Source organism: Gemmatimonadales bacterium, assembly GCA_036500345.1.
In the GTDB taxonomy this organism is placed as follows: Bacteria; Gemmatimonadota; Gemmatimonadetes; order Gemmatimonadales; family GWC2-71-9; genus Palsa-1233.
Map to the genome: position 1 here is coordinate 1 of DASYCE010000032.1, position 56,584 is coordinate 56,584.

Below are 56,584 nucleotides of genomic sequence, written 5' to 3' on the forward strand. Positions count from 1 at the left end.
CCGTTGTGGATCAGCACCTGCGGACGCCCTTCCACCAGCGCCTCGATCCGCTTGTTGCGGAAGGTGAGGAGCGCCACGACGTAGTTGACGGCGATCAACGTCGTCGCGGCGATCAATCCGCCGATCAGCGAATTGTCGCCGGCGTTCATCGAGTTCTGCACGGCGTTGGAGAGCACCAGCAGCAGCACGAGGTCGAACGGTGCCAGCTGTCCCACCTGGCGCTTGCCCGTCACGCGCAGCAGCGCCAGGAGGAAGATGTACACCACGATCGAACGGACGACCAGCTCCCACCAGGGGACGGCGATGTTCCACATCTCGGACGCTCGGCTTGGGGACGGCCGAAAGCTACAGCGTCGCTAGCTGCGCAGCGCCTCGGTCGGCTCCACGCTCGCGGCGCGCCGTGCCGGGATCCAGCTGGCGACGACCACCGCCGCCGCGACGACGAGCACGACGCCGGCGTACGTCGCCGGGTCGGACGGCGCCACATCATACAGCAGCGACCGGAGGACTCGCGTCAACGCGAGGGCTGCAGCGACGCCGATGACGCCGCCGACCCCGGCGAGCCGGGCACCCTCCGCCATCACCATCCCGACCACGCTGCCGCGCTCGGCGCCGAGCGCCATGCGGATGCCGATCTCGCGAGTGCGTTGCACCACGCCGAACGACATCACGCCGTAGATCCCCATCACCGCGAGCGCCAGCGCGACGGCGGCGAAGATCGCCAGCAGCAGTGCGCTGAATCGTGCCTGTGCCGTGGCGTTGCCGACGCGAGCGGCCATGGTGCGGATGTCGTATACCGGATTCCCCGGTGCGATCTCCGCGATCGCACGACGCGCCGCACTGCTGACCGATGCCGGATCGACTGATGTCCGCAGGAAGATCACCAGCCTCTCGACGTGCGATTGCCCGGTGGAGATGTAGCTGTCGGGTCGGGCCACCGAATCGATGGTGCCGAAGCGGACATCACCGACGATGCCGATCACCGTGGCGCCCTTGTCGAACCCTCCCTGATAGATCTTCACCGCCTTCCCGATCGGATCTTCGTGGGGAAAGTATTGCTTCGCCGCGGCCTCGTTGATCAGCACCACGCGCGGAGCGCCCGCGGCGTCACCCGGAGCGAACATCCTTCCGCGGATCAGCGGCACGTGCAGGGCGCCGAACCAGTTCGGCGACACCCAGTGCACCCCGATCATCGCGTTGCCGGTGACGCTCTGTGGCCGGTCGGGAAAGGTCATGATGGTGCCGTTGCAACCGCCGTTGAGCGGCGGGCAATCAGCGAGCGCCACGCCGGTCACGCCGGGAACTGCGGCAAGCCGCGCCTGCAGCCGTTCGTAGAATCCGGGCAGCGAATCTGGCGAGAGAGCGCCCGGAGGAAACGCCGTGCGGATGGTCAGGATGTGGTCGGAGGTGAAGCCCGGATTCACGGCCATCAATCGCCCCAGGCTGCGCAGCATCAATCCCGAGCCCGCCAGCAGCACAAGCGCCAGCGCGACTTCGGCGATCACTAGCGCGCGCCGTGTGGCGCCCAGCCGCGCGCTCATTCGCCCCGCGCCGCTGTCACGCAGGTGATCGGTCAGCGATGGACGCGTCGCCTGGAGCGCGGGGACGAGACCGAACCACACCCCCGCGACGAGTGTCACGGCAAACGTGAATCCGAGCGCAACCGGGTCGAGCCGGATCGCATCGAAGCCGCTCCCCGCGATCCCCGGCCCGATCCCCTGCGCCTGCAGCGCATCGGCGGGATTGAGATGCTGCAGCAGGTGAACGCCCCACCATGCCAGCGTGACGCTCGCGACGCCGCCGATCGCCGCGAGCAGCAGGCTCTCCGCAAGAAGGAGCCGCACCAGCCGTCCGCGCCCGGCACCGATCGCCAGGCGGACGCCGATCTCCTGCCGACGCGTCGCTGCGCGGCCGAGAAGGAGATTCGCCAGGTTGACGCAGGCGATCAGCAACACCATCCCCACGGCGGCGAAGAGCACCAGCAGCGAGCGTTGCACCACCGGGGCTGCGCGCACCGAATTGAGCGAGCGTGCCGTCGCCGACCACTTGGCGGCGTCGGCCGTCGTCAGCATGTCCTTGGTGAATGGATAGCGATCGAACGCCAGTGTCCCGGCGCGCGCGGCTTCGGCTGTCGCCTGCGCTGCCGTGACTCCAGGCTTGAGCCGTCCCACCAGGTCATACTCGAGCGACCACGGCTGCGTCATGGAGGCGCTGTCGCCGGCACCGATGGGCAACAGCGCTTCGGCGGTTCCCGACAACCCGCGGAACGTCGGCGGCAGCACGCCGATCACTTCGCAATCGTCGCCGTCGATGCGGACCGTCTTCCCGACCACGGCAGGATCGGCACTGAACCTCCGCTGCCACAATGCATCGCTGATCAGCGCGCGCTTCGGCGCATTGGGCCCGGCGTCTTCGTCGGCATCAAAGTCGTGGCCCATCGCCACGCCGACGCCGAGGGTGTGCAGGTAGGCGGCGCTGACCCACTCGATCGGCGCTCGTTCGGGATTCGGCCCGCTCAGCGTGGCCTGCTGTGTCAGGTGCAGTGCCATCGAGCTGTAGTTCCGCGAGGCATCACGGAATACCTCGAATTTCTGCCACGACCAGGGAAACTCCACTCCCTTCGGTGCCGTGAGCACGATGTCGGTCAGTTGCGCCGGATCGCGATACGGCAGCGTCCGCAGCAGCACCGCGTTGACCGCCGAGAAGATCGCGGTGTTGGCGCCGATGCCGATGGCGAGTGTCATCACCGCGACGAGAGTGAACGCGGGGCGCTTCGCCAGTCCACGTGCGGCGTAGCGGACGTCCTGGATCACGCCGTCGATTGATTCACGGAACGCCATCCGTTGTTCCTTTCGCTGGGCGGAGCGGTGGACCGGATTGTGGGACGGGTCGACCGACGATCCGAGGCGCCGCATCGCTTCATCGCGTGCGGCGGTTGGAGACAGGCCGCGGTCGAGCAGCTGCGCGATCCGCGCGTCGAGGTGGAATCGGAGCTCCTCATCCAGCGCGTCGCGGATGAATTCCTTCCGCCGCACGTCGAGGCGAAAGAGCCGGCGGACTCCGCGCGGCAGCCGCACGGTGCTATCGACCCTCGGCGAGGATCGCCACGACTGCGTGGGCATAGCGCACCAGGTCGGCGGCGGCGCGCCGGAGATGCCTGCGGCCCTCCGGGGTCATGCTGTAGTACCGCGCGCGGCGATTGTTGTCGGTGATCCCCCACTCGGCGCGGACCAGGCTGCGCGCTTCCATCCGATGCAGCGCCTGATAGAGCGCGCCGTCGTCGACCGCGAGGAATCCCTCGGAGTGCGCCTCGATCCAGACCGTGATCTCGAACCCGTGCATCGGTTCGCGGGCGAGTGCCTTGAGCACCAGCACGTCGAGGGTCCCCTTGAGCAGTGACGGAGCAGCCGGCATCGCGTTCCTCCCAGTGTCTTCCCCTAGATGCTCAGAGAAGAAAGAGGGTCGCACCCGGGGGCGCCAGGCCGGCGCGGGAGGAAGGGCGCCGTCGCACGAGCGAACGGTGGCACTGTCCATCGCGCGCGCAACCGGGCGTCACCCTAACCAGGCAACGTCATCTCACTTGTTGGAGGGTATCATGCTGCGCTGGGCACTCGGATTCTTCATTGTCGCGATCATCGCCGCCATCTTTGGCTTCGGCGGGATTGCGGTCGCATCAGCCGGAATCGCGAAGATCCTCTTCTTCATCTTCCTGATCCTGTTCCTGCTCTCGCTGCTGACGGGGCTCGTGTCGGGGCGGCGCGTTCCGCCGCCGTGACACGCGCGGCGCCACGGCGTTGCTCACTCCCAGAGGTCGGCGGCGAGGATCCGGACCGCCACCTCGCCGTGCGAGGTGTTCTTCCCGCCGCTGAGCCAGGCGGGAAGATGATCGAACGCACCGCCCCGATCGGCCGGCTGGACCACACCGTTGAGCACCAGCCAGCGGCCCGATTGGCGGTCGGCGTAGGTGAGCAGCACGTCCGACGACCGGCGCAGCTGCGACATCAGCGACGCATCCCCTGCCACGAAGACCCGATCAGACTCGCCCGGCCTTACGCGCACCAGCGATGCGCGAAGAATGCCCTGCGAATCTCGGGACGTCAGGATCGCCTCGGGGGAGTGGGCGACGAGATCGTGAACCTGCGCCATTTCCTGACGCCGACGATCGCGTGATCTGGTCCCTACTTCAGCTTCAGGCATCCTCATTATCAGGCCCCTGACAGTTTAGTGTGTCACCAAAGCGAAGCGGGCGCGTCCCTGAACCATCTCGGTTCATCGGTCGCGCCCGCATCGTCCGGGGCCCAGCCCCGGCGTGATCGAGCGGATGGCGCACCTGCAGCCATCCCTGTGTTGTGCGTTGCAGCTGAGAGTATCAGGCGACGATTCGAGAACCGCAAGGGGTGACAGCAGGATGATGACGGGCGATCGTTAGGGATGGCAACTTCCCCGGAGGAAATGGATCACGACACCTCGCGCGAGAGCGTCGCGCGGGAGGTGGAGTGTCTCTGCACCATCGGCGCGATCGCCGGCCGGGTGGCGCATGAGATCAACAATCCGCTCGCCGGGGTCCACAACTCGTTCCGGCTGGTCAAGGATGCCATCCCGCAGAGCCACCCGCACTTCGCCTACGTCGCGGCGATCGAGCGGCAGATCCAGCGCATCGCCGCCGTCACCCGCCGCTTCGCTGATACCTACAGCGCCGAGGCCGATAGCGCCGTCGGTGTGGCGGTGTCGGCGATCGTCGGCGGCGCAGTACAGATGGCGGTGCAGGCGATCGGCACGGGAACGCCTCCGGTCGAAATTCTCAACGCCGTCCATCTTCCCTTTCCCCAGGCGGCCGGACTCCTCCGCCACGTCCTGATCCCGGGGTTCGGGGCCGCGATCCGCGCCGCCGATCCCGCGACCAGCGTGACGATCGACACTCGCATTCCCAGCGGGGTCCTGATCGTGGAAGTGCGTTATCTGGCGATACTGTCGTCTCATCCTCCAGAGCTCGATGCCCACGCGCAGCGACTTCTCGCGGCGCTCGGCGGCACGACCGAACTCCATACCGAAGGTGCCCAGATGACTGTACTCCAGGTCCGGATCCCGTTCGATCGGGTCGCGGGGGAAACGTCGTGAATTCCCGGGGACGAATTCTCCTCGCCGACGACGAGGACACCTTTCTGCAGTCGACCGCGGAACTCCTCCGGAAGGAAGGGTATTCGGTCGGCACCGCGCCCGACGCGGCGTCGGCGCTTGCCGCGGTCCAGGGCGGCTCGTTCGACCTGGTGGTCAGCGACCTCGAGATGCCAGGCAACGAGAATCTCGCGCTGGTGCGCCGGCTCGCCGAGGAAGCCGGGGGATTGCCGGTCATCATCCTGACCGGTTTTCCGTCGACCGAATCGGCGATCGCGTCAATCGAGCTTCCCGTCGCCGCGTATCTGCGGAAACCCGTCGCCTGGGACGACCTGCTGGTCCGGATCGAGGGCGCGATCGCCCGCTTCCGCGCCTATCGCAGCATGCGCCGCACCGAGGAGCAACTCGAGGCGTGGCGCGACGAATTCCACCGGGCCACCACCCCAAACCAGACGACCAAGCAGGCCGCGGGCGCCCAGATCGACGCCTTCCTCGCCCTCACGCTGCGCAACGTGATGGGATCGCTCAGCAATCTCGAGACCCTCGGCCAGGCGCTCAGCGGCAGGGAAGTGGTCCGCGGATCACCGTGCCAGCTGATCAACTGTCCGCGGGGATTGCAACTGCAGCAGGCGGTTCGCGAAACGATCGCGGTGCTCGAAGAGACCAAGGGGTCGTTCAAATCGAAGACCTTGGCAACACTTCGCGAGCGTCTCGAGCTCCTGCTCGAGGTCGTCTGACACGATGTGTGTATGATGTGTGGGGATGAACGTCACCGCACGACCGGATAGCGCTTCCGGAGCATTCATACACGCAGGCTGCAGGACACATGACTCGACTCGGGGTCGAGTCCCTTAACGACCGGTGGCCCCGGGCCCCGCGAGTTGAAGGCGTCCGTCCGCTCCATGGGAGCCGGTGGACGCCTTCCGCGTTTTCTGACCAGTGAGGACGGCGATGCCAGGACATACCTTCAGCGGGCTCAAGCCGGGCGACGGACTCGGCGACTTCATCTCCTTCACCACCGACGCGGGCCCCCGGTACAACCCGGCGCCAAACCGGCCGGTGGTGATCCACGAGTACGATGACGAGCGGGAAGTACCACCCTCCCGCAATCGCTGGTCGGTCGTCCCCCCAGCGTGAACTCCGTCGTTGCCCAGCGAATAAACTGGACCACCCGGCGGAGTTTGGTACCACCGCCGGGACCGCGTTCAAGTAGATCGTAGCGATCCCTCTCCCCGGAGACTGGTATGCTGCGGCAGATCGCGAGCCTGATGGTGGGAGCCCTTCTGATAGCACCTCTCGGCTTTGGTGTGAGCAACGCGGCACTCGCCGCTCTCGCCCGGACCATTTTCGCATTCCTGATCCTTGCGATCGTGCTCGAATCGTTTGCTGCCGCCGTCTGGACGAGGCGCTGGTCGGTCTGATCTCCGCGGATGACCGCCGCTAGCGCGAACTCTTTTTCAATGATTTCATCATCGCCTTGGTCAATCCCTGGCGGGACGCCAGCATGTCGCGCCAGGGATCGTCGATCGTCGGAGTCGAGCGGCGCAAGCGCGGTAGGGTGAACTGGTCACCCCGCTTGATCGTCGCGAGCTGGTCCCACGAGATCGGCACTGAGACCCCTGCTTCGGCGCGCGCGCGCGGGCACCACGGCGCGATCGCCGTCGCACCGCGGGTGTTGCGAAGCCAGTCGATGAAAATCACGCCCTCCCGTTCTGCCTTGCTCGCCTTGATGATGAACTGATCGGGAAAGACCGATTCCATCTGGCTCGCCACCGCGCGCGCGAATTCGCTCACTTCGTCCCAACGACTCCGACGCGCGATCGGCACCACCACGTGCAGTCCTTTCCCGCCGGTTGTCTTGACCCAGCTCGCCAGCCCGAGCTCGTCGAGGAGGGCACCGAGACCGCGCGCCGCCTGCTGCGTCGACTTCCACGAGACCCCGGGACCCGGATCGAGATCGAAGATGATCCGGTCGGGACAATCCGGATCATCGGTCCGCGATCCCCACGGATGGATCTCGAGCACTCCCCATTGCACCAGCGCCACCAGGCCGGCGACGTCGCCCACGGCGACATACATCCGCCGTTGCCCATTCCCCTGGAGGATCGAAACGGTGTCCAGTACGTCGGGAGGCAGTCCCGGCCAGTGCTTCTGAAAAAAGCAGGTGCCGGCGACGCCGTCGGGACAGCGCACCAATGACAACGGCCGCCCCCCCACGTGCGGCAGCATCAGCGGGCCGACCGCCGCGATGTATTCCGCCAGCTGGATCTTGGTGATCTTCGACCCCGGATAGATCACGCGGTCAGGGTGGCTGATCGCAACACCCGCGACCGTCGCGGTGGCGCTCTTCGAAGGACTCATTGGGCTCGCTCGCGTCGAACGTTGGTGGCTGGTTTGTCTTCGCGGATCCCCTGGAATACCGGGTGACGCAAGCGTCCGTCGTTGGTCCACTCCGTAAAGGACACTTCCGCCACGAGTCGCGGCTTGACCCACTGCGCCGTCCCCGGCACGCCGGCAGGACGCGTCGCCAGCGGCATCTTCGGGGTCTCGAGGAGCCGCAACCGCCGCCGCAGTTCGCGCAGGATCGCGTCGTTGAATCCGCTGCCGACCCGGCCCGCGTAACGAAGTTCACCCTTCTCGTGCACGCCCAGGAGCAGCGAGCCGAGACCGACCCGAGCCCCACCTGGGGGAGTGAAGCCGATCACCACGAACTCCTGCCGGTTGCTGCATTTCACCTTGACCCAATCGGACGTGCGGCGGCTCGCATACGGCGCGCCGTTCCGCTTTCCGATGATCCCCTCGAGGCCGAGCTTGCACGCGGCCCGCAGCAACACCTTCCCCTCGCCGTCGAGTCGCTGGCCGAGGCGTACCGCGCCGGTTGCCGCGACCTTCGATTTCCGGAAAAGCTGCTCCAGCTTCGTCCTCCGGTCGCGGAGCGGTAGCGATCGAAGATCGGCGCCCCCCGCGCGGAGGAGATCGAAGACGAAATAGGTGAGGTCCTGGTCGCGGGCTGCGTCGAGACTCTGCTGCAGCAGGGTGAAGCGCGAGCGGCCGGATCGATCGAGGACGACAACCTCGCCGTCGAGCGTCGCCGATCCGAGTCGAAGCTTGCTGATCGAGCGCGCCAGGCCGGGGAACCGGTCGGTCCAGTCGTTGCCGCGCCGGGTGAGAAGTCGGACGTCGCGATCGGTCACAATCGCCTCGAGGCGATATCCGTCGTACTTCACCTCGTAGATCCACTCGTCGCCGGCTGGAGGGGCATCGACGAGCGTGCAGAGTTCGGGCGGGACGAACTGCGGCGCCGATTCCCGGTTCACGCCGCCCGCTCGTCATGCGCGCCGCCATCCATCATGCGCTCTTGCGCGCGCGCTTGTGGCGTGCAGGGCTGCGCCGGGTCGCGCCGTCGTGCTGCTGTTCCTTCACCGAACGCCGCAGCGCTTCCATCAGGTCGAGCACCTTCGGCTCGCGCCCCTTCGGCGCTGCTTCATGCGCCGGCTTGGCGCCCCGCGCGCGCCGCTTGATCAGCTCGAGGAGATCGTCGCGATACTCATCCCGGTATTCCGACGGCTTCCATTTGACCTCCATCCCCTCGACCAGCTTCTTCGCCATCGCAAGTTCCGGCGGTCGGACGGACTTCGCCGACTCGGAAGCGTCGATCCCGAAATCCGCCGGCTTCCGCACCTCTTCGTCGTAGCGCAACGCCTGCGCGACGAGCGCGCCATCGAACGGGTACACCACGGTGAGATACTGCCGGGTGCGGATCACCAGGTTCGCCAGCGCCACGCGGTGCATCGATTCGAGTGTCCTGGCGAGGAGATGATAGGCCTTCTCGCTCCCCTTCGTCGGCCCGACGACGTACGGCTTGGCGAAGTAGATCATCGGAATCTCGTCGGCGGAGAGGAACCCGATCACGTCGATCGTCCGGGTGGCTCGAGGATTGGCTTCCTTGAGCTCCTCGTCGGCCAGAATGACGTAGCGATTGCTCGAGACCTCGTATCCCTTGACGATGTCCTTCTGCTCGACCGGCTTTCCCGTCGTCTTGTTGATCTTGAGATAGCCGATGCGCGACATGTCGCGCTTGTCGAGCATGTCGAGGTCGAGCCGCTCCGGTGCCTCGGCGCTGTAGAGCTCCACGCCGATCGTCACCAGGCCGAAGGAAAGCGATCCCTTCCAGAGTCCTCTCGCCATGATCTGTCCCCCATCGTCGCTGTGTTGATAAGGGACGGCACCTGAGGGAGGCGTTGCACCGCCCGGGGGGGCCCGCGCCAGGTCGCGCCGGACCGGTGGCGTGCCATGAGGCGCCCCCGGCGCGTCATCCCTTCGGATTCATCGACACGGAGGTTCAGATGGCAGTCATCACGGAGACCACCGATCGCACCATGATCACGACGCCGGGCCGGCGCCGTGAGTTCGGCCGTGCCTCGCAGATCATCGATTATCTCTTCTGGCTTCTCTACTCGCTCCTCTTCATCCGCCTGCTGCTGGTCTTCTTCCACGCCAGCTCGTGGGCGGGATTCACCCAGTTCATCGACAACGTGACGAATCCGTTCTACGCGCCATTCCGCGGCATCGTCGGGTCGGTGACAGTGAATAACGAATTCACGCTCGCGATTCCGATCCTGATTGCGATGGTGGTCTACGGACTGCTCCACCTCGCGATCAACAAGCTGCTCTGGCTCCTGGTCTATCGCCGGGCCGGGATGTGATTGCCGGCGCAGGGCGATCCGGCCCCGGGTGAGCCGGTGTCCGGGTCCGGAGCGCGTGCAATGAGTCGTCGCGGCGGCGTCCCCATGATGCCGGCGCGATTGCGCGGGTCAGCAAGACAAGAACAGCCTGGTCGTGCGGGGAAAGCCCCGAAAGACGAAGGCGTGATCCGGGAGAACCGAGTCACGCCTTCGTTCTATTTGGCCCTCCCGCACCACCCGAGCCCGACGGCGAAAGCGGCGGGCATATGGAGCGGATCATGGTGTACCGGAAGAATCGGCGGGCAGAATTCGATCGCGCCCTTCGCGCCGTCAAGGCGGAGTTGTGCCTCTCGGTGGCGCTGGTGGTCGTCGGTGTCCTGGCACTCGTGGCGCAGCATGCGCCGCGCCCGGCAGCTTCCACGGCGATCGCGGCAACGGCCGCGGCCTGGCATCCTCAGGACTGATTGCGCAGTTCTCCCGCCGGCGGAGTTGGCTCGCCGTCTCGCTTTTCGACGACCAGTGTGTAGTGCGACGCAAGCGCGGCGATCGATCCGAGGGCGACCCAGATCGGAAGGAACATCGCGCCGAGAATCCCCGCGGTCAGCGGAATCTCCAGCAGGGTATGGCCCGACTCGTTCTTGACGATGATCCGCCGGGCATTTCCTTCGCGAACCAGTTCCTTGACGCGGTCGACCAGCTTCTCGCCGCTGACCTTGTATTCCTCGGTGTTCATCGCGACCTCTCGCCTGTGGGTTCGAGGCAATACTAACTCCGCGGGCGGGCAACCAGTTTCGCCGCTGAAACAGCGCGCGCTCAACCCGCTGCCGGGCTCCGGTCGTCGGCGAGCGAGGCGAGCGCCGTTTCGTCGGTGAAGACAAGCGACTCGGAGTTCAGGCAGTGGCGGTGCCCGGTGGGCGGCGGGCCGTCGTCGAAGAGATGTCCGAGATGCGCGCTGCATCGCGCGCAGAGGAGTTCGGTCCGGGTCATTCCGTACGAACGGTCGACCTGCGTTGCCACGTTCTCCTCGGCGATCGGCTGGAAGAACGACGGCCAGCCAGTGCCGGAATTGAATTTCGCACCGGACGAGAAGAGCGGCAGTCCGCAGCAGATGCAGCTGTAGACCCCGCTCCGTTTGTTGTCGAGGAGCGTGCCGCAGAATGGCGCCTCCGTCCCCTTGCCGCGCGCGATGCGGTATTGCTCCGGCGAGAGGAGCCGGCGCCATTCGTCGTCGCTCTTCTCCACCCGCTCGGAACGGATCGGGCCGACGAGCGCCCCGTCGCGATCGAACACCTTGACTGAAACTTCCACCGAACGCTCCCGGGATCGTGCGGCCCGATCGGCCGCGTGACGAGAATCTCGTGCAATGCTAATGATGCTTGAAGTACTGGACCGCCCGTTCGTGCTTCTCCGCTGCCGCACGGCTGCGGAAGGTGCCGAGATTGCGGCGCTTCCCGGTCTTGGGATTCGCTTTGCGAGAATAGAGGCGGTATTCGCCCGAGGAGAGCTTGCGGATCATGAGATCCTCCGTGAGATGCCCATTGATTCTGAATGATCGACCGGCATTAAAACGGCAAGAGTGTCGAGTCTATGCCTTGGAGTCAGGTAACTGTCTCCGCCGCTGTTCTCAACACTCTTGCCACGGTGGGGGACGTCCGGGGGCCGGAGCGTGCACACACATCCCCGGCGCGATTCCGGGCGAATCAATCCATCCGAAAACGAGAACGCTTCACCAGCATGTCAGGGAGTTGGGTTGTCCGAATACCCGCGCAGTAATTGCCCCAGCGGATCGGCTAGACCACGATCGAGAGGCAGGTCAGCGACCCGTCGCCCTTCTCGAACTCCGACATGTCGAGGAGCCGCAGGACGACCCCGTGTTCATGCGCGAAGGCGTTGAGTGTTTCGAAGGTCCGCTGATAGCCGCGGAGCGCCAGGAGCTGTGAGCCGATCCGCAGCGTGTTTGCCGCTCGATCCTCCCCCGGCGAGGTGGTGAGCGTCCGGTGCGCCTCGAACCGCCGCGGATCGATCAACTCCGGCGCGACCAGCATCGTCCCGTCGCCGAGCCACGTCGCTGCGCTCTTGAGATGAAGACACCGGTCGACCGGCACCGAGATGACGTCGCGGCCGGCGGGAGCCAGGAAGCGGCGCACCGATTCCACGCCCACGACGTTGGTCCGGCTGGAGAGGCCGACGTAGGTCACCTCGCCGGCATGGAGGACGTCGCCGCCGTCGAGCCGCGCGCCGACCGGGAGGGTCACGATTTCGTGGTCGGCACCAAGCTGGGCGATGACCGCGCCCTGCTCCCCCTCACGATGCGGTGCCATGCTGGCGCGGAGCACACGGCTCCCCCACACCACCGCGGTGTCCTCGATGAAGACGCAATCGGCAAACGACTCATCGGCCGGGACGGTGACCACGCGAAGTCCGGAGACCTCGAGGGCGCGGACGTAGTCGGCGTGCTGCCGATCGGCTCGATCGATCGCGATTCCGCGCGTGCCGTAGCGCGCCGGGTACGATCGCGGCACCCGCCGGATCATCGCCTTTACCGGCGCAGCCATGAGGTCGGTCGATTGGGAGGATGACATCGTCAATGCGCTGTGGTTGTCACCGGGGCAATCTATTGATCCGTGCGGCGATCAACCAGCGCCGGAGGCGACGCGGTGTGTCACGGGCGGCCGCGCCGCAGTAAGATCCATGAACACCTGCCGTCTGCGTGTTCCACGCCGCCTGCGAGGAGTCCCGTGATGTCACACCAGATCCGCGCGACCGCCGTCCTCCTTCTCTGTGCCCTCCTGTGCATCGGGTGCGTGCCGCAGCAGGACGCGCAGGCCGCCGATCTCACCCAGTTCGTCGACACGCTCAGGGCAATCGACTCGCATGCCCACCCGATGACGTTCGTCGCGGCGGGATCCCCTGCCGACACCGATTACGATGCCCTGCCACTCGACGGCATTCCGGGGTTTGCCCTGCCGTGGGGACTCGATGTCGCCAATCCGTCGTTCCGCGAGGCCGAGCGCGCGCTCTACGGCGTGATCTCCTCGGACACCACGGCGGCGTCACGCAAGGAGGTCGCCGACGCGCGCCAGCGATTGATCGCCGGCAACGGTGCGGGCTTCCCAGCGTGGGCGCTCGATCGCGCGCACATCGAGGTGATGCTCGCCAACCGCGTCGCGATGGACGGGCTGTCGGCGCCGCGATTTCGCTGGGTCGCGTTCGACGATGCGCTGATGTTGCCGCTGGACAGCCGGCTCGAAGGCGCCGTCTCCCCAGACCGGCGCGCGCTCTACCCGCTCGAAGCGAAGCTGTTGCAGCGGTACCTGCGCGATCTCGGCATCGCTGCGCTGCCGAAGACGCTCGCTGCATACCAATCGACGGTCGTCGAGGCAGCGCTCGAGCATCAGCACGCCGCCGGAGCAGTGGCGATCAAGTTCGAGGCGGCGTACCTCCGGCCGCTCGACTTCGGCCCCGACGATTCCGCGGCCGCCGCAACGATCTACGCCCGATACGTCGATCACGGTCCGCCACCGCCAGCCGACTACAAGACACTCGAAGACCATCTCTTTCGCGTCATCACTCGCGACGCCGGCCACCTCAGCATGGCGGTGCAGATCCATGTGACCGAAGGGTTCGGCGGATTCTATGCCACCGCGGGGAGTTCACCGGCGCTGCTCGAACCGGTGCTCGACGATTCGACGTTGCGCGGCACCCACTTCGTGATCGTGCATGGCGGCTGGCCGCGCGTCGGGGAAACGCTGGCGCTCCTCTCCAAACCGAACGTCTACACTGACATCTCCATGATGGATCTTCTCGCCGAACCCGCCGCGGTTGCGCGGGCGCTCAGGATGTGGCTCAACGAATGGCCGGGAAAGGTGATGTTCGGCACCGATGCCTTCGAAGGGGGACCGTCGCAGGGATGGGAAGAAGTCGCGTACGTCGCGTCACGCAATGCCCGGAAGGAATTGACCGGTGCGCTCCTCGGCATGGTGCGCGATGGCGAGATCACCAACGAGCGGGCGCGAGTGCTGGCGCGGATGGTCATGCACGACAACGCGATGGCGGTGTATCACCTGCAGCCGCGATGACCTGCCGGCACGGCCAGGAAAAAACTGCGGGGCCGGAGAAGGTTCCGGCCCCGCGGTCTCTTGGCACTCGGGCGTTGTGGGCCGACGGTACTCGCTCAGCCCTTCTTGTAGGTGGTCACCCGGGTCGTCGGATCGCCGCCGTTGCGGCCGGGAGCGGTCGTCGACACGATGAGATTTCCCGACGCATCGATCGACAGCGTCTGCACCGTCGTCGACGGTGTGCCGCCGAAGTCGCGGGTCGTCGAGATGTTCAGCTTGCCCGCGTCCCACTTGGCGTGCGAGACGACTTCCTGGGCACCGTTGCGGCCCTGCGTGGTGTTCTTGCTGTCCGAGCCATCGAGATTGTAGACCGACTTCGTCTCACCATTCTGCGTGGTGCGGGTGATGGTGAGCGTATTGGCATCCTGGGTCGCCGTGAATTCCTGACCGAAGCCGCCGAATCCACCGCGGCCACCAGCGGCTGCTGCGTTCGGGTCCGGCACCATCGTCCACTTGCCGGTGAAGTTCGGCGCTTGGGCGCCGAGTGCCACGGCGCTCACCGCCAGCGCAACCGTGGACATCATCAGTGCTACACGTCGCATGAGGAAACACTCCGTAGAGATGGGCGGTTTGTGCCGCCATGATGGTGAAGAAGCGCGTCAAAACTACGGCGCGGTGCGGGAATCGACAACGCAGGTGTCGAGCGCGGGGGTGGTGGCGTCATTATCGTGCAGTGTCGCCAGGGGCACCCGATTCCACATGGGGGATCGGGTTGAGAAGCACCCTCGGAACCTGACCCGGTTCATACCGGCGTAGGGAGGCGACTCCGCGCAGGAGATTTCCGATGGCCACCGCAGTTGCCCCCACGTCGGCGTCGTACGACGACGCGTTCCCCAATTCACGCAAGATCCACGTTGACGGCGAACATGGCGTGCGCGTGCCGTTCCGCCAGATCGCGCTGAGTGATTCTCCCGACGGATCGCACAATCATGCGGTCTCGGTGTACGACACCTCCGGGCCGCAGGACTGTGATGTGCTCGACGGGCTGCCACCGGTGCGCGCGCCGTGGATCGCCGCGCGCGATGTGACCGCGCGTCCCGAGCGCGATCAATCGCTCGGCTTCGAGATGCCCGAAGGACTCAAGCGGACCGTGCTGCGCGGCAACGGGCCGGTGACGCAGCTGCACTATGCGCGGCGCGGGATCATCACGCCGGAGATGGAATACATCGCGCTTCGCGAGGGGCTGCCGGTCGAGCTGGTGCGCGACGAAGTGGCGCGCGGACGCGCGATCATCCCGGCGAACATCAATCACCCGGAACTCGAGCCGATGATCATCGGCCGGAAGTTTCACGTCAAGATCAACGCCAACATCGGCAACTCGGCGATCACCTCGTCGATCGAGGAAGAGGTCGACAAGCTCCGCTGGGCGACGCTCTGGGGCGCCGACACGGTGATGGATCTCTCCACGGGAAAGAAGATTCACGAGACGCGTCAGTGGATCATCCGCAATTCGCCGGTGCCGATCGGGACGGTGCCGATCTATCAGGCGCTGGAGAAGGTCGGCGGTGTGGCGGAGGATCTGACCTGGGAGGTCTATCGCGACACGTTGATCGAGCAGGCGGAGCAGGGGGTCGACTACTTCACGGTGCACGCCGGCGTGCTGCTGCGGTACATCCCGCTCACCGCCCGGCGAATGACCGGGATCGTCTCCCGCGGCGGGAGCATCATCGCGAAGTGGTGCCTGGCGCACCACCAGGAATCATTCCTCTACACGCGCTTCCGCGAAATCTGCGAGATCATGCAGGCGTACGACGTCTCGTTCTCGCTCGGCGATGGGCTGAGGCCGGGATCGATCGCCGATGCGAATGACGAAGCGCAGTTCGCCGAACTGAAGACGCAGGGCGAGCTCACCCGCATCGCCTGGGAGTACGACGTGCAGGTGATGAATGAAGGGCCGGGGCACATCCCGATGCACCAGATCAAGGAGAACATGGAGAAGCAGCTGGAATGGTGCAGCGAGGCGCCATTCTACACCCTGGGACCGCTGACCACCGATGTCGCACCCGGATACGACCACATCACCTCGGCGATCGGCGCCGCGATGATCGGCTGGTACGGAACGGCGCTCCTCTGCTATGTCACCCCGAAGGAGCACCTCGGACTTCCCAACCGCGACGACGTGAAGGCGGGAGTGATCGCGTACAAGATCGCCGCGCATGCGGCCGACCTGGCGAAAGGGCATCCGGACGCGCGCGAGCGGGATGATGCGCTGAGCAAGGCGCGATTCGAATTCCGCTGGCGCGACCAGTTCAACCTGTCGCTCGACCCGGTGACCGCGCTCGCCTTCCACGATGAGACGCTCCCGGCAGAGGGGGCGAAGATCGCGCACTTCTGCTCGATGTGCGGTCCGAAGTTCTGTTCGATGCGGATCACGCAGGACATCCGCGACGAGGCGGCGCGGCTTGAGGCGGAGCTGGGAATGGCGGCGAAGGCGCGGGAGTTCCAGGAGCGTGGCAGCGAGATCTACCTCTGAGGGTGGGCGAACGGGGCGGGATCGACTTTACCTGATTCAAACATATTGGGGAGAAATTGAGGGGAAATTGACGGATTTGACCACCGGTCCGCGTTATTCGGGACTCGTCAATATCCCCGATCGCCCGTATTTTTCAGGATGCACCCCCCAGTCCAGGCGGTGAGCGGCCTCTTCAAGGCTGTCCTCATCATCGGCCCTGTCGTCGAATGGGCGTCGGCGCTCCTCCTTGTGGGCGCCTTCGTGCTGCTGCTGCCGCTCTCCTCGCAGCGGCGGCTGGTGGTGATCTGGCTGACGGCCTGGGCAGCGCAGGCGTTCTCCCTGACCTATCCGGCGCTCGAGTCGATCGGGCAGATCGTCCATTCCGCTGGTGGTCCGGGGCTCGGTATGTGGGCCACGATCATCCTCCCGTTCTTCTGGCCGGCGCGGTTCCTCTTCATTGCCGCCGTCGGTTTTGGCGGCCTGTCCGCCGCCGGTCGCCGGGCCCCGGTGCACATCGAGCGGAGCGCGCTCATCGCCGTGGCGATCTTCGGCATCGGCCTCGGCGTTCTGGATGCAGACCGGATCGGCGGCGTGGTCGAGGCAATTGCGACGCCGCTGGTCTTCTTCGGTGCCGCGCAATTCATCTTTACCGCCGCCGTCGGCCCGCGATTTCGCGGACTCACCTTCCTCGGCGTTGTCACCACGCTGTACGGCACGCTGGCGACCTGCTATCTGATCGACAAGCTGTCCCCCGGTTCGACCGGCTCCCTGATGACGCTGATCCACGTGGTGCGATTCTCGGCGTTGTACGGCGATGCCATCGCATTGGCACTCCTTGGCGTCGGGGTGATCGTGGTGATCGTCCAGGAAGCCTTCCTCGATGTGATCGAGGCACACGAGAAGCGCATTCGCGCCGTCGCCGAATCGGAATTCCGTCTCAACGACATTATCCAGGCGGCGCAGGAAGCGATCGTCACCTTCGACGCCGGCGGGCGAATCGAACTGGCCAATGAAGGCGCTGCCCTGTTGCTCGGTGTCGAACCCGGCGCACTCGTCGGCCAGCCGATCAGCGGGGTGATCGATCGTCCCACCGAATCGGTCCTCGACCTGATGCACGAGGCCGAAGTCCGCGCCAACCGCGACCTGATCACCTACCCCGCCTCCGGGATCCGGGTCGACGGTGAACGGTTCCCGATCGAATTCACCGTCGGGCGGCTTCGCAACGCCGAGAAACCCGGCGGCGTCGTCGTCATCCGCGACCTCACCCTCCAGCAGGCGATGCTGGCGGAGCGGGAGGAATTCGAGCGGAAGATGGCGGAGTCGGAGAAGATGATGGCGATCGGCCGCGTCGTCTCCGGAGTGGCACACGAGCTCAACAACCCGCTCGCCGTCGTCCTGGGTGAAAGCGAACAGCTCGCCGAAACTGCACCGGGGGGCGAAGTACGCACCGGTCTCCGGATGATCCACGAACAGGCCAATCGCGCGCGCCACATCATTCGCGACCTTCTCGCGTTCGTGCGTCATCGCGACGACCAGCGCGAGGAGATCAATCCGGTGCATCTCGTCGAGCGGACCGTTGCAACGCTGCGTCCGGTGGCCGAGGCTCGAAGCGTGACCCTGACGGCCGACATCCCCGATCGTATGCACGCGATCCGTGTCGATCCTGCCGCAATCGAGCAGGTGCTCGTCAACTTGATCGACAACGCGTTCGATGCGGTGCCGGCCGGTGGCGCTGTCCGGGTTCGCATCCGGATCGCCGGCGATCGGGTGGAGTTGATCGTCGACGATACCGGTCCCGGCATCCCCGACGAACTGGTCGGCAAGGTGTTCGAGCCGTTCTACACCACGAAGGAGACGGGGCGCGGGCCGGGACTCGGCCTGTCGGTCTCGTTCGGAATCGCCGAACAGCATGACGGTTCGCTTCGGCTGGAAAACCGTCCCGCGAGCGGCATCGGCGCGCGCTTCATTTTGTCGCTCCCTTCCGCAGGCCCGGTTGCGGACACGACGCCGGCGATGAAGCGTCCCTTTCCCTCGCCGCCGCTCCGCGACGGCAAGGCGGCCGAAGTGATGCTGATCGACGATGAGCCGGCCGTCCGCGCAACGCTTGCCAAGCTCTTCGCTCGCACCGGATGGCAGGTGCGCCAGGCCGCCAGTGGTCACGAGGCGATCGAGTGGTTGGCTCAGGTGTCCGACAGCGACGCACCGGTCGTGATCCTTTGCGACCTCAAGATGCCGGGAATGGGCGGCCAGGAATTCCATCGTGAGATTTCCCGAACGCGCCCCGCGCTGGCGAAGCGGGTGATCTTCGTCACTGGAGACGCCGTCGAGTCGGTATCCAGCGGGTTCATCGCGGCGTCAGGTTGCCAGGTCGTGGAGAAACCATTTACGGTCGCCGAGATCGCTCGCGCCGTAAGCACCACGGTCAACGGCGAGTAAACCAGCTCCGGAATACGTTGTGTTGCTGGTGTCGGTGCGGGTCGAGCGGTAACGTTGTCGCGCTTGCCGGGAATTCGCCCGGAAGCTCATTCAACCATCCGTTCGCAGGAGCACCCAGTGAAGCGTTTTCCTCTCATGGTGGCGTCTGGCGCCATCGGCCTCGCACTCCTCGTTGGTGTTACTCACAAGCTGACCGCATCCACCGAGACCGGGACGCCGCCCAGTGACGGTTACTGTTATTACCATCTCTGGAATTGCAGCTATGACGGAACTGGCTACTGGGATGGCTGCGACCCGAATTACGCCGAGGGGTGGATTCCCACATCGTATGCGCGCGCCATTTGCACCACGTATCACGACAGGTAGCCACTGAACGTTCCGCGGCGCGGTGCCTTGTACGGCATCGTGCGAGCTCCGAAGCGGGGACGGACCGCGGAGCGTCCGCGGTTCGTCTCCCGCCTTCGATCCCAACTGACCGCGAACGCCTTAGACTTCCGCTTATCCAGCCGATGATCGACATGCAGGGCTTCGTCACGCAGTTTCACCATCCACGACCGATCATCGGGACCTGATGGCCTACTCGCCGCTCGACTTGATGGGGCTGGTGGTACAGTGGGTGAGTTCCCTCCTGCTGTTGCTTCTTTTCTATCGTGTCGGCCGTTTTGGCGCCCGGCGGCGGACGCTCCGGATCTGGATGGCTGCATGGGCGGCTCAGGTCGCAGCGATCACCGGATTTGCCCTCCAGTCGCTCGCGGTCCTGATCGGGCATCCGCTGGCGACAGCCGGCGCATGGATCGTCATCGACGATTTCTACGTCCCCGGAAAGCTGGTCTTCGACGGCCTCATCGCGCTCGGCGCGATGCAGGCGATCGGCCGCGAGGTCAACCGGAAGATGATTCGGTGGGTCGTCCTGTCGCTGCTCGCGGTCGGTATCGCGGCGGTGCTCGTCGATTCTCGCGCCCTGACCGGCGGCCTCGAGGTTGGCGTCACCGTTGTTGTCTTCGCCGGCGCAGCGATCGCGGTTTTCCGCACCGTGCGCGACGAGGACCCCTCGCGACTCGCATTCCTCGCCGCGGCACTCGCGCTCTTTGGTACCGTCACGACGATCTATCTCATCGGCGATTACTTCGGACCGCTGCCGGGAGACCTCGGCGCGTTCATCGGTGCCGTCAACAATTCGTCCGGATACGGCGACGGACTGGTCTCGGCGGTTCTCGGTGCCGCCGTGATCATCCTGATCGTCGATGACGCCTTCCGCGCCGCCGATCGCGCGCGCGGCGAGCGGTTGCGTGATCTCGCGGCATCGGAAGCACGGCTCACAGGCGTCATCGAGGCGGCGCGCGAAGCGATCCTCACGGTGGGGCCGGATGGACGGATTGACCTTGCCAATGCGACCGCCGAGCGACGGTTCGGTGTGCGGCGCGGCGGCGCGCTGGGGCGGCCGCTCAGCGACTTCATCACCACCAGCGATCCACTGCACCAGCTCATCGAGGCGTCGTCGGCCGGCGATCGGACCAGCGCGTCGCTGACCGGCGAAGGTCGCCGCGACGACGGCACCATCTTCCCGGTCGAACTGACCCTCGGCGCCATCGAGCGTGATGGCCGCTCCGGTGCCGTCGCGATCATTCGCGATCTGACCGCCCGTCGAGCCGCGGACGCGGAACGAGAGGCATTCGAGCGTCGCATGGCGGAATCGGAAAAGATGCTCGCCATCGGTCGCGTCGTCTCCGGCGTGGCACACGAGCTCAACAATCCGCTTGCCGTCGTGCTGGGGCAGAGCGAACAACTCGTCGATTCGGCGAGTGCCGCCGACACGCGCGACGGCCTTCGACTGATCAATGAGCAGGCCCACCGCGCGCGGCGGATCGTGCGAGACCTTCTCGCCTTCGTTCACCGCCGCGATGAAGTGCACGAGCCGGTCGATCTCAGTGACCTCATCACCCGCGTCGTCGCCGCGCAGCACGGCCGAGCGGATGAGCACGGCGTGTCGATCGTGACGGCGATCGATGGCGAGCCGTCCGTGGTGCTTGCCGGACGACTCGCCGTCGAGCAGGCGCTGGTCAACCTGATCGACAACGGACTCGACGCCGCCGGCCGCGGCGGCAGGGTGCGAATCGCCATCGGCCGCCGCGGAGAGCAGGCGGAGATTCACGTGGAGGACAGCGGCAGCGGCGTTCCCGACGAGCTTGTGCCGCGGATCTTCGAACCATTCTTCACCACCAAGCCGACGGGGCAGGGGACGGGACTCGGACTTGCCGTCTCCCTCGGCGCGGTGGAACGCCACGGCGGGTCGCTCCGGCTCGAAAACCGTCCCGCCCCGGGAATCGGCGCGCGCTTCATCGCGGCGTTTCCGCTCGACCAGCAGCCGCATGGCGCCGCCTCCGAGCCTCGATCGGGACGCCACAGGATCACCACGCTGCCACGCCCGATCGCCCGCTCCGACGGCGCGGTCGCCGAAACGATGCTGATTGACGATGAAGCAGCGGTGCGATCGACGCTGTCGCGAATCTTTCAGCGCGGCGGTTGGCGCGTGCGTGAGGCGGCAACCGGAGAGGAAGCGTTGCACTGGCTGCTGCAGGTCCCTGAAAGCGCCGCACCCGATCTGCTCCTCTGTGATCTCAAGATGCCGGGACTGAGCGGCCGCGATGTGTACGCCCATCTTCAGCAACAGCGCCCGGCGTTGCTCGATCGATTGATCTTCGTCACCGGCGACGTGGCCGAGCCCGGGACCGCGGCGTTTCTCAAGGGGACCGGGCGTCCCGTCGTGGAGAAGCCGTTCACGGTGAGCGAAATTGCCGAGGCGGTCGAAGCGGTGCTGCATCCATCACCCGTTTCGTCCGAAGGATGAAACGACCCGTGCCGGCGAGCACGCCCGGGCGGAGGCGGCGGAGCTGACTCGATCGACCGCACGAGCGCGTCACGAGTAATTCGTCTGTCGCTTTGACAACCGCGCTGCCGTGATGACCGGGGGAACGTCCCCTCTCTGTCGCTCCTGGCAGGAAACTTCTGGCATGGCCGATGCCCACCTCCCCTGCGACGCGACATCAGTCGCCATTGCACCAACACCGAGTGCCCGAGGGGGCAGGAGCATACGAATGAGGACCAGCAACGGATGGGGCCGGCAGTGGCCCAACTCGCAATTCACCATCGAGCCGGCGATCGATCGTTTCTTTGCGCGCGCGTTTGACGTGCCGGTATGGAGCGGCGGCGCTGATGTACGCGAACTCGAAGATCACGCCGAGATCACGGTTGATGTGCCGGGCGTGAAGCCCGAGCAGATCGAGGTCACCGCCGAACACCGCACCCTCACCGTCAAGGTGACCCGCGACGGCCGGACGCCGAGCGTGCGCCAGTACACGATCGGCACGAAATACGACATCGGCCAGGTCACCGCACGAGTGGAGCTTGGCGTGTTGACCCTCCATCTGCCGAAAGCCGCCGAGGCGCAGGTTCGGACGGTGCCGATCACCGTCGCGTAAGCGAGTCGGCGCTTCGTTCCGGGGCGCGGAGTCGCCACCGCGCGATCGCCCCGCCCGATACACCAACCTCGCGACTGCCGCACCCCGTTTCGGGCGTGCGGCAGTTGTCGTTTCTGCGTTCCGGTTATCCTGTACGATGTGCTGCGGTTTCTGCGTCTCCAACGCGACCAGGAGGGAACGCCCATGTTTGCCACCGTCAATCCCGCTACCGGCGAAACGCTCGCCGAATACCCATCGCTCAGCGGCACGGACCTGCGAACGATACTGACCCGCGCCGACGCGGCGTGGGAGAGCTGGCGCACCACATCATTCGGTGAAAGAGCGGCGCTGATCCGCAAGGTCGGCGCGCTCCTTCGAGACCGGACGACCGAGTATGCCCGCCTCATGGCGCTCGAAATGGGGAAGCCGATTGCGTCGGGGCGGAGCGAAGCGGAGAAGTGCGCCACTGCCTGCGATTACTACGCCGAGCACGCGGAAACCTTCCTCGCCGACGAGATCGTCGCCACTGATGCATCGAGGAGCTACGTCCATTACGAGCCGCTCGGTGCGGTGCTCGCCATCATGCCATGGAACTTTCCCTTCTGGCAGGTGATCCGCTTCGCCGCGCCGACGCTGATGGCCGGGAACGTGGCACTCCTGAAACACGCCGCCAACGTCCCCGGGTGCGCCGGTGCGCTCGAACAGCTCTTCCTCGACGCGGGATTTCCGCGCGGCGTCTTCCAGAATCTCTACGTGGAGCACGATCTCGTGGGGCGGATCATCCGGCATCGTGCCGTGCACGCCATCACGCTCACCGGCAGCACGCGCGCGGGGCGCGACGTGGCGAAGCAAGCTGGCGCCCGCCTCAAGAAGACCGTGCTCGAACTCGGCGGTAGCGATCCATACGTCATCCTGGACGACGCCGACCTGGATCTTGCGGTCGAGACCTGCGTGTCGAGCCGGTTGATCAACACCGGCCAGAGCTGCATCGCCGCGAAGCGCTTCGTGGTGGTGGAGAAGGTCCGCGAGGAATTCACCGCGCAGTTCGTGGAGCGGATGCGCGCGGTCACGATGGGCGATCCGCTCGACGAACGGAACTCGATCGGACCGCTGGCGCGGCGCGACCTGCGCGACACGCTGCACGACCAGGTCGAGCGCAGTATCGCCAAGGGCGCATCGCTCCTCCTCGGCGGAAAGCGTCCTGATGGGCCCGGGGCGTTCTACCCGCCGACCGTTCTCGCCAATGTCGCCAAGGGGATGGCAGCCTACACGGAGGAACTGTTCGGACCGGTGGCCTCGATCATTCCGGCGCGCAATGAACGCGCGGCGATCCGGATCGCCAACGATTCGGTCTTCGGTCTCGGGGCTGCGGTCTTCACCCGCGACCTCGACCGCGGCGAGCGGATTGCCGCGCGAGAGCTCAGGGCCGGTTCGTGTTTCGTCAATGCGTTCGTCAAGTCGGATGCGCGGCTGCCGTTTGGGGGGATCAAGGAAAGCGGCTACGGGCGCGAGCTTTCGCAGCACGGCATACGCGAGTTCGTCAACGTCAAGACGGTCTATGTGAAGTAGTCGCCTCCCAGGCCATTGCCGGCGGCAGAATCCGGTCCGCCCGTTGATTGACACCCGGTCACTCCCCGTGTAGTGTTTACCGTAGCACACACGGGGAACGTTCTCTGATGTCCAGCACCGACACGCCGGTGCCCTTGCTCAAGGGCACGCTTGATCTCCTGATCCTCAAGGCTCTGACCTGGGGCCCCCTCCACGGTTACGCCATCTCCACCTGGCTCGATCAGCGCGCCGGCGGCACCTTCGAGGTCGACGACAGCGCGTTGTATCAGGCGCTTCAGCGCATGGAGGGTCGAGGTCTCCTTACCGCCGGATGGGGAGTCACCGAGAACAACCGCCGCGCGAGATACTATCGCCTCACGGCGGCAGGGCGCACCCGGTTGCGGGTCGACATGCACGTGTGGCTCCGCTATACCCGCTCGGTGACCACTATCCTCGCGCTTGCCCAGCGCACGGCGTGACGATCCGGTGATCGACGGATCCCGCGACCGGCGTATCGACCTGCCCAGCCTTGGGCGGCGGCCGGATGCGGAAATGGACCACGAAATCGACGCCCATCTCCAATTGGCGATTGACGACCTGGTCGCCGACGGGACCCCGCCCGAGGCCGCACGCCGCCTGGCCGAGCTGCGATTTGGAGACCTGAGGACCGCACGACATCAACTGCACATCGCCGCTCGCCGGCGGGAGGTAGCCTTGCGACGTCGTGACTGGCTCGGGGCAGTCGCAGCCGACATGCGATTTGCGGCGCGGCAGATCCGTCGCAGTGCGGCGCACTCCGCGCTGACCATCGGGACGCTCGCCCTCGGCATCGGGGTCACGACCGCGATCTTCACGTTGGTCGAGCGCGTCCTGTTGCGCCCACTTCCGTTTGCGCATGCGGAGCAGCTGGTCTCGTTGCAGGGAGAGGATTCGCTGCGTCGGCCGGTCTTCAGCGTGTCCACCGACGACGCCCTGGATTGGCGTGACCAATCACGATCGCTTGCCGGAATTGCGCTGCACAGTTTTCCGTCGCGCTACGGCGTCACCACAGGCGACAGCGCGACACGCCTGAATCTTGTGTCGGCAAGCGGCGATTTCTTCCCGGTGTTGGGGACGCACTTTCTGGCCGGCCGCCCGTTCAACGTGGCCGAGGCTCAATCGCGTGATCGTGTGGCAGTCGTGAGTGAGCAGACATGGCGCAACTACCTCGGCGGCGACCCCGCGCTCCTCAAGCCGCTCGTCATCGGATCGAACACGTACCAGGTCGTTGGCGTGGTCGCGACCGGCGCGGAATACCCCGCCGGAACGGACGTGTGGGTCCCCATGATGCTCGTGCGCGGGGCGGGAGGAGCGCTGCGCAACAACATCAATTACCAGGCCATCGGCCGTCTCAAAGTCGGATCAACAATCGACCAGACTACCCGGGACCTGCTTCGAGTCTCGCGGAATATTCGAGCCCATGACCAGGGCGGCCTTTACGACTTCGGCGTTGCTGTTGCGCCGCTCAGCACCGTAATCGTTGGTGCGGACATCGCACGGAGCCTGCGCCTGTTGATGCGTTCCGTGCTGATGGTCCTGCTGCTCGTCTGTGCGAACCTGACCATCGCCACGCTCAGCCGTGGGGCGGCGCGTCAACAGGAGATGGCGGTGCGGGCGTCACTCGGTGCCACCCGCGGCAGGTTGATGATACAGCTGCTGGTTGAACACCTGCTGCTGGCGTTGACGGGCGGTGCAGCCGGGATCGCGGTTGCGTGGGTAACCGTACGCGCGATGATCGCAACATGGGGAGACTGGATTCCCCGCGCGTCAGAGGTCCATCTCGATCTTTCGGTCGTCGGCTTCGCCGCGGCGGTGGCGATCACGGTGGGTGTCCTGGTCGGGTTGCTACCTGCGTTCCGTGGGTCGCGCGCATCGCTGCAACAGGCGATGCAACACGGGGGACGCATCGCATCGGGCGGGACCCGCGTTGCACGGAGTCTCGTCGTCGCGGAGTTCGCCCTTGCGCTCACATTGCTCGCCGGTGCCGGCATCCTGATTCATTCCTTTCAGCGTCTGCTCGGGCACAGCCTGGGCTTCGACCGCCGCGTGGCGACCGTCGAGGTAGTCCTCTCGGGGCCGAAGTACGCTGCGGACTCGCGGCAGCGGCTCGAAACCTGGGATCAGCTGATCGGGGCATTCCGAGCGATCCCGGGTGTCACACGGGTTGGCGTCGCGAATTGGATTCCCCTCGGCACGGCCGGCAGCAGTTTTGTCGATATCGCCGGTAGCGATCAACCAAACGAGGGAGCAGGGTATCGCGTCGTCAGTGAGGACTACCTGACGGCGCTCGGTGTTCACCTCATGCGGGGACGGCGCTTTGGCGCGGACGATGGCGCGAGCGGAGCCCCGGTCGTCCTGATCAACCAGGCAATGGCCGAGAGGTATTGGCCCAAGGGGAATCCGATCGGCCAGCAGATACGGGCGAAGAGCATGGAAGCTGGACCGCACGGCGCGCAGGACGCACCGTGGCGGACCGTCATCGGCGTCGTCAGCAACCTGCGCCAATGGGGGCCTGCGAGCGATCCACTGCCAGAGATGTATGCATCGTTTCGACAGGCGCCCGGCTGGAGTACCACGAGCATGACGGCGGTGATCCGTAGCGCGCTTCCGCCGGCCCAGCTCTTCCCGATGATCCGCACGAAGCTGCGCGAGGTCGATCCGCATCTCGCCGCCGACGTGAGCACGATGGATATCCAGCTGTCGAACCAGCTTGCGCCGCGACGACTGACGATGCTGTTGCTCACCGGCTTCGCAGGGCTCGCCGTGCTGCTTGCGGCGCTCGGAGTATATGCCGTGCTCTCCTATACGGTGGTGCTCCAGGCGCGGGAGATTGCGATCAGGAGCGCACTGGGCGCGCAACGGTCTGATCTGCTCGCCACGGTGGTCCGCAACGGTGCGACCACGGCCGGAGCGGGGATTGTGCTGGGAATCGGTGCGGCGGCCACGCTGTCGCGATTGTTGCAGGCAATGGTGGTCGACGTGACCACGCTCGATCCACTGGCGTTCGGCGGCGCGGTTCTCGTGCTTGGAATTGCTGGAGCAGGTGCGATCCTGATTCCGGCGGTACGCGCCACGAGGGTGGATCCGCTGCGCATCATGAAAGGAGAGTGATCCGTAGGGAACCTGAGTGGTCCCGACATGGTCCGATCTCGTTGACCGACGCGGAAGCCAACTCTATGTTGCCGGTCGCTTTCTCGATCCCTTCAGGAGCGCCGCACCATGTCGATTCGTCCGCTTTCGCTTGCCATTGCCGCGACATTTCTTATCACCGGCACCGCCCTCGCCCAGCAGCAGGGCACACCTGGTGGTCCGGGAGGACGTGGCGGTGGGGGACGCGGTGGGCGCGCTGACGGCGCAACGGAAGACACGACAGGCGTCCCGGCGATCGAGAAGATCTCGGTCACGCATCACACCACGAAGATCGACGGCAAGTCGATCGCCTACACCGTCCACGCCGGGACGATGGTCCTCCGCGACGACGACGGCAAGCCGAAGGCGTCGGTCTTCTTCATCGCCTACACCAAGGACCAGGAATCGGCGGCAACGCGGCCGCTCACCTTCTTCTTCAACGGCGGCCCCGGCTCGGCGTCGATCTGGCTCGACATGGGGATCATGAGCCCGATGCATCCCGACATGGGTCCGAATGGCTCGCAACCGTCGCCGCCGTACAATCTCGTAGAGAATCCGAATTCGCCGCTCGACGTCACCGACCTGGTGCAGATCGACGCGATGAACACCGGCTACTCGCGCCCGGCCAAGGGCGTGCGGCTCACCGATTTCACCGGCGGGCGCAACGACATCGCCATGTTCGGCGAGTTCATCCGGGACTACCTCGACAAGTACCAGCGGTGGGCCTCGCCGAAGTACCTCTACGGCGAGAGCTACGGCACCTTCCGCTCGGCCGGCCTCGCGTCCGAGCTGCAGAGCTCCGAGGGGATCGAACTCAACGGCATCATGCTCCTCGGCACCGTGCTCGACTATCAGTACATCTCGCAGGGGCCGACCAACGACATCGGCTACGCGACCTTCTTCCCGACGTATACCGCGACCGCCTGGTACCACAAGAAGCTTCCCGCCGATCTGCAGCGGGAATCCCTGACGCAGGTGGTGCAGCAGTCACGCGAGTACGCCTTCGGCGACTACCTCACCGCGCTGGCCAAGGGGAACACCCTCGCGCCGGCCGAACGGACGGCGGTCGCCGCGAAAGTGGCGCGATTCACCGGCACGTCGCCGCAGTTCGTGATGAACACCAATCTCCGCATCGATGCGGGCACCTTCCGCACCGAGCTGCTGCGCGACCAGCGCGAAATCCTCGGCCGCTATGATGCGCGTCTGATCGGGATCAACGGCAATGCCTCGAGTACGCGACAGGACTACGATCCGTCCGACGTCGCGCCGACCGGCGCCTTCATGTCGGCGTTCATGCGCTATCTCCACGATGACCTCGACTACACCAGCAACCTCGAGTACTACCTCGGTGGCCACAACGGCGGCTGGGATTTCGGCGGCAACGGCAACGGTTATCCCAGCGAAGTCGAATCACTCCGCAGCGCGATGGCGAAGGATCCGTACCTCCATGTGATGGTTGGCGCGGGGTACTACGACACCGCGACGCCATTTGCGAACGCGGAGTACTCGTTCACCCACCTGGGCTTCGACAAGACGTACAGCGACCGGGTGGAGTTCAAGTACTACGAGAGTGGTCACATGGCGTATCTCAACCAGGCGTCGGCGAAGCAGCTCAAGGCCGACATCGCCAACTTCATCGCGGCCACCGTACATGGCGGGAAGCCATCGAATTGAGGCGTCTCACCGCGCTCACAATGCTCGCCGTGGCCGCCGGGTGCGGTGGCCACGGCGCGGGGGTTTCCGCTCCGGTCGCGCTGGCGCCCTCAACGCCGCAGCAGGTGCTGATCGTGTCGCTCGACGGATTTCGCTGGGATTACTTCAATCGTCCGGAAGCGCGCAACCTGCGCCGGCTCGCCGCGATCGGGGTCCATGCGACGAGGATGATTCCCGACTTTCCGTCGCTCACCTTTCCCAACCACTACAGCATCGCCACCGGCCTCTATCCCGAGCACTCCGGCATCGTCGACAACAGCATGCGCGACGCGACACTCGGCGCCTTCCGGATGTCGGATACCGCCGCGGTGCGCAACGCCGCCTGGTGGGGTGGCGAGCCGATCTGGGTCACGGCGGAGAAGCAGGGGCGTCACGCCGGCACGTTCTTCTGGCCGGGGAGTGAGGCGGCGGAAGAAGGGGTGCGCCCGTCGCATTGGCTCCGCTTCAACGACCGGTTTCCCAACGCGCAGCGCGTCGACAGCGTCCTCGACTGGCTCTCGCTCCCGGGCGGTCAGGCTGTCTCGCTCGCGATGCTGTACTACAGCGACGTCGATCATGCCGGCCATTCGTTCGGCCCCGATTCACCTCAGGTCGACTCGGCCATCGCGCGTGTCGACACGATGATCGGGAAGCTGATTGACGGAATCGCCGCGCGGAACCTGACGCAGCGAGTGAACCTCATCGTGCTCGCCGATCACGGGATGACGGCGATTTCACCGTCCCGCGCGATCTACATCGATGATTACGTCCCGCCGTCCGCCATCGACATCGTGGACCTCGGCGCGATCGGATTGATCGCACCCCACACCGGGATGCTCGACAGCGTGTACCGCAAGCTCAACGGCGCCAATCCGCACATGCACGTGTACCGCAAGGGCGAACTGCCGGCGCGTTTCCATTATGACACCAACCCGCGGATCACGCCGATCGTCCTCGTTGCCGATCTTGGCTGGATGATGACGACGCACGCCCAGGCGTCGCGGCTGCTCGTCCTCAAGGGCGAGCACGGGTACGACAATCAGCTGCCGGATATGGGAGCGCTTTTCGTGGCGGAGGGGCCGGCATTCCGGCGCGGGATCACCGTCCCGGCATTCCAGAACATCCACGTCTACGATCTGATCTGTCACATCCTCGGCCTGCATCCCGCGCCGAACGACGGATCGGCCGACTCGACCCGCGCCTTCCTGCGCTGACGGCGCGGCGTTCCGTCGCCGTCAGCTGATTCCGATCAACAGCCTCAGCGCGACGGCCGGGCGCGGCGCAGCATCTCGTCGAGCTTGAATCTCCCGGTGCGCCGTTCGGCAGCGGCGAGACGCGGCGCGTGGGCGCGGAGCAGATCGCTCCGCGTGATGATGCCGACCACGGTGAACGGCGCGTCGCGGCTCACCACCGGCAGGCGTCCGACGCCGGCGCGCACCATCACGTCGGCAGCGTCGCGGAGCGATTGATCGGAATAGATCACCGCCGCGGCGCGCTTCACCAGATCGCCGACGAGGGTGTCGTCCGCGTGCTCGACCTTGAGATCACGTCGCGTCACCACGCCGACGAGGTTGCCGCTCGGATCGATGACCGGAAATCCCTGGTGTCCCGGACTTTCCGGCGCATTGAGCCGTACCAGGACAGCGTTGGCACCGGCGTCGCTCGCGAGGGTGACCACCTCGCGGGTCATCGCGCTGTCGACCGTCAGTCGCGCCAGGAAGTCCACCGCGTAGTCGTCCTGCACCAGAGCACCGCGGCGCGCCAGCTTCTCCGTCATGATCGAATGCTTCATCATCATCCGCGCCACGAGATAGGCGGCACTGCAACCGGCCAGGAGCGGAAGAAGGCCGAGGGGCTGACGCGTGGTCTCGAAGGCGAACACGACCGAGGTGAGCAACGCGCGTGACGCCCCCGCGAACATCGCCGCCATCCCGACCAGCGCCGCCACCGGGGGAGCGATGCCGAGTTCGGGGAAGTGCAGCGCCAGCAGTCCTCCGACAATTGCGCCGAGGCCGCTGCCGAAGGTGAACAACGGCGCGAGGGTGCCGCCGGAGGTGCCGCTGCCGAGGTACACGGTCCATGCGATGAACTTGAGCAGCACCAGGATCGCGATCACGCCGATGGTGAAATTTCCGGCGAGGATCGCGGTGATATTGTCGTAGCCGACGCCGAGAATCCGTGGATCGATGTACCCGAGAACGCCGACGACGACCGCACCGATCGTGGGCCACCACATCCAGTGGATCGGCAGGCGTTCGAAGAGATCCTCGACGTCATAGACCGATCGCGTGATCCCGACCGCCACGACGCCGATGACCGCGCCAAGGAGCGCATAGCAGACGAGCGCTGTGCCGGTCGGTTCCGACACGTCGGGCATCGGGAAGACCGGCGCCGGGCCGAAGATCGCCATGCGCACGGCGGTTGCCGCGCACGCCGCAAGCGACACCGGGACGATCGACCGGGCACGATACTCGAAGAGGAGCAGCTCGACGGCCAGCAGTACCGCGGAGACCGGTGATCCGAACGTCGCCGCCATGCCCGCCGCGGCCCCGGCCGCGAGCAGCGTCTTGCGCTCGTCGCTCGTGACGTGAGCGTACTGGCCGAGGAGTGATCCGAGTGCGCCGCCGGTGGCGATGATGGGGCCTTCCGCGCCGAACGGGCCACCGGTACCGATGGCGATCGCCGCTGACAGCGGCTTGAGGATCGTCAACCTGGGCGGGATGCGGCTCTCGCCGTGGAGGACGCTGTCCATCACCTCGGGGATGCCGTGACCGCGAATCGCCGGTGATCCCCACCGTGCCATGATCCCCACCACGATGCCGCCGATGATCGGGATCCCGATCATCGCGATGCCGAGCGGCGAGCCGGCGGGATCGGCGGGAGCAATCGAGACCTGCTGGTGAAACGCGATGTTGGTGATGAGCCGGATCAGCGCGAGGAGAAAGACCGCGATGAATCCGCCGGCGAGTCCCACGCCAGTGGCAGCACCGGTAATGACCGCGAGCCGGCCCTCACGCATGGCGACGTCCTCCGCGCCGGCGGTCGCCGTCGGGTTCGAGGAAGAGCCCGGCCGGTACGGCGCCGAGACCGGCGGCGCGGATCCACGCCTCGAGTGACGTGGCGAGGGCACGGACGGTGCTCGGCGGCATCGTCTCGAGGGCGCGGGCAAGATGCGATTGCACCGGCACCGTGCTCCGGGCGAGGAGGCGTCGCCCGGTGGCGCTCAATGCGACACTGATCCGTCGCCGGTCGCGCGGATCGCGCTGGCGCACGATCAGGCCGCGCGCCTCGAGGCGATCGAGGACGGTGCTCACCGTGGCCTGGGTGGTATGGGTCCGCGCGGCGAGTGCGTTCACCGTGGGGACCGGCCCGTCCACCAGCTGCTGGAGGACGAAGCGTTGCGCGGGCGTGATCTTGGCGCGTTGGTCGAGCTGGTGGGCGGAATCGACCAGAGCGCGGACCAGGCGGCGCAGCGCGTCGAGGGCGCGGCGATCGGCAGACGGAGACATATAGATGCATCAATATAATACCCTGCAATGACGCATCCGTTCGGCACTTCCGGCGGCGAATCCGGCGCGATCTGCGGGCGTGGTATCTTCCGTCGTCTCCAACGTGCGGTGACCATGTCCCGTCCGCGAATCCGCTTCGGTGAAGGGCGCGTCCTCCAGCTGCGCGTCGAACTCGACGATGTGGCACCGCTCGTGTGGCGACGGCTCCTGGTGTCGGGACGCGCCTCGCTGCACGAACTGCATGACGTGATCGAGCGCGCGATGGGCGGCGCCGCCGACGGCGGCTACACCATTCGCGTCGACGGGATTGCGTACCACCCCGTCGCCGACGAACCGCCCCGGGGACGCGAGTGCGAAGCGACATCACTCGACGATCTCGGCCTCCACATCGGCGCCCGGTTCGAGCATCTCGCCGAAGCGCACGGCGAACCGTGGCATCACGTGGTCTCCGTGGAGCAGGTGACGCCGCGACTGGTGGGACAGCGACTGCCGGCCTGCATTGCCGGAGGTCGCGCCGCGCCGCCCGACGATTGCACCGGCCCGCGCGCCTACCGTGAACTGCTCGCGGCCCTCGTCGACCCGCTCGATCCGCGCACCGCCGATGTGCGCAGCTGGCTTCCCGATCACTTCGACCCCGAGTATGTAGATGTCACCGCGATCAACGCCGCTCTGGCCCGGATTCCCAAGCACCGCCCTGCCGCATGATCGATCGGTGACACGCGCCCGCCAGGCGGCGCACGCCGCAGCGATGATCCTTCTCGCAGTCGCGATCGTGCCGGCGACAGCCGGCGCGCAGGTCGCAGATCTCGTACTGCGCCACGCGACGATCTATACCGTCGACTCGACGCACCCCACGGCGCAGGCGGTCGCGGTGCGCGGCGGGACGATCGTGTACGTCGGCACCGATGCCGGCGTGCAGCGACTGATCGGTCCGTCGACGCAGACGATCGATCTCGCCGGGCAGTTCGTCTATCCGGGGCTCGTGGACGCGCACGCCCACGTCCCCGCCATCGGCGAGCGCGAGATGACCCTCAACCTCGAAGGAACTCGCACCAAACAGGCGTTCCTCGACAAGGTCGCCGCGGCGGTGAAGACCAAGCGCCCCGGCGAATGGGTCACCGGCCGCGGCTGGATCGAGACGTTCTGGACGCCGCCGGCCTTCCCGACACGGGAAGATCTCGACCGGATCGCGCCGAACAATCCGGTGTGGCTGACGCGCGCCGACAGTCACGCGGGGATCGCCAACAGCGCGGCACTCAAGCTCGCGAGGATCACCGGCACGACGCAGTCGCCGCCGGGCGGAGCGATCAATCTTGATGCCGATGGCCAGCCCACCGGGATGCTGATCGATCACGCGCAGACGCTAATGATCGCGCTCCTTCCCCAACCGACCGAGGCGCACCTCGACAGCGCCTTCATCCTCGCGTCGCAGCGCGAAGTGAGCCTCGGGTGGACGCAGGTTGGAGACGCGCACGGCAACTGGGACGAAGTCGACCGGATGCGCCGACTGATGCGCGCCGGAAAGTTCCAGTTGCGGATCTACAAGGCGATCGACGGCCCCGGCGCCGCTGCCGACAAACTGCTCGCGCAGGGACCCGGTCCGGTCGAACTCGACGATCATCTGCAGGTGCGCGTCATCAAGCTGGTGATGGATGGTGCGCTCGGATCGCGCGGTGCAGCATTGCTCGAACCATATAGCGACGATCCGTCAACTCGCGGGCTGATCACGACCGACACCGTGGCCGTGAAGGCACTCCTCCCGCGCGCGCTGCGTGCCGGAGTGCAGGTGGAAACGCACGCCATCGGCGATCGTGCCAACCGGATCATCCTCGACCTCTACGAACGGGCGCTGAAGGAGGTCCCGCCGTCACAACGGAAGATTGCCGATCCGCGCTGGCGGATCGAGCACGCGCAGATCGTGAGTCCGCAGGACATTCCGCGCTTCAAGTCCCTCGGAATCATCCCGTCGATGCAAGCCTCGCACGCGATCGGCGACCTCTTCTTTGCGCAGAGTCGCCTCGGCACCGAGCGGCTCAAGGGGGCATACGCGTGGGAAACGTTCCTCAAGCTCGGTCTGCCGGTCCCCGGCGGCAGCGACGCCCCGATCGAGCGCGGCGAGCCGATGATCGAGTTCTACGCGGCGGTGGCGCGGAAGGCGCTCGACGGGCGCTCCGGTCCACCGGAGATCTGGCATCCTGAGGAGGCGGTGACGCGCCAGCAGGCGCTCCGGATGTTCACCATCTATCCGGCATACGCCGAGTTCCAGGAGGATCGGCACGGGTCGATCGTGGTCGGCAAGGCCGGCGATTTCACCGTGCTCGATCACGACATCATGACGATTCCCGACGCGATGATTCCGAAGACGAAGAACGTCATGACGATCATCGCCGGGAAGGTCGTCTACCGCGCGCCCTAGGTGAGCAGCCCCGCTTCGAGGACGAGGCGGGTGAGGCCGGCGATGGTGCGGATGTCGAGCTTGTCCATCAGCGATTCACGGTGGGTTTCGACGGTGCGGTGGGAGATGCCGAGACGCGCCGCGATCTCCTTGTTGGTCTCGCCGCGCGCGACGCCGAGGAGCACTTCGCGTTCGCGCGGGGAGAGGACGTCGAGCGGCGATTTCTCCGGCGGCGCCTGCTTTGCCGCGGCGAGCCGCGCCGCGATGCTCGGCGGAAAGTAGCTCTCCCCGTCGTAGACCGCGCGCACCGCGCGCCGCAACTCTGCTGGCGGTGAATCCTTGAGCAGATAGCCGCGCGCGCCGGCCTTGACGCTTTCGAGCACGTATTCCGGCTGATCGTACATCGAGAGGATCAGCACGCGGGTCTCGCTCTCGAGCTGTCGCATCTCCGACGCCACCTGGATGCCGGTCCGCCCCGGCATCGCAACGTCGATCACCAGGACATCGGGATGATCGCGCTCGACGAGTGAGAGGGCCTCGTCGCCGTTGCGTCCTTCGGCGATCACCGACACGCCAGGCTCTCCCTCCAGCACGCGACGAATCCCCTCGCGCACGACCGCGTGATCATCAACCACCGCCACTCGAATGCGATCTACCATCGTGGTTCCTCTTTCGGCGCGCGGATCTTGAGCTCATGCTCCGGCAATTCGACGACGATCTCGACGCCGTGCGGTTTCACATTCACGACCGACACCGACCCGCCGAGCGCGGTGATCCGTTCCCGCATCCCGGCGAGTCCAAGATGGTTTGGCTCGCCGGCATTTGCACCTCCCGCGGGAATGCCGCGGCCATTGTCGCGCACGGCGAGGCGCAGCCGGTTCATTCCGGTCCGGAGTTGTACGGTGACCTCGGTGGCACCGGCGTGGCGCACCACGTTGGCGAGCGCTTCCTGCGCGGCGCGGAAGAGCGCCAGTTCGGCATCGGGCGCGAGCCGCGGTGCGGAATCGGGGAGGTCGACGGTCACCAGTGCGGCGCCGCGATCCTGCATGTCGTCGGCGAGCGAACGGATCGCGGGGATGAGGCCCAGGTCGTCGAGGAGTGCCGGACGGAGATCGTTCATCACGCGCCGGATGCCGCGGATCCCGTTGTCGACCAGCTCAAGGACGTGGTCGAGACGATCACTCGTGGTGGCGTCGGCGCCTTCACGCAGCATGCCGACCTCGAGCTTCACCGCCGACAGCGTCTGCGCCGTTTCGTCATGCAGGTCGCGCGAGAGCCGGCTTCGTTCCGCCTCATGCTGCCGCACCATGAGCGCCGACAGGTGCGCGAGATCTTCGGTGCGGGTGCGTAGGCGCTCGGCGAGCTCCGACAGGACCATCATCCCGAATCCGATGCCGACGGCGAGTTCGAAGAGGATGTCGAGGAAATACCCCCACGCGCCCCACGCGCCGCGGGCGCGGAGGAGCGGATAGTCGAGATGGTGCAGCCCCCAGAGCGCGAAGGCGATCGCCACGAAGCGGGCGCCGGCGGCACCGGTCCGCTGGGCGTAGCGCCAGAAGACCCACCCGGTCCAGAGCGTTGCACCGGCGATGAGCGCCACCATCGGGGCGGCGGCGAGGACGAAGCGATCGAGTTGGTGGATCGCCACCCACGCCCAGAGGAGCGGGAAGAGCGCCACGGCGGCATAGGCCGGCCGCCACCGGGTGTCGCGCGAGAAGACCAGCGCAGCCCAGAGGATCGCCAGCGCGACCCACCCGGTGGCGACCTGGTGCCAGAAGAGCCAGGTGAGGTTGCGGGTGAGCAGGACGAGGATGATCGCGGCGAGGCGGAGGACGTAGAGACCCCAGGCGGCGGCCCACCATGCCAGCCATCGTTGCGGGAGGCGGCGGTAAAGGACCAGCGCCAGCAGCGCGAGACCGGCGGTGATGACCGCCTGAAACACCGCTTCGGCGAGCTCGGGTGACGCAGTGGTCGGCAGTGCGGCCTGCAGCATCACGCCAAACGTGGTGTGGCCGGTGCGTCGGGGGTAGGGGCACGGTAGCTTTTCGGTTCCGTGTCCCCAGTGCCGCTGCTTTCGCTCGATCGGGTGTCGCGCCGGTTTCCCGGCGTCGCGGCCGTCGATCAGGTCTCGCTCGACATCGAGCGCGGCGAGTTCGTGTCGCTCCTCGGCCCGTCCGGGTGCGGCAAGACCACGACGCTGCGGCTGATTGCGGGGTTCGACGAGCCCGATGACGGAACGATCCGCATCGACGGCGCGGTGGTGAACGGCCGGCGTCCGTACCAGCGGCCGATCGGGATGGTGTTCCAGAGTTACGCGCTCTTTCCGCATCTGTCGGTGCTCGATAATGTCGGGTTCGGACTGGTCGAACGACGGGTCGCGCGCGACGAGGCTCGCCGGCGCGTTGCTCATGCGTTGGAACTGGTGCGCCTCGATCCTGTGACGTACGGTGCGCGCCGCCCCGCGGCACTTTCGGGCGGTGAGCGGCAACGGGTGGCACTCGCCCGTGCGCTGGTCCTCGATCCGCCAATTCTCCTCCTCGACGAACCGCTCGCCGCGCTCGATCTCCGCCTGCGCAAGGCGATGCAACTCGAACTGCGCGAACTCAATCGCACCCTCGGCATCACCTTCATCCTGGTGACGCACGACCAGGAGGAAGCACTGGTGATGAGCGATCGGGTAGCGGTGATGTCGGCAGGACGCGTGATCCAGGTCGGCACGCCCGAGACGATCTACCATCGGCCGCGCACCGCCTTCGTCGCGGACTTCATCGGCGACGCGAATCGCTTCCGTGGCGTGGTGCGGGAGCTTACCGAGCGGGATGCCGTCGTCGCGCGCGACGACGGGTCGACCTGGCGCGTCCCGAAAAGCCAGACCACCGGTGTCGGCGCGACGATCGAGATCATGGTGCGGCCCGAACAGCACGACTTGCTGCGACCCGGGACCGCGCCCGGCGACGTGAATGCGCTTCATGGCACGGTGCGCGAAGTGATCTTCCGCGGAGACTCGCTGCATCTGCTCGTCGATCTCGGCGGCGGAGGGACGGTACGGGTGGCGCGCAGGGGCAGCGTCAGTGACGACGCCGATCGGTGGCGCGCTGGCGACGCCGCACTGGTGACGTGGCTCCCCGAGGCGGCGCAACTGCTCGAATCGTCATGACGCGACGCGCGACGATCTTCGCGGAACTGCATCGCAGGCCGCGGATGCACTCGGCGCTGCTCCTCGCGCCCGCCGCAGGATGGTTACTCGTCTTCTTCGCCGTTCCGCTCGGGATCATGGCGACGTATGCCTTCCGGCCGCGTCACATTCTGGGTGGCGTCTATCCCGGCTGGACGTCGATCTACGTCCAGCGGCTCGCCGACCCGATCTACCTCGAAGTGCTGGCGCGGAGCGTCATGCTCTCCGGGGTTGCGACCGTGCTGGCCCTGGCGATCTCGTATCCGATTGCGCTGGTGATCGTCCGAGCCACGCGCTGGCGCCCATTCCTCCTGCTGCTGGTCGTACTGCCGTTCTGGACGTCATTTCTCGTCCGCACCTACGCCATGATCTTCGTGCTGCGCGACACCGGTCCGATCAATCAGCTGCTGCAGTTTCTCGGGATCGTGCACGAGCCGGTGCGGATGCTCTACACCCAGGGCGCAGTCCTCTTCGGGCTGGTCACCGGATTCGTGCCGTTCATGGTATTGCCGATCTACTCGTCGCTCGAGAAGCTCGATCCCGCCTTGCTCGAAGCTGCCGAATCGCTCGGTGCCACGTCGTGGCGGCGCTTCCTTCGCGTGGTGCTGCCGCTCACCCGGCCGGGGGTGATCGCCGGATCACTGCTGGTCTTCATTCCGTCGCTCGGATCGTTCCTCACGTCGGACCTTCTCGGCGGTGCACGAGTGGAACTGATCGGAAACCTGGTGCAGAACCAGTTCACCACCGCCCGCAACTGGCCGTTCGGGTCGGCGCTGTCGCTGCTCCTCCTCCTCGTGGTGCTGGCAGGCGTAATCCTCCAGGTCGCATGGCCGCGGAGTGACCAGAGCGCGGAGCCCTTGCCGTGAGCCGGAAGCTCGTCACGGCGATCGCGATCCTCGGGTACGCGATGCTGCACCTGCCGCTCGTGCTGCTGATCGCCTGGAGCTTCAACGCGTCGCCCAGCGGTGCGCGATGGACCCACGCGACGCTGGGATGGTATCGTGCGCTGTGGCATCGCGCGGATCTGCTCGCGGCGCTGCGGACCTCGCTGATCGTCGCCGTTGTCGCGACGACCGTCGCGACCGTGATCGGGACACTCGGCGCCCTCGCGCTCGGCCGCAGTTCGGGGCGCCGGACGCAGTTCGTCGAGGGGTTTCTCCTCTTTCCGATCGTCACACCCGAGGTGGTGGCCGGGATCTCGCTGCTGATCCTCTTTGCGGCCGCGGGAATCCGTCTCGGCCTCGCCACGGTGATCATCGCGCACACGACCTTCTGCGTGCCATTCACGATGCTGGTGATCCTCGCCCGTCTTCGCGGAATGGATCGGACGCTCGAAGATGCGGCGCTGTCGCTTGGCGCCGATGAATTCACCGCCTTCCGCCGCGTGACCTTGCCGCTGCTGATGCCGGGGATCGTGAGTGCTGCGCTCCTCGCCTTCACGCTGTCGTTCGACGATTTCATCATCACCTTCTTCACCGCCGGTCCCGGGACGAGCACCCTGCCGCTGGTGGTCTACGGCATGGTGCGGCGCACCGTCGAACCGACGGTCAATGCACTGAGTGCGTTGCTGGTTATTGGGACGACGGTGTTGTTGATCGTGGCGCAGCGGCGGATGCGCGACCCTCACGCGACCGGTGCGGCGTAGTGCGTCACGACCGGGTGCAGGGAGCTGGATCAGTGACGCGCCGAAGATTCCTGTCGGCGTGCGGCCGCGCCGGCCTGTCCACTGCAGCGGCGTCGCTGCTCTGGTCGTGCGTCACCCGCCGCGATCCGCCGCCGGCCAACGAGCGCGCAGTCTCCGCCGCGGGGCCGCTCGAGCGCGAGCTCAGGATCTACAACTGGTCCGACTATATCGCGGCCGACACGGTCGCGCGCTTCGAGAAGGAATTCGGCGTGCGCGTCACGTACGACACCTACGAAAGCAACGAGGAGATGGTCGCCAAGCTCGTCGCCGGTGGCGGCGGGTACGACATCGTCGCGCCGTCGGGATATCTCGTGCCAGTGCTGGTCGAAGGGAACCTGATCCAGCCGCTCGATCATGCGGTCATCTCCAACTGGCCGAATCTCCTGCCGCTCTTCATCAATTCGGGCAGCGACCGCGGACGCTACGCGATGCCGTATCAGTGGGGAGTGACCGGCGTCGCGTATCGCCGTGACCTGGTACCCGCGGTGCCATCGAGCTGGGCGGCGTTCGGCGACGGGCGATTTCGCGGCAAGGGGACGATGCTCGATGATGGACGCGAAGTCCTCGGTGCCATGCTCAAGTGGCGCGGCCAGTCGGCCAATTCGACCGACCGCAGCGAACTCGAACCGGCTCGGGACGACGCACTCAGGGTCAAGCCGAACCTCCGCGCATATCTCTCTGCCACGGTGAAGGGACAGCTCATCAGCGGTGACATCGCGATGGCCCAGCTCTGGAGCGGCGACACCCGCCAGGCACAGCGGGAAGAGGGGCGGATCGATTTCGTCGTGCCCCAGGAGGGGTCTTTGATCTTCTGCGACTTCCTGGCGATTCCGCGTTCCGCGCCGAACCGCCGGGCGGCCCACGCCTTCCTCAACTACGTCTTGCGCCCGGAGGTTGCCGCGGAGATCGCGGAGCAGACCGGTTATGGATCGGCCAACGGCGCGGCGGTTGGGCGGATGACGCATCCGGTCGAGCCCCCCGACGCGACGATGCTGGCGCGGCTCGAATTCCAGCGGGATCTCGGGGCGGCCACCGACCTCTGGGATAGGCTCTGGACCGAGGTCAAGGCGGGATAACCGTCGCACCGCCCGACTTTGCGCCGGCGGAATCCGCGGCTAGAATTCGCCGACTTGGAGGAACGGCAAATGGTTTACGTCCTGGGAATCATTTTCGCGACGGTCGGGGCCGGGGTGCTGATCACCGCGCTGACGTTCGTGACGCTGATGCTGACCGCAATCATCCTGTCGATGTTCGCGTTCACTGCTGCACCAATCGTCGACAAGGTGCTCAAGGACTGACTTCACCCTCTTCCACATCCGGATCCTTCTCCGGGGTGGAGGCCTCACGATAGGCGCCTTCGAAGTTGATCCGGGCTCCAACGAGCAATTCATGGAGCCCGCGCACCCTGGTCTGAAGCCCACCGCCGCGGCGCAGCAGCATCCCCATATATCCGAAATTTTCCGCCAGCGCGTTGATGTTGAACTGCGACGCCTGCGCCTTGAGTTCATCGAGGAGGCGGATCAGCGAGCGGATCTGCGTGTCGTCGGCGTGATTGGTCGCCAACTGCTCGACGACGCGCTTGATCCGGTCGAACTTCGGAGGCAGCAGGTCGAGCCACGCCAGCTGCGCCTGCTGCCGCGCGGTCAGTTTGCCAGCCATGCGGTGAAGATAGTGATGGCGGCGCTGCTTGCGACGGCGCGGCCGCTCGCGGCGCAGCAGATCCCGGCGCGATGGGATCTGTCGGTTCGTGGCTCTGCGATGGAAGAGAACGGCGACCTTCGGATCGCCGGACGCTCCGGCAGGATTCTGCTGCAGCACGACGACTCGGCCTTCGAACCGTTGCGCGATCTGCGCATCACGCCGGATTCGATCTCGTTCACCGTGGCGCGGCATCGCCGGTTCGCCGGAACACTGGCCGGCAGCGCGATGCACGGGACGGTCCGCGAAGACGACGGCTCGATGTCGCAATGGTCGGCGCTGCCGATCCCCCCCGGGAGCAAGCGCTGGCCGGTCGCGCCGCGCGTGACGGTACGGCAGCTGGCGGTGGGGACCGCGGCGAAACGCGAGGTGATTCCGGCGGCGTGGATGTCGCAGGTCGCGGATACGCTCCTTCTGCTCCACGAGTACCGCGCCCTCGCGGCGTCGGCAGGCGTGGCGCCCCTCGGTCGCGAGGAGCTTGCCGACGGATCGCGGCGATTGCTCCTCGGTCTCGGTGCCCGCGCGCGCGACGCCGCGGATGCCGTTCTCGATCGGCTGGAGCACCTGCGCGGGCGCGATGATCCATTCCGGCGCTGGTTCGATTGCGGTACGACTCGCTGCATCGACCTGCACGACGCGGCGCTCGGCGAGGCCCGGCACTATCTCCTGCAGTTTTCGCGCGAGAACGCGGTGAAAGCGATGGTTGCGCTCGGTGAACTCGTCCCGGATGCCGACTCGGTGGCAATGCGCGAGTCGATCTGGCGCATGTGGGAAGCTGCACGCGCCGACTCGGCGACATTCTCGCGGCGCATCGATTCGCTCGCCCGGCACGACGAACTATCCGCCAATTCCCTGCGTGCGCTCCTTGCCGGATATGACGACGCGGTGAGGCGATGGCGCGGCGAAGTGACCTGGCTTCTTACCGCGCCGTGGCTCGATACACCGCAGGGACCGCGGTCACCGGCACAGTTGATGGCGGCATTCTGGCAGGTCGATACACTGCCGATTCCCGATATCGTTCCCCGGCATTTCGGCGAGATCCAGGCGATTCCGATCATCGGAGCCGGACACCTCGCGCCATTCCTCCTTCACCCGCGCAACGCCAGCGCCCGGGAATGGCTCGACAGCGGCGGTGTCGCCGAGGCGTTCGCAGCATGGCGGCCGCTGCGATGGGGCGAAATTCCGCTCACCGTCTCGATCGGCGGGCGCGACGAGATCGTCATTTCGCCGGCAGCGCAGGAAGAGGCGCGCCCCGCCGCGGCCATCGGTCCGGCCGACGCCATCGCGATCGACCCCGGGATCATGCCGATCGCCGCCGTGGCGACCGTGCTCCACGAATGGAATCATCTCCTGGCCAAGCAGCGACGGCTCGCGGGCCCGCATCCGCCGGAAATCGTGGTCACGCCGAGCCAGGTCGAACTCCGCGAGGCCGATCCATGGCTCGGAGAGGGCTTTGCGGAATGGGCCACCGACGCAGCGCTTGCGCCTGCCGGCGCGTCGTCGGCATTGCTTCGCCTGACGCAGGCGGAAAAGCGCCTCGCCATCGCGACGACCCATCGTGACGATCCGCACTCGCTCGGGTATGAACTCGTCTCTGCCGCAGCGGCACGTCGTGACCGCGGCGAGACGCGCGACATGCTCGTCCGCCATCTCGACTCGCCGCAGGGCGCCGCGGCGGCGCTGCACCTCAGCGGGCGCGGCAAGGCTCAGCCGCTGGTGCTCGACCGGCCCGCCAACGCAGCGGTCATTCCCGAGATTACCTTCACCTGGGACGACGGCGCGATTTTCGATCTCAGCCGCCGGCTCGTCCTTCCGAAATCACACCTGGAGCAGTGATGTCGCTTCCTCATCGGGTCGCCGCCTTGACGGCTGCCACTCTCTCGCTTGCCCTGACCACACTTTCGGCGCAGCTCACCGTCGCCGAACGGACCCATGGTGCGCGCACCTCGACGCACGCCGAAGTCCTCGCCTTCATCGATTCGCTGCAACACCATGGTGCGAAGATGACGGTCGGCACGCTGGGTGAATCGATCGAAGGGAAACGGATTCCGTACCTGATCCTGGCCCGGCCGATGGTGACGACACCGGCGCAGGCCCATGCGACCGGGAAGCCGATCCTCTACATCGAGGCGAACATCCACGCCGGTGAGGTCGAGGGGAAGGAAGCGGTCCAGGAACTGGCGCGCGACCTTACGGTCGGACATCTCCGCCCGCTCCTCGACAGCGTGGTGATCCTGTTCGTGCCGATCTACAACACCGACGGCAACGACCTGATGGGCCCGAACGACGTCAATCGCGGCGAACAGGAAGGCCCGGCGCTCGAAGGGGTCCGCCCCAACGGGCAGGGCTACGATCTCAACCGGGATTACGTCAAGCAGGACGCGCCGGAAACGCGCGCGTCGCTCGCGTTCGTCACCAAGTGGGATCCCGACCTGTTCATGGATCTGCACACGACCGACGGGAGCTACCACGGCTACGCGTTGACCTGGTCGCCGGGATTGAATCCCAACCACACGCCGACCAACGACTGGGTGCAGGACACGCTCCTCGAACAGGTGCGGCAACGGCTGATCATCCGCGATCACCTCCAGACCTATCCGTACGGCAACTTCGCCGGCGGCAACGGAACGACCGGTGATCCGACCGGATGGAGCACCTACGAATCGTTGCCGCGCTACGGCACCAACCTGCAGGGGATGATGCGGGTATCGGTGCTGAGCGAAGCGATGTCGCACGACAACTTCATGCAGCGGATCACGTCGACCTACGATTTCGTCCTCGAGACAATCCGCTACGCCAATGAACACAAGCTGCAGATGCGCCAGCGCGAAGCGACGAGCGCGGCACGCCGCCCCGACTCGGTCGTGGTGCGCGGCAACGCGCTGGCTTCCTCGCCGCCGCGCATGGACAGCGTGCTGGTCGAGGTGACCAGGATGGTGTCGGAACCACGATCGGATTCGGCAGCGCGCGCCGACACGAAGCGTTTCGCGATTCACGATACAATCGGCGTCTGCACCGCGGGTGGTGCCGGCGGACGGCGCGGTGCCGGCGGCGGGCGCGGGGCGGGAGTTGCCGGGGGCCGGGCGGGTGGCGGCGCCGGACGAGGCGCGCGCGGCGGTGGCAACGACAGCGTCCGGGTAGTTCCCGAGATGACCGGCGTGTCGCACGCGGTGTACATGTCGGTCCGTGATCGCTTTGCCGCGGTGCGGAAGGAAGCGATCCCGTCGGCGTACGTCTTCGATTCGAGCTACGCGAAGGTCGTTCCCCTCATGCGACGCCTCGGCATCCGCGTCGACCGCGTCACTGCGCGATGGACCGGACCAACCGGGCATTTCATGGTCGATTCGGTGTCGCATCCGCGTCCCGGCGACTGGCAGGGACACTGTGCCGCGGTGATCGCCGGAGAATGGACACCGCCGGCACCAGACACAGTCGCCGCCGGAAGCTTCCTGGTCTCGACCAACCAACGCTTCGGCGTCGTGGCGGCGTTCCTGCTGGAGCCGGCATCCGAAGACGGGTACACCTACTGGAATTTCTTCGATGCCGGTCTGCGCGACGGTGCGCCGGCCCCGGTTCGGCGGTTGGTGAAATTGCCGGTACTCCGCACCGCGCCGGTACCATGATGCGCTGATCCCGTTGCACGCGGGAAACGTTGATCGATCACGGCGGCCGGACTCGTGAGAGTCCGGCCGCTTTGTTTCGCAACGAATCCGCCGCTTGACGCGTCCAACAGGAATACTCATTTCGTTGGACCCTGCCATGATCAACCTCAAGTTCGCATTCCGGCTGCTGCTCAAGACGCCATTCGTGACCAGCGTCGCGATTGCATCACTCGCACTCGGCATCGGCGCGAATACCGCGATCTTCTCGCTGTTCAACCAGCTCCTGTTGCGGCCGCTGCCGGTGCTGCACCCCGATCGGCTGGTGAATCTCGGCGCCCCCGGTCCGAATCCTGGAAGTCAATCGTGCGGTCTCGCCGGTGGCTGCGACGTGGTCTTCTCGTACCCGATGTTTCGCGATCTCGAGCGCGAGCAGACGCCATTCACGGGGATCGCTGCGCACGTCGTCTTCGACGCGAACCTCGCGGCCCGGAATCACACCGAAAGCGCCGAGGCGATGATGGTCTCGGGGAGCTACTTCCAGGTCCTCGGGCTCAACCCCGTGATCGGTCGGCTGCTCGGTCGGGACGACGACCAGGCGCCGGGCGCGTCGCGTGTCGCGGTGCTGTCGTACGACTACTGGACCAACACCTTCGGCGGCGATCCCACCGTCCTGAATCAGTCGGTGATCGTCAACGGCGAATCGATGACGATCATCGGTGTCGCGCCGCGAGGCTTCACCGGAACGACGATCGGGTCACGACCGAGCGTCTTCATGCCGATCACGATGCGTGGGATCCTGATTCCGGGATGGAAGGGATTCGACAATCGGCGAAGCTACTGGATCTATCTGTTCGCGCGGCTCAAGCCCGGGATCTCGATCGACAAGGCGTCGGCCGCGATCAACGTGCCGTACCACGCGATTCTCACCAACGTCGAGGCACCGCTCCAGCAGGGAATGAGCGCGCCGACGATGGCGAAGTTCCGCGCCAAGGTGCTCACCCTTGCCCCGGGATTTCAGGGGCAGAGCACCGTCGGGAAGGATGCCAAGGGTCCGCTCACCTTCCTCCTTGCCATTACCGCGTTCGTCCTGCTCATCGCGTGTGCCAACATCGCGAATCTCCTGCTGGTCCGCGGCGCCTCTCGCGCCGGCGAGATGGCGGTGCGGATGTCGATCGGCGGAAGCCGCACCCAGATGGTGATGCAGCTGCTGGTGGAATCGTGCATCCTCGGACTGGTTGGCGGGATCGCGAGCCTGGGCGTTGCGCGCGCGACCCTCGGCGCGATGGCGCATCTGCTCCCCGACTTTGCGGCGCAGACCTTCGACGTCCATCTCGATGGGGCGGTCATCTTCTTCACGGCGTCGCTCGCGATCGGGACCGCGATCGTCTTCGGGCTCTTTCCGGCGATCCACGCCACCCGTCCCGACCTCATCGCCGGATTGCGTGCCAGCACGGGACAGCCCGGCGGGGGACGAGCGGCGGCGCGCTGGCGGAGTACGCTCGCGACTGCGCAGATCGCGCTGTCGATGGCGCTCCTCGGCGCTGCCGGGTTGTTCGCGCGATCGCTGGCGAACATCTCCCGCACCGATCTCGGCGTGAAGATCGATCGCGTCGTCACCTTCGGGCTGTCGCCGTCGCGGAACGGCTACGCCTACCCGCGCACGCTGCAGCTGATGCAGCAGGTGGAGGACCGCTTGCGGCACGAGCCCGGCGTGACCGCGGTGACGAGCTCGCAGGTTCCGCTGCTCGCCAACAGCAATTGGGGGAACGACGTTGATGTCGAAGGGTTCGCCACCGGTCCCGACGTCGACAACAACTCGCGCCGCAACATGGTCAGTCCCGGCTACTTCAGTACCCTCGGCGTCCCGGTAATGACTGGTCGCGAGTTCACCGAGGCCGATTTCCTCGGCGCGCCGAAAGTCGCCATCGTCAACCAGGCCTTCGCGAAGAAGTTCAACCTTGGCGCCAACCCCGTCGGCAAGCGGATGGACGAATCGAGCAGGAAATACGACATCGAGATCGTCGGCCTGGTCCGCGACGCGAAGTACAGCGACGTCAAGGACCAGATCCCGCCGGTCTACTTCACGCCAATTGCGCAGGACAGCGGCATCGGGTCGGCGTCGTTCTACGTGCGCACGTCGCTCGATCCGCGACGGATGGTCGCGACGATTCCCAAGGTGATCGCGGCGATCGATCCGAACCTGCCGGTGGAGGACCTTCGCACCATGCCCGAACAGGTGCGCCAGAACGTCTATCTCGACCGTTTCATCAGCATCTTCTCGGGGGCGTTCGCCGGCCTCGCAACGCTGCTCGCGGCGATCGGCCTGTATGGCGTCCTTGCGTACACCGTCGCGCAGCGCACTCGCGAGATCGGCGTCCGCATGGCGCTCGGCGCCGCCCCGTGGCGCGTGCGGTCGATGGTCCTGGGACAGGTCGCAATGATGACACTGATCGGCGCGGTCATCGGTGTCGGGGCGGCGGTGGCCCTGGGGCGGCTGGCACAGGCTCAGCTCTATCAAATGCAGGGATACGACCCGATCGCGCTGTCACTCGCGGTGGTGACGCTTGCCGCTGTGGCGTTCGTGGCGGGTCTCGTCCCGGCGGTCCGCGCATCGCGGATCGAGCCGACGCGCGCCTTGCGATACGAATAGCCACCCCTGCGTCCCTCTGGGCTCCCGGGCCACGACCCCCCATTTTCCTGCCGCACTCAGCCGCGAGGGAACAATCGGGAAGTCATGGTTCGGGATCGGCGCTGCACTGATGTCGGTTGGTTGTGGCGCATCGCCTTCACCGGCTCCGATGACGCGAGGGGCAACCGGCGCGTCCAGCGTCTACGTGGCGCCGGAGCCGGGCGAACGGCATCTCGCAAACATCCGGCAACTGACGTTCGGCGGCAACAATGCCGAAGCGTATTTCTCCGCCGACGGACGGCAGCTGATCTTCCAGCGGAAGGAGAGCGTCGATCGCAACGTCGGCTGTGATCAGGAATACGTGATCAACATCGATGGATCGGGGATGCACCGCGTGTCGGACGGGAAGGGGCGCACCACCTGCGGATATTTCATCGATCGCGACCGCCAGATCCTCTACAGCTCGACTTTCGCGTTTGATTCGGCGTGTCCACCGATGCCGGATCCCGCCCTCGGCTACATCTGGCCGCTCAGTCACTTTGAGCTCTACACCGCCAACCGCGATGGGTCGGGACTGCGCGCCCTGACGAAGACCGGCGGATACAACGCCGAAACGACCGCCTCCGTCGACGGGAAGCGGCTGATCTTCACGTCGACGCGTGATGGGGATATCGACCTCTATACCATGAACGCCGACGGTACCGGTGTGCGCCGGATCACCAACCGGATCGGCTACGACGGCGGCGCCTTCTTCTCGCGCGACGGCCGCGAGATCGTCTGGCGTGCCGCCTATCCGGTCACCGCTGCAGATTCGGCGGACTATCGCCACCTGCTGGCGCAGAACCTCGTCCGGCCAGCGGCGCTCGAAATCTGGACCGCGCATGCCGACGGGTCCGCGCCGCGCCAGGTGACGCACCTGGGCGGGGCCAACTGGGCGCCGTATTTCTCTCCCGATGGCAAGCGAATCATCTTCACATCCAACTACGAAGACCCGCACGGTGGGAACTTCGACCTCTACCTCGTCGGTACCGATGGGAGTGGATTGGAGAAGATCACCACGTCAAGCGAATTCGACGGCTTCCCGATCTTCTCACCCGACGGAAAGAAACTGGTGTGGATCTCCAGCCGTCATGCCAGGGAACCGGGAGAGATCAACATCTTCATCGCGGACTGGAAGGACTGAGGAATGACGAGCGCGGCGCGTCGCGGAGCATCCATCGCGCGCTGGTTCCTCGAGTGGCTCAAGTCCATCGCGATCGCGCTGGTCGTGTGGCTCTTTCTCCGGACCTTCGTGGTCGAGGCCTTCACCATTCCGTCGGGGAGCATGGAGAACACGCTCCTCATCGGCGATTTCCTCTTCGTCAACAAGTTCCTCTACGGCGCGGAAGTCCCGCTGATCCACACGCATCTTCCCGAGGTTCGTGAGCCGGAGCGCGGCGATATCCTCGTCTTCGATTCGGTCGAGGGCGACGGGATGAAGATCGTGAAGCGACTGATCGGGATCCCGGGCGACACGATCGCCATGCGACACGGCACCGTCTATCGCAACGGTGCGGCGCTCGACGAACCGTACGCCGTGAGCAGCGATCCGATGGGAAGCGCCGATCTGGTGGCCCGGGCGCGGATGCGGGACTGGCAGGTGAAGCATTTCGCCGGACGAGTTCCGCCGCGGTATGACCCCGATCTCCACGACTGGGGTCCGGTCATCGTCCCCCACGACTCGCTCTTCGTGATGGGCGACAATCGTGACGATTCCTACGATGGACGTTACTGGGGTTTCCTGCCGAGGGCGAACGTGCTCGGCCGTCCGCTGCTGGTCTATTTCAGCTACAACCCCGAGAGTCTCCGCAAGATGGCTTTCCTGACCCGGGTGCGGTGGAACCGGCTGTTCACCGTTCCGAGGTAGGATTCGCGCCGCGGCTCATTGCTGCCGGCTGCCGACTTCCCCCGCGCGATCAACGTAGGTCACGACCCGGCCGCAGGTGGGGCAGGTGAGGGTCACCGGTCCGCTGACCGAGTGGCCATCGCACGGGCGGCACGGGCTGCGGTCGACCCCTGCCGCGCCACAACACGGGCACGCCATGGCCCGCCCCTGACGGTCGGCGCTGATCAGGGAGAGAGCTTCATCTGGGCGGAATTCCTTGACGTGGCGACGGCCCAAGGGCAGTCCTTTCCACGCTGAGTGCTGGGGGAGGGACCCTTCCTACCTACGGTATTCCGGCCAATCCGTCAAGAGTCTCAGGTGGTCGTTCTCTTGACGCCACCCCCGCTGGGCGTCTACGTTCGCCGTTTTCGAGGGTTCCTGTGACCGAATTGGCTGCACCCCAGATTTCGTCGCTGATGGAAGCGCTCCCGGGCATTGCCGCGGTTCTGCGGAGCCCGGTTGCCAACGCGATGGTCGCGCTCTGCCGCTCCGCCGCCGGCCTGGAAGAGTTCCAGCTCCAGCATGCGGAGGAATTGCTCCGTTTCGGTGTGCGACGTAACCTCCTCACTCCTGAGGAAGTAGACACCGTCCTCGACGAGCTCCGGGGAGTGGTTGCCAAGCGGCCGCCGAGACCCCCCCCGCCGCCGAAGCCGGCACCCCCCAAGGTCGAGGCTCCGAAGGTGCCTCACCGCCCCAAGGGGATCCAACTCAAACCGGCATCGAAGCGTCCGCCACCGCCGCCGCCTCCTCCGGCCAAGCCGAAGCCCAAGGCAGCGCCGGCGCCGGTGAAGAAGGTCATGGCCAAGAAGGCGGTGCCGGTAAAGGCTGCGTCCAAGGCCGCGCCGGCCAAGCACGCCGCTGCCAAGCCGGCGCACAAGCCCGCGAAGAAGCGCTAGACCCGGAAGCCTTTCACCAGGCGGGTGAGGCGGTCGGCCGTGCCGACCACACTGGTGGCCGAGGCCGCGATTTCCTGCGTCGCGACCGATTGCTCTTCCGCGCTGTCGGTGACTGCTTGCGCGGCGAAGGCATTTCCCTGCGCCGACCGCGCCACATCGGCGGCTGTCGCGGCGAGCTGATCCGCCAGCTCACGATGCGCTGCCGCTTCGCGGGCGACGGTGCCGGCAGCCTGGCTGACCTCTTCCACCGCCTTGACGATCTCCGCCAGCGCGCGGGTGACGCCGCCGGCAACGTCCTCGACGCCGGCGACCCGATCCTTCCCCGCCGACACGGTGTCCGCGACGAGGTGCACCTGCTCCTGCAGCGTCGCCACGGTCTTGGCGATGCGGCGCGCTCCCTCGGCGCTGGTCTCGGCGAGTTGTCTGATTTCGCCGGCGACGACGGCAAATCCGTCCCCGGCTTCGCCGGCACGCGCCGCCTCGATCGCGGCGTTCAGCGCCAGCAGTTCGGTCTGCGCCGCGAGCTGCCCCGTCAGTGACACGAATTCCTGGACGGCCTCCGCCGACGCGGTGAGGCGGCCAACGGATTCGGTCGTCCTGGCCACGACCTCGTGCAATTCGATCAGCGTCGCTGACGCAGCGCCGAGATGAACTTGATGCGTTGCAGCGGTGCGGCGAATCGCGTCGGCGACCGCAACGACGCGCTGCCCCGCGCCGGCGCTCCGTGCGGCGGCGGCTCGAAGGTCGCCGAGCAGGTTATCGCTCTGGCGCATCGCGGAGGCCTGACGCTCGGCGCTGGCCGACACTTCGCCGATCGCGCGCGACACCTGGCGAGCGCTTTCCGACAGCTGGCTCGATCGACCGGAGAGATGCGACGCGTTGTCGGTCAGCGATGCGGACACATCGGCGACGCTTCCCACGATGGCGCGAAGCCCCTGACTCATTTTCTGCACTGATGCGGCGAGGAGCCCGAGTTCCTGCGGCATCTGTCCCACGTCGCTCGGGCGAAGGTCGCCGGAGCCAACGCGCTCGGTCGCTCGGGCGAGGCGTGCCAGCGGCTGGACCACCGCGTTGAGCGTCGCGACTGCAGAGACGACCCCGATTACCAGTGCTGCCGCAAAGAGGATCCAGATGATTTTCCGGCGATCGGCGCTGCGCTGCGCCAGTCTGTCATTCTGATCCGCGGCAGCGACGGACTGCACCGCGGTCAGGGCGCGTACTTCCTCCATCAGCGAATCGGCGGCGGCATTTCGCCCCGGCTCGTCGGGTGCGGCACCGCCCGGTGAACGTCGCTCGAGTTCGCGCGACAGCGTCCCGATCCGACCGACCACGGTGAGTTCGGTACCGGTGAGATCGAACTGCTGATAGGAGCGGCTGGTGACGCGGAGCGACGCGAACGCCGAGTCGAGTCGCGACTGTGCCAGCGAATCGGGACGAGCGGCGAGGACGTCGCCGGCGCGCACGGCAGCGACGACATCATGCGTCATGGTCTGCGCGAGAAGATCCCGCTGCTGCAGCGCAGTGAGCTCATCACGTACCGCATCTCCGAGGGAGTCCATCGCAGAGACCCCGAGAAAGGTCATTGCGAAGACCAGCAGCAGGAGGAGTACCGTCCCCGCTGTTACCCGGCTCCGCAGTGATCGAAGGTCGGTCATCCTGCGGAGATGCGGACGGAGGACAAACTACGAGGCGAGTTTCGTGACGTTGGCGGCCTGCAGGCCCTTCGGTCCTTCGACGATGTCGAACTCGACCTGATCTCCCTCGGCAAGCGATCGGAATCCGCTCGCTGCGATGGCGGAAAAATGGACGAAGACATCCTTGCCACCTTCTTGCGCGATGAAGCCAAAACCCTTCGCGTCATTGAACCACTTCACTGTCCCCTTCGGCATGGCGCTGCATCCTCCCACAGTGGTGGAACGAAACCCCGCACTAACGATGCGACCCCGTGGCGCATCGGGCAAGACTGGGGTCTGGGCTGCGGGGCGGTCCCACACTATCATCCCAAGATGTCCGTCCCCACCGCGCTCGTCATTCGTACCTTCAGCGACCACGCCGAGGCGCTGGCCCACTGCATTGTGCGGGCCGGGGACGCGCCACGGATCCTGGCCTACGACGACACGGTGGGATGTCCCGTCGAACAGTCGCTCGCTGCGCTCGAGTGGACCCGGGTCGTGGGGCTTCTCCCCGACGACGACCTGCTCCACGCCGGCCGGCTCACCAGTGAAACCGCGGCTGCAGTTGTCGAACGCAAGACCGCCGACGGTCGGCGCTGGGTCTTCCTCGGACCGCGCCTTGATGCGCCGCCGGTCGACCCGTTCGAAGGCGAACTGATCCTCGACGAACCAGGCGTGATGGGAATTGCGTTTGGAGAGCGGGCGCAGGCGCTGGCGCATTTTCTCCGCGCAACTGGGGGCGCCGGCGCAATGATGGCTCAACTCGGCCGGCGCGCCCCGGAATTGCGACACATGCGGCGATGGCTCGCGCCGATCATTCAGGAGCTCGACGGCCCGCGCCGCTTGATCGCCGGGTGGTTCGCGGCGTCGTCGGGAGGGGCACTCTTCATCGGCGACGAGGGAGCCGACGCCACACACCGTTATATCGAGGTGGGAATCGATTCGTGAAGCAGATGATTCGCTGGACTGCTGCAATGCTGATTGGCATCGCTCCGATCGCCGCGGCATCCGCCGCTGCACAATCACCGACGGCAGACATCCTCCAGCCGGGAAAGCTCACTCCCGAAAAGAGGACGTTGCGCGACGACATGCTGATGCTGCGCGACTCGCTTGACCTCATTGCCGGGATCCATGCGCGCGTCATCCGCGCCCAGGCGTCGGGGATGACAGGGGTGTCGCTGTCGGCGGGTCGGCAACTGCCCCGTGCCTGTCGCGCCGGCGCCGTCGGCGCCGACCGTGACACACGCCTGATATCGTCGATGCACACCAATTCGCCCGCCGGGGATCAGGCGCTTCATCAATATCGCGCCGCTCTGGACACCCTCGGCACCGCCCTCCGTGCCTGCGAGCACGACGGTAGCACGCTCATGGCCAACGCGAAGCCCGATTTCGCCAGAATCGAATCGATTTCCGAGTCGGCGGTCCAGGCAATCCGCATCTACGAGGGCGTTCGCCTGATGCTGGTGCGAAAACTGGACATCGATTTGCCCGTTACTGGCAAAATGTTCCGAGGATAGAGCCGCTCAACCAGCTGTGGGTATGTTGATCAACATCTCCACAATTCGTGGACAAGGTCCGGAAGTCGCTCTTTTGACTGCACTTCGAACCCACAGCTGATCCGCATTAAGTGAGCTAACCCGAATAAAATCAGGCACTTGCGCGATTCTTGCTTGTCGGTACCTTGGGTTTGGTGGTACCGATGGGGCGTTTTCGCGCGTCTCATCCTCTCCGATCTGGCGCCTCGGAGAGCCGTGCGAGCGAGTGGTCCGCGAGCCGCTCTGACCCGTAGCGCCCATGTTGTCGCAGCGCCCCCGAGCGTCGCGCCTCCATGCGAAGCGGTCGATCAGTCAACCTGGTCGGCCGTTTCTTTTTTTGTTCGAACTAATTCCTTGATGGTAACGAAGCGACGGCTGACGTTCAGCCGGTGGCGTCATCGTCAGTGCGTCCTCGGCCAAAATCCGCGGCAATTCGTACCAGCCAGCGGTTGTCGAGCTGCCAGAGCTTCTTCGATGCGACGCGCGCGTTCTCCGGAAACACGTCGACCGACTGATACGCTTCGACGATGGACGCGGTCTTGGCGCTCGCATCGTCCGCGAAATGCAGGATCTCGGCTTCGAGCGTGGCCGGCTGCACCGGCGAGCCGTATTCGAGCCGCCCGTGGTGCGCGAGGATGAGATGCTCGAGGAGCATCGCTTCGTCGAGGGTACACGGCGACGGATCGACCGACTGGACAGCGTCGCGCAACTTCATCACTCCCTGGACCACGTGGCCGATCAGCCGTCCGCGCTCGGTCGTCTCGAAGACACCGCCGTCCCAGCGGTACGCCTCGAGCTTGCCGATGTCGTGCAGCAGCACGCCCGCGAGGACCAGTTCGAGATCAGCCTTGGCGACCCGGGCAATCTGCATCGCGATCGCGAGGACCTCGCACGTGTGCTGCAGCAATCCGCCGAGCCGGGCGTGGTGGCCGGTCCCCGGTGCGCCGGGGCACTCGCCGTATCGTGCGCGGAACTGATCGTCGGCGTAGAAAAGATCGAGCACCGCCCTGATCCGCGGGGCAGTGAGCTTGTCGCGCGCGTCGTCGATGAACTGCCAGTACCGATCCACCGGACCGACGCTCGGAACGAGATCGGCAAGCGGAATCGCCCCCTTTGGCAGCGGACGGACCGACGCAGCATCGAGCTGCACGCCGTCGCGATACGACGTGATCTTCCCGACCACCTGGACGATGTGGCCCTTGACCACGCCGCGAATGATCTCGTCGCGCCCGGCCCAGAACGGCGCGGATTCGATCTTTCCTGAGCGGTTGCCGAGCACCAGCGTGGTTCGGGGGTGGTCGCCGCCCTTGGCGACGACGTCAAGCACCAGAAACGCGTGATGGACCTCGGCTCCGACCGTGAGCCCGGGGATATCGAGCTGGGGATTCATCGTGAGGAGACCATGAAGCCCTGAAGCTAATTCGTGGGGGAGATCGCCTGCGCGGTCGCGTGGCAATCCGCCCTGACGGCGGTCGGGGCTCGACGATAGCTTCCGGCGATGCATCCGCTGCATATCCAGCTCCTCGTGTCCGACCCCGATCGCGATGACGTGACCGCGCTGCGCGACGCGTTGCAGCGCGCGGGGCATGTGGTGGTCGATCACGAGGTCGCCACCGTGCCCGATGGGGTTGCGGCCGGTGCGGACTTCATCATCGCCGACGCCGCCGCACGCCCGAGTCCGGAACGCCTCGACTCGGCCGAGGCACGGCACATCGCCGCCGTGCTGCATTTCACTCGTGGCAACAAGCGCCAGGCCGCCTTGTTGCTTGGCATCGCCCGGTCGACGCTGCTCGCCAAGATCCGCCGCTACCACTTGCCATCGACCGACTAGTACTCGAGCCGGCCGAGGCGTGACAGGACGATTCGTCGCTGTGCCGAGCCCTTCCCGATCACCAGGGTCCGGTTCGCTGCACCGACGGCGATTCCCGCCGGGCCGAATCGAATCGGCGCACCGACGCCGCTCAGGGTGATGCCGTCGCGATGCGATCCGGTCTCGTTCCACGCCGCGATGGTGTCGGTTCCCTGCACGACGCGAACCGCATAGACGGAATCGGAGAGTGCAACGATCGCCACGCCATCGAGCCTGACGGCGGCGCCGCGTGCCGCGTCAAGCAGCGTGACCACACGCTGCGTCGCCTCGTTGGTCGTGGCGGCGTCGGTGATCGACGCCAGGCGCACGAAACCGAACGCCGCCACAATTGCGGCGACCGCCAGGGTGAAGATGAGTTCGATCAGGACCATCCCGCGTTGCATGACGCCAAGGATGCGCGGTGGTCCCGGCGATCAGGGTGCCCGATCGCGCGAGGGAGGGATCTCTTTGTGCCTACTGCAGCGATTCGCGCTCGTCGAGGAAGACCAGCGTCTTGCGCCGTGCGACCACGGCGGCGAGAGCGCGATGCACATCACCATCGATCACGGTGCCGGTGAGGTCCCGCATCCGTCCCACCGCTTCTTCGGGCGACATCTTTTCCTGATACGGCCGCGCGGTAGTGAGCGCATCGTACACTTCGGCTGCGCCGAGGATCCTGGCGCCGATCGGGATGGCGTCGCCGCTCAGTCCGTCGGGGTAGCCGGTGCCGTCGGCGCGCTCGTGATGCGACCGGACGTAGCCGATCACGTCGCGCAGGTGGGTGAGCGGCGCGAGGATCTGTGCACCGATCGTCACATGCGAGCGCACGTGCTCGAATTCCTCTTCGCTGAGCGGTCCGCGCTTCCCGAGGACCGATTCGCGAATGCCGATCTTGCCGATATCGTGCAACCGGCCAGCTGTCCGCACCAGTTCGACCTGTTCGTCGTTGAGCCCCAGTTCGGCGGCGACCATCGCGGAGAGATCGGCGACGCGCGCCGAATGCCCGCGGAGATAGGGATCCTTCGCTTCCAGCGCATTGACGAGCGCTTCGAGCGTCGCGACGGAGATGCGCTCGAGATTGCCGCGTTCACGACGGAGTTCGGCACCGCGCTGGACGATCTCGCGCTGCAACCACGCTTGCGTTTCCGCCTGCTCGATCAGGTCGCGCCGCCGCGCCAACGCTCGCGCGATGGCGCGCTCCAGCTCGGAGAGGTCGACCGGCTTGACGAGATAGTCCATCGCTCCGCGCTGCATGCAGAGCGCGGCGGAGTGAGCGTCGTTGACGGCGGTGAGCATCAGGATCGCGACGTGCGGTTCCTTGGCGATCAATGTCGGCACGAGAT

Annotated in this window: 56 protein-coding genes and 1 riboswitch (1 of these 57 cut by a window edge); of the genes, 34 read left to right on the forward strand and 22 right to left on the reverse strand. The window is 66.2% G+C overall.

Going from position 1 to position 56,584, the window contains the following annotated elements; translation table 11 throughout:
* The 3 genes from VGM20_14305 to VGM20_14315 all read right to left on the reverse strand — a co-directional run.
* Positions 1-314: hypothetical protein (locus tag VGM20_14305; GenBank protein ID HEY4102039.1), on the reverse strand; the 314-nt coding region annotated here is incomplete at its 3' end.
* Between the two features lie 42 nt (positions 315-356).
* Positions 357-3,077, reverse strand: a complete 2,721-nt coding sequence (locus VGM20_14310; protein ID HEY4102040.1) for an ABC transporter permease — start codon at positions 3,075-3,077, stop codon at positions 357-359.
* Positions 3,078-3,081: 4 nt separating this feature from the next.
* A complete protein-coding gene (locus tag VGM20_14315; GenBank protein ID HEY4102041.1) occupies positions 3,082-3,414 on the reverse strand; it encodes a PadR family transcriptional regulator in 333 nt (110 codons plus the stop codon).
* Positions 3,415-3,595: 181 nt separating this feature from the next.
* Here VGM20_14315 and VGM20_14320 point away from each other — a divergent pair, with 181 nt between their 5' ends.
* Positions 3,596-3,775, forward strand: a complete 180-nt coding sequence (locus VGM20_14320) for a DUF1328 domain-containing protein (GenBank protein ID HEY4102042.1) — start codon at positions 3,596-3,598, stop codon at positions 3,773-3,775.
* 23 nt (positions 3,776-3,798) lie between these two features.
* Here the strand turns inward: VGM20_14320 and VGM20_14325 are convergent, their stop codons facing one another.
* Positions 3,799-4,146, reverse strand: coding sequence for a pyridoxamine 5'-phosphate oxidase family protein (locus VGM20_14325; protein HEY4102043.1), 348 nt, complete (start codon positions 4,144-4,146; stop codon positions 3,799-3,801).
* Between the two features lie 285 nt (positions 4,147-4,431).
* Here VGM20_14325 and VGM20_14330 point away from each other — a divergent pair, with 285 nt between their 5' ends.
* The 4 genes from VGM20_14330 (at position 4,432) to VGM20_14345 (ending at position 6,536) form a co-directional block, all read left to right on the forward strand.
* Positions 4,432-5,118 (forward strand): hypothetical protein, encoded by a 687-nt coding sequence (locus VGM20_14330; protein ID HEY4102044.1) that lies wholly within the window; start codon positions 4,432-4,434, stop codon positions 5,116-5,118.
* Positions 5,115-5,852, forward strand: a complete 738-nt coding sequence (locus tag VGM20_14335) for a response regulator (protein ID HEY4102045.1) — start codon at positions 5,115-5,117, stop codon at positions 5,850-5,852. Before VGM20_14330 ends, VGM20_14335 begins: the two co-directional genes overlap by 4 nt.
* 214 nt (positions 5,853-6,066) lie before the next feature.
* A complete protein-coding gene (locus VGM20_14340) occupies positions 6,067-6,252 on the forward strand; it encodes a hypothetical protein (GenBank protein ID HEY4102046.1) in 186 nt (61 codons plus the stop codon).
* A 107-nt stretch (positions 6,253-6,359) separates the two neighbouring features.
* A complete protein-coding gene (locus VGM20_14345) occupies positions 6,360-6,536 on the forward strand; it encodes a hypothetical protein (GenBank protein HEY4102047.1) in 177 nt (58 codons plus the stop codon).
* 19 nt (positions 6,537-6,555) lie between these two features.
* Here the strand turns inward: VGM20_14345 and ligD (VGM20_14350) are convergent, their stop codons facing one another.
* From ligD (VGM20_14350) to VGM20_14360, 3 genes are read right to left on the reverse strand one after another with little or no spacing between them, the layout of a single operon-like run.
* Positions 6,556-7,476, reverse strand: coding sequence for a non-homologous end-joining DNA ligase (gene ligD, locus VGM20_14350; protein HEY4102048.1), 921 nt, complete (start codon positions 7,474-7,476; stop codon positions 6,556-6,558).
* Positions 7,473-8,432, reverse strand: a complete 960-nt coding sequence (ligD, locus tag VGM20_14355; GenBank protein ID HEY4102049.1) for a non-homologous end-joining DNA ligase — start codon at positions 8,430-8,432, stop codon at positions 7,473-7,475. The genes ligD (VGM20_14350) and ligD (VGM20_14355) overlap by 4 nt, the downstream gene beginning before the upstream one ends.
* 31 nt (positions 8,433-8,463) lie before the next feature.
* Positions 8,464-9,303, reverse strand: coding sequence for a Ku protein (locus VGM20_14360; GenBank protein ID HEY4102050.1), 840 nt, complete (start codon positions 9,301-9,303; stop codon positions 8,464-8,466).
* Positions 9,304-9,461: 158 nt separating this feature from the next.
* Between VGM20_14360 and VGM20_14365 the strand changes: the two genes are divergently transcribed.
* Positions 9,462-9,821, forward strand: coding sequence for a YggT family protein (locus VGM20_14365; protein ID HEY4102051.1), 360 nt, complete (start codon positions 9,462-9,464; stop codon positions 9,819-9,821).
* A 257-nt stretch (positions 9,822-10,078) separates the two neighbouring features.
* On the forward strand, positions 10,079-10,264 hold the full coding sequence (locus tag VGM20_14370) for a hypothetical protein (protein HEY4102052.1): 186 nt from the start codon (positions 10,079-10,081) through the stop codon (positions 10,262-10,264).
* On the opposite strand, the gene VGM20_14375 is transcribed toward VGM20_14370, so the two are convergent.
* The 4 genes from VGM20_14375 to VGM20_14390 all read right to left on the reverse strand — a co-directional run bounded on the left by VGM20_14375 (position 10,255) and on the right by VGM20_14390 (position 12,382).
* Complete coding sequence (locus VGM20_14375) at positions 10,255-10,533, reverse strand: DUF4342 domain-containing protein (GenBank protein HEY4102053.1); 279 nt, start codon at positions 10,531-10,533, stop codon at positions 10,255-10,257. The genes VGM20_14370 and VGM20_14375 overlap by 10 nt on opposite strands.
* A gap of 80 nt (positions 10,534-10,613) precedes the next feature.
* Positions 10,614-11,108 (reverse strand): peptide-methionine (R)-S-oxide reductase MsrB, encoded by a 495-nt coding sequence (msrB, locus tag VGM20_14380; GenBank protein HEY4102054.1) that lies wholly within the window; start codon positions 11,106-11,108, stop codon positions 10,614-10,616.
* Between the two features lie 58 nt (positions 11,109-11,166).
* Positions 11,167-11,316: a hypothetical protein gene (locus VGM20_14385; protein ID HEY4102055.1), complete on the reverse strand. Its 150-nt coding sequence runs from the start codon at positions 11,314-11,316 to the stop codon at positions 11,167-11,169.
* A gap of 274 nt (positions 11,317-11,590) precedes the next feature.
* Complete coding sequence (locus VGM20_14390) at positions 11,591-12,382, reverse strand: hypothetical protein (GenBank protein ID HEY4102056.1); 792 nt, start codon at positions 12,380-12,382, stop codon at positions 11,591-11,593.
* Positions 12,383-12,541: 159 nt separating this feature from the next.
* On the opposite strand from VGM20_14390, the gene VGM20_14395 reads away from it, so the two are divergent.
* Positions 12,542-13,879: a hypothetical protein gene (locus VGM20_14395; protein ID HEY4102057.1), complete on the forward strand. Its 1,338-nt coding sequence runs from the start codon at positions 12,542-12,544 to the stop codon at positions 13,877-13,879.
* 95 nt (positions 13,880-13,974) lie between these two features.
* Here the strand turns inward: VGM20_14395 and VGM20_14400 are convergent, their stop codons facing one another.
* The gene (locus tag VGM20_14400) at positions 13,975-14,460 is read right to left on the reverse strand and encodes a hypothetical protein (GenBank protein HEY4102058.1); all 486 of its coding nucleotides are present in this window, start codon (positions 14,458-14,460) and stop codon (positions 13,975-13,977) included.
* 129 nt (positions 14,461-14,589) lie between these two features.
* A riboswitch (TPP riboswitch) is annotated at positions 14,590-14,694 on the forward strand.
* 8 nt (positions 14,695-14,702) lie between these two features.
* On the opposite strand from VGM20_14400, the gene thiC reads away from it, so the two are divergent.
* The 10 genes from thiC to VGM20_14450 all read left to right on the forward strand — a co-directional run bounded on the left by thiC (position 14,703) and on the right by VGM20_14450 (position 29,886).
* Positions 14,703-16,391: a phosphomethylpyrimidine synthase ThiC gene (gene thiC, locus VGM20_14405; protein ID HEY4102059.1), complete on the forward strand. Its 1,689-nt coding sequence runs from the start codon at positions 14,703-14,705 to the stop codon at positions 16,389-16,391.
* 138 nt (positions 16,392-16,529) lie between these two features.
* Complete coding sequence (locus VGM20_14410; GenBank protein ID HEY4102060.1) at positions 16,530-18,806, forward strand: ATP-binding protein; 2,277 nt, start codon at positions 16,530-16,532, stop codon at positions 18,804-18,806.
* 117 nt (positions 18,807-18,923) lie between these two features.
* Positions 18,924-19,172 carry a hypothetical protein gene (locus tag VGM20_14415; protein HEY4102061.1) on the forward strand — a complete coding sequence of 83 codons (249 nt, stop codon included), beginning with the start codon at positions 18,924-18,926 and terminating at the stop codon, positions 19,170-19,172.
* A gap of 205 nt (positions 19,173-19,377) precedes the next feature.
* On the forward strand, positions 19,378-21,654 hold the full coding sequence (locus tag VGM20_14420) for an ATP-binding protein (GenBank protein ID HEY4102062.1): 2,277 nt from the start codon (positions 19,378-19,380) through the stop codon (positions 21,652-21,654).
* 247 nt (positions 21,655-21,901) lie between these two features.
* Positions 21,902-22,285 (forward strand): Hsp20/alpha crystallin family protein, encoded by a 384-nt coding sequence (locus VGM20_14425; protein ID HEY4102063.1) that lies wholly within the window; start codon positions 21,902-21,904, stop codon positions 22,283-22,285.
* Positions 22,286-22,468: 183 nt separating this feature from the next.
* Entirely contained in the window at positions 22,469-23,833 is a 1,365-nt protein-coding gene (locus VGM20_14430) for an NAD-dependent succinate-semialdehyde dehydrogenase (GenBank protein HEY4102064.1), read from the forward strand.
* A gap of 107 nt (positions 23,834-23,940) precedes the next feature.
* Positions 23,941-24,291, forward strand: a complete 351-nt coding sequence (locus tag VGM20_14435) for a PadR family transcriptional regulator (protein ID HEY4102065.1) — start codon at positions 23,941-23,943, stop codon at positions 24,289-24,291.
* A 235-nt stretch (positions 24,292-24,526) separates the two neighbouring features.
* On the forward strand, positions 24,527-26,962 hold the full coding sequence (locus VGM20_14440; GenBank protein HEY4102066.1) for an ABC transporter permease: 2,436 nt from the start codon (positions 24,527-24,529) through the stop codon (positions 26,960-26,962).
* A gap of 108 nt (positions 26,963-27,070) precedes the next feature.
* Positions 27,071-28,654 carry a hypothetical protein gene (locus VGM20_14445; protein HEY4102067.1) on the forward strand — a complete coding sequence of 528 codons (1,584 nt, stop codon included), beginning with the start codon at positions 27,071-27,073 and terminating at the stop codon, positions 28,652-28,654.
* A complete protein-coding gene (locus VGM20_14450; protein HEY4102068.1) occupies positions 28,651-29,886 on the forward strand; it encodes an ectonucleotide pyrophosphatase/phosphodiesterase in 1,236 nt (411 codons plus the stop codon). Before VGM20_14445 ends, VGM20_14450 begins: the two co-directional genes overlap by 4 nt.
* 44 nt (positions 29,887-29,930) lie before the next feature.
* On the opposite strand, the gene VGM20_14455 is transcribed toward VGM20_14450, so the two are convergent.
* Entirely contained in the window at positions 29,931-31,691 is a 1,761-nt protein-coding gene (locus VGM20_14455) for a chloride channel protein (GenBank protein ID HEY4102069.1), read from the reverse strand.
* Positions 31,684-32,181, reverse strand: coding sequence for a MarR family winged helix-turn-helix transcriptional regulator (locus VGM20_14460; protein ID HEY4102070.1), 498 nt, complete (start codon positions 32,179-32,181; stop codon positions 31,684-31,686). Before VGM20_14460 ends, VGM20_14455 begins: the two co-directional genes overlap by 8 nt.
* Positions 32,182-32,295: 114 nt before the next feature.
* On the opposite strand from VGM20_14460, the gene VGM20_14465 reads away from it, so the two are divergent.
* Positions 32,296-32,886, forward strand: coding sequence for a plasmid pRiA4b ORF-3 family protein (locus VGM20_14465; GenBank protein HEY4102071.1), 591 nt, complete (start codon positions 32,296-32,298; stop codon positions 32,884-32,886).
* 7 nt (positions 32,887-32,893) lie between these two features.
* Positions 32,894-34,597, forward strand: a complete 1,704-nt coding sequence (locus tag VGM20_14470) for an amidohydrolase (protein ID HEY4102072.1) — start codon at positions 32,894-32,896, stop codon at positions 34,595-34,597.
* Here the strand turns inward: VGM20_14470 and VGM20_14475 are convergent.
* Positions 34,594-35,235, reverse strand: a complete 642-nt coding sequence (locus VGM20_14475; protein HEY4102073.1) for a response regulator transcription factor — start codon at positions 35,233-35,235, stop codon at positions 34,594-34,596. The two genes, VGM20_14470 and VGM20_14475, sit on opposite strands and share 4 nt — an antisense overlap.
* Positions 35,229-36,569 (reverse strand): sensor histidine kinase, encoded by a 1,341-nt coding sequence (locus VGM20_14480; protein ID HEY4102074.1) that lies wholly within the window; start codon positions 36,567-36,569, stop codon positions 35,229-35,231. The genes VGM20_14475 and VGM20_14480 overlap by 7 nt, the downstream gene beginning before the upstream one ends.
* A gap of 60 nt (positions 36,570-36,629) precedes the next feature.
* Here VGM20_14480 and VGM20_14485 point away from each other — a divergent pair, with 60 nt between their 5' ends.
* The 5 genes from VGM20_14485 to VGM20_14505 all read left to right on the forward strand — a co-directional run bounded on the left by VGM20_14485 (position 36,630) and on the right by VGM20_14505 (position 40,733).
* Positions 36,630-37,733, forward strand: a complete 1,104-nt coding sequence (locus VGM20_14485; GenBank protein HEY4102075.1) for an ABC transporter ATP-binding protein — start codon at positions 36,630-36,632, stop codon at positions 37,731-37,733.
* Positions 37,730-38,617 (forward strand): ABC transporter permease, encoded by an 888-nt coding sequence (locus VGM20_14490; protein HEY4102076.1) that lies wholly within the window; start codon positions 37,730-37,732, stop codon positions 38,615-38,617. The genes VGM20_14485 and VGM20_14490 overlap by 4 nt, the downstream gene beginning before the upstream one ends.
* A complete protein-coding gene (locus VGM20_14495; protein HEY4102077.1) occupies positions 38,614-39,396 on the forward strand; it encodes an ABC transporter permease in 783 nt (260 codons plus the stop codon). Before VGM20_14490 ends, VGM20_14495 begins: the two co-directional genes overlap by 4 nt.
* Positions 39,397-39,428: 32 nt before the next feature.
* On the forward strand, positions 39,429-40,511 hold the full coding sequence (locus tag VGM20_14500; protein HEY4102078.1) for a spermidine/putrescine ABC transporter substrate-binding protein: 1,083 nt from the start codon (positions 39,429-39,431) through the stop codon (positions 40,509-40,511).
* 69 nt (positions 40,512-40,580) lie between these two features.
* Positions 40,581-40,733, forward strand: coding sequence for a hypothetical protein (locus tag VGM20_14505; protein HEY4102079.1), 153 nt, complete (start codon positions 40,581-40,583; stop codon positions 40,731-40,733).
* Here the strand turns inward: VGM20_14505 and VGM20_14510 are convergent.
* Positions 40,723-41,094, reverse strand: a complete 372-nt coding sequence (locus VGM20_14510) for a hypothetical protein (GenBank protein HEY4102080.1) — start codon at positions 41,092-41,094, stop codon at positions 40,723-40,725. The two genes, VGM20_14505 and VGM20_14510, sit on opposite strands and share 11 nt — an antisense overlap.
* Before the next feature lie 15 nt (positions 41,095-41,109).
* Between VGM20_14510 and VGM20_14515 the strand changes: the two genes are divergently transcribed.
* The 6 genes from VGM20_14515 to VGM20_14540 all read left to right on the forward strand — a co-directional run bounded on the left by VGM20_14515 (position 41,110) and on the right by VGM20_14540 (position 50,184).
* Positions 41,110-42,969 carry a hypothetical protein gene (locus tag VGM20_14515; protein HEY4102081.1) on the forward strand — a complete coding sequence of 620 codons (1,860 nt, stop codon included), beginning with the start codon at positions 41,110-41,112 and terminating at the stop codon, positions 42,967-42,969.
* Positions 42,969-44,756 carry a M14 family metallopeptidase gene (locus VGM20_14520; protein HEY4102082.1) on the forward strand — a complete coding sequence of 596 codons (1,788 nt, stop codon included), beginning with the start codon at positions 42,969-42,971 and terminating at the stop codon, positions 44,754-44,756. The genes VGM20_14515 and VGM20_14520 overlap by 1 nt, the downstream gene beginning before the upstream one ends.
* Positions 44,757-44,892: 136 nt before the next feature.
* Positions 44,893-47,385, forward strand: a complete 2,493-nt coding sequence (locus VGM20_14525) for an ABC transporter permease (GenBank protein HEY4102083.1) — start codon at positions 44,893-44,895, stop codon at positions 47,383-47,385.
* Positions 47,386-47,533: 148 nt separating this feature from the next.
* The gene (locus tag VGM20_14530; protein ID HEY4102084.1) at positions 47,534-48,547 is read left to right on the forward strand and encodes a hypothetical protein; all 1,014 of its coding nucleotides are present in this window, start codon (positions 47,534-47,536) and stop codon (positions 48,545-48,547) included.
* 3 nt (positions 48,548-48,550) lie between these two features.
* A complete protein-coding gene (gene lepB / locus VGM20_14535) occupies positions 48,551-49,270 on the forward strand; it encodes a signal peptidase I (GenBank protein ID HEY4102085.1) in 720 nt (239 codons plus the stop codon).
* Positions 49,271-49,668: 398 nt separating this feature from the next.
* Positions 49,669-50,184 (forward strand): hypothetical protein, encoded by a 516-nt coding sequence (locus VGM20_14540; GenBank protein ID HEY4102086.1) that lies wholly within the window; start codon positions 49,669-49,671, stop codon positions 50,182-50,184.
* Here the strand turns inward: VGM20_14540 and VGM20_14545 are convergent.
* Together VGM20_14545 and VGM20_14550 are read right to left on the reverse strand one after the other, a co-directional pair.
* Positions 50,181-51,839 (reverse strand): methyl-accepting chemotaxis protein, encoded by a 1,659-nt coding sequence (locus VGM20_14545; protein HEY4102087.1) that lies wholly within the window; start codon positions 51,837-51,839, stop codon positions 50,181-50,183. The genes VGM20_14540 and VGM20_14545 overlap by 4 nt on opposite strands.
* Before the next feature lie 27 nt (positions 51,840-51,866).
* Positions 51,867-52,073 carry a cold-shock protein gene (locus tag VGM20_14550; GenBank protein ID HEY4102088.1) on the reverse strand — a complete coding sequence of 69 codons (207 nt, stop codon included), beginning with the start codon at positions 52,071-52,073 and terminating at the stop codon, positions 51,867-51,869.
* Between the two features lie 117 nt (positions 52,074-52,190).
* Between VGM20_14550 and VGM20_14555 the strand changes: the two genes are divergently transcribed.
* Positions 52,191-52,805 carry a hypothetical protein gene (locus VGM20_14555; GenBank protein HEY4102089.1) on the forward strand — a complete coding sequence of 205 codons (615 nt, stop codon included), beginning with the start codon at positions 52,191-52,193 and terminating at the stop codon, positions 52,803-52,805.
* 140 nt (positions 52,806-52,945) lie between these two features.
* Entirely contained in the window at positions 52,946-53,374 is a 429-nt protein-coding gene (locus VGM20_14560; protein HEY4102090.1) for a hypothetical protein, read from the forward strand.
* 400 nt (positions 53,375-53,774) lie between these two features.
* On the opposite strand, the gene VGM20_14565 is transcribed toward VGM20_14560, so the two are convergent.
* Positions 53,775-54,782, reverse strand: a complete 1,008-nt coding sequence (locus tag VGM20_14565; GenBank protein HEY4102091.1) for an HD domain-containing protein — start codon at positions 54,780-54,782, stop codon at positions 53,775-53,777.
* Between the two features lie 108 nt (positions 54,783-54,890).
* Here VGM20_14565 and VGM20_14570 point away from each other — a divergent pair, with 108 nt between their 5' ends.
* The gene (locus tag VGM20_14570; protein HEY4102092.1) at positions 54,891-55,223 is read left to right on the forward strand and encodes a helix-turn-helix domain-containing protein; all 333 of its coding nucleotides are present in this window, start codon (positions 54,891-54,893) and stop codon (positions 55,221-55,223) included.
* Here VGM20_14570 and VGM20_14575 read toward each other — a convergent pair.
* Positions 55,220-55,645, reverse strand: coding sequence for a prepilin-type N-terminal cleavage/methylation domain-containing protein (locus tag VGM20_14575; GenBank protein HEY4102093.1), 426 nt, complete (start codon positions 55,643-55,645; stop codon positions 55,220-55,222). The genes VGM20_14570 and VGM20_14575 overlap by 4 nt on opposite strands.
* A gap of 70 nt (positions 55,646-55,715) precedes the next feature.
* Positions 55,716-56,584: the 3' portion of an HD domain-containing phosphohydrolase gene (locus tag VGM20_14580; protein HEY4102094.1), read on the reverse strand. It continues 226 nt past the right edge of the window; the window shows 869 of its 1,095 coding nt (coding positions 227-1,095); the start codon falls outside the window, past its right edge — the gene reads right to left on this strand; it ends in the stop codon at positions 55,716-55,718.

Bases quoted from the DNA above. Each gene is read 5' to 3' on its own strand.
- VGM20_14465 (HEY4102071.1), top strand. From the start codon at position 32,296: ATGTCCCGTCCGCGAATCCGCTTCGGTGAAGGGCGCGTCCTCCAGCTG.
- VGM20_14375 (HEY4102053.1), bottom strand. From the start codon at position 10,533: ATGAACACCGAGGAATACAAGGTCAGCGGCGAGAAGCTGGTCGACCGC.
- VGM20_14555 (HEY4102089.1), top strand. From the start codon at position 52,191: ATGTCCGTCCCCACCGCGCTCGTCATTCGTACCTTCAGCGACCACGCC.
- VGM20_14390 (HEY4102056.1), bottom strand. From the start codon at position 12,382: ATGTCATCCTCCCAATCGACCGACCTCATGGCTGCGCCGGTAAAGGCG.
- VGM20_14475 (HEY4102073.1), bottom strand. From the start codon at position 35,235: ATGGTAGATCGCATTCGAGTGGCGGTGGTTGATGATCACGCGGTCGTG.
- thiC (HEY4102059.1), top strand. From the start codon at position 14,703: ATGGCCACCGCAGTTGCCCCCACGTCGGCGTCGTACGACGACGCGTTC.
- VGM20_14515 (HEY4102081.1), top strand. From the start codon at position 41,110: ATGGCGGCGCTGCTTGCGACGGCGCGGCCGCTCGCGGCGCAGCAGATC.
- VGM20_14330 (HEY4102044.1), top strand. From the start codon at position 4,432: ATGGCAACTTCCCCGGAGGAAATGGATCACGACACCTCGCGCGAGAGC.
- VGM20_14520 (HEY4102082.1), top strand. From the start codon at position 42,969: ATGTCGCTTCCTCATCGGGTCGCCGCCTTGACGGCTGCCACTCTCTCG.
- VGM20_14325 (HEY4102043.1), bottom strand. From the start codon at position 4,146: ATGGCGCAGGTTCACGATCTCGTCGCCCACTCCCCCGAGGCGATCCTG.
- VGM20_14430 (HEY4102064.1), top strand. From the start codon at position 22,469: ATGTTTGCCACCGTCAATCCCGCTACCGGCGAAACGCTCGCCGAATAC.
- VGM20_14420 (HEY4102062.1), top strand. From the start codon at position 19,378: ATGGCCTACTCGCCGCTCGACTTGATGGGGCTGGTGGTACAGTGGGTG.
- VGM20_14480 (HEY4102074.1), bottom strand. From the start codon at position 36,569: ATGCTGCAGGCCGCACTGCCGACCACTGCGTCACCCGAGCTCGCCGAA.
- VGM20_14490 (HEY4102076.1), top strand. From the start codon at position 37,730: ATGACGCGACGCGCGACGATCTTCGCGGAACTGCATCGCAGGCCGCGG.
- lepB (HEY4102085.1), top strand. From the start codon at position 48,551: ATGACGAGCGCGGCGCGTCGCGGAGCATCCATCGCGCGCTGGTTCCTC.
- VGM20_14365 (HEY4102051.1), top strand. From the start codon at position 9,462: ATGGCAGTCATCACGGAGACCACCGATCGCACCATGATCACGACGCCG.
- VGM20_14455 (HEY4102069.1), bottom strand. From the start codon at position 31,691: ATGCGTGAGGGCCGGCTCGCGGTCATTACCGGTGCTGCCACTGGCGTG.
- VGM20_14445 (HEY4102067.1), top strand. From the start codon at position 27,071: ATGTCGATTCGTCCGCTTTCGCTTGCCATTGCCGCGACATTTCTTATC.
- VGM20_14410 (HEY4102060.1), top strand. From the start codon at position 16,530: ATGCACCCCCCAGTCCAGGCGGTGAGCGGCCTCTTCAAGGCTGTCCTC.
- VGM20_14435 (HEY4102065.1), top strand. From the start codon at position 23,941: ATGTCCAGCACCGACACGCCGGTGCCCTTGCTCAAGGGCACGCTTGAT.
- VGM20_14320 (HEY4102042.1), top strand. From the start codon at position 3,596: ATGCTGCGCTGGGCACTCGGATTCTTCATTGTCGCGATCATCGCCGCC.
- VGM20_14460 (HEY4102070.1), bottom strand. From the start codon at position 32,181: ATGTCTCCGTCTGCCGATCGCCGCGCCCTCGACGCGCTGCGCCGCCTG.
- VGM20_14340 (HEY4102046.1), top strand. From the start codon at position 6,067: ATGCCAGGACATACCTTCAGCGGGCTCAAGCCGGGCGACGGACTCGGC.
- VGM20_14425 (HEY4102063.1), top strand. From the start codon at position 21,902: ATGAGGACCAGCAACGGATGGGGCCGGCAGTGGCCCAACTCGCAATTC.
- VGM20_14550 (HEY4102088.1), bottom strand. From the start codon at position 52,073: ATGCCGAAGGGGACAGTGAAGTGGTTCAATGACGCGAAGGGTTTTGGC.
- VGM20_14570 (HEY4102092.1), top strand. From the start codon at position 54,891: ATGCATCCGCTGCATATCCAGCTCCTCGTGTCCGACCCCGATCGCGAT.
- VGM20_14545 (HEY4102087.1), bottom strand. From the start codon at position 51,839: ATGACCGACCTTCGATCACTGCGGAGCCGGGTAACAGCGGGGACGGTA.
- ligD (HEY4102048.1), bottom strand. From the start codon at position 7,476: ATGAGTCCTTCGAAGAGCGCCACCGCGACGGTCGCGGGTGTTGCGATC.
- VGM20_14400 (HEY4102058.1), bottom strand. From the start codon at position 14,460: ATGCGACGTGTAGCACTGATGATGTCCACGGTTGCGCTGGCGGTGAGC.
- VGM20_14315 (HEY4102041.1), bottom strand. From the start codon at position 3,414: ATGCCGGCTGCTCCGTCACTGCTCAAGGGGACCCTCGACGTGCTGGTG.
- VGM20_14370 (HEY4102052.1), top strand. From the start codon at position 10,079: ATGGTGTACCGGAAGAATCGGCGGGCAGAATTCGATCGCGCCCTTCGC.
- VGM20_14525 (HEY4102083.1), top strand. From the start codon at position 44,893: ATGATCAACCTCAAGTTCGCATTCCGGCTGCTGCTCAAGACGCCATTC.
- VGM20_14510 (HEY4102080.1), bottom strand. From the start codon at position 41,094: ATGGCTGGCAAACTGACCGCGCGGCAGCAGGCGCAGCTGGCGTGGCTC.
- VGM20_14505 (HEY4102079.1), top strand. From the start codon at position 40,581: ATGGTTTACGTCCTGGGAATCATTTTCGCGACGGTCGGGGCCGGGGTG.
- VGM20_14395 (HEY4102057.1), top strand. From the start codon at position 12,542: ATGTCACACCAGATCCGCGCGACCGCCGTCCTCCTTCTCTGTGCCCTC.
- VGM20_14575 (HEY4102093.1), bottom strand. From the start codon at position 55,645: ATGCAACGCGGGATGGTCCTGATCGAACTCATCTTCACCCTGGCGGTC.
- VGM20_14385 (HEY4102055.1), bottom strand. From the start codon at position 11,316: ATGATCCGCAAGCTCTCCTCGGGCGAATACCGCCTCTATTCTCGCAAA.
- VGM20_14360 (HEY4102050.1), bottom strand. From the start codon at position 9,303: ATGGCGAGAGGACTCTGGAAGGGATCGCTTTCCTTCGGCCTGGTGACG.
- VGM20_14530 (HEY4102084.1), top strand. From the start codon at position 47,534: ATGACGCGAGGGGCAACCGGCGCGTCCAGCGTCTACGTGGCGCCGGAG.
- VGM20_14345 (HEY4102047.1), top strand. From the start codon at position 6,360: ATGCTGCGGCAGATCGCGAGCCTGATGGTGGGAGCCCTTCTGATAGCA.
- VGM20_14565 (HEY4102091.1), bottom strand. From the start codon at position 54,782: ATGAATCCCCAGCTCGATATCCCCGGGCTCACGGTCGGAGCCGAGGTC.
- VGM20_14560 (HEY4102090.1), top strand. From the start codon at position 52,946: ATGCTGATGCTGCGCGACTCGCTTGACCTCATTGCCGGGATCCATGCG.